Source organism: Rhizobacter sp., assembly GCF_032229685.1.
Lineage (GTDB): Bacteria > Pseudomonadota > Gammaproteobacteria > Burkholderiales > Burkholderiaceae_C > LMDS01.
On record NZ_JAVTWP010000003.1, the window covers coordinates 280656 to 338326 of the forward strand.

General features: G+C 66.8%; 52 protein-coding genes and 2 tRNA genes (2 of these 54 cut by a window edge). 44 read left to right on the top strand and 10 right to left on the bottom strand.

All coding sequences use genetic code 11. The features are described from left to right. From AC30PD_RS02280 to AC30PD_RS02315, 8 genes are all read right to left on the bottom strand, one after another. Positions 1-2692, bottom strand: partial view of a bifunctional diguanylate cyclase/phosphodiesterase gene (locus tag AC30PD_RS02280; protein ID WP_489534009.1) — the 5' portion only. The gene continues 329 nt to the left of window position 1, outside the view; the window shows 2692 of its 3021 coding nt (coding positions 1-2692); its start codon is at positions 2690-2692; its stop codon lies off the left edge, out of view. A gap of 143 nt (positions 2693-2835) precedes the next feature. Continuing rightward, positions 2836-3141: an H-NS histone family protein gene (locus AC30PD_RS02285; RefSeq protein ID WP_489534010.1), complete on the bottom strand. Its 306-nt coding sequence runs from the start codon at positions 3139-3141 to the stop codon at positions 2836-2838. A gap of 108 nt (positions 3142-3249) precedes the next feature. Continuing rightward, the gene (locus tag AC30PD_RS02290) at positions 3250-3522 is read right to left on the bottom strand and encodes an oxidative damage protection protein (RefSeq protein WP_489534011.1); all 273 of its coding nucleotides are present in this window, start codon (positions 3520-3522) and stop codon (positions 3250-3252) included. A 54-nt stretch (positions 3523-3576) separates the two neighbouring features. Next, entirely contained in the window at positions 3577-4917 is a 1341-nt protein-coding gene (gene argA / locus AC30PD_RS02295) for an amino-acid N-acetyltransferase (protein WP_489534012.1), read from the bottom strand. Positions 4918-4997: 80 nt separating this feature from the next. Continuing rightward, positions 4998-6383, bottom strand: a complete 1386-nt coding sequence (locus AC30PD_RS02300; RefSeq protein WP_489534013.1) for a CoA transferase — start codon at positions 6381-6383, stop codon at positions 4998-5000. A 56-nt stretch (positions 6384-6439) separates the two neighbouring features. Then, positions 6440-8410: a TRAP transporter large permease gene (locus AC30PD_RS02305; protein WP_489534014.1), complete on the bottom strand. Its 1971-nt coding sequence runs from the start codon at positions 8408-8410 to the stop codon at positions 6440-6442. Next, on the bottom strand, positions 8410-9036 hold the full coding sequence (locus AC30PD_RS02310; RefSeq protein ID WP_489534015.1) for a TRAP transporter small permease subunit: 627 nt from the start codon (positions 9034-9036) through the stop codon (positions 8410-8412). The genes AC30PD_RS02305 and AC30PD_RS02310 overlap by 1 nt, the downstream gene beginning before the upstream one ends. Before the next feature lie 90 nt (positions 9037-9126). Further along, positions 9127-10257 (bottom strand): TRAP transporter substrate-binding protein, encoded by a 1131-nt coding sequence (locus AC30PD_RS02315; RefSeq protein ID WP_489534016.1) that lies wholly within the window; start codon positions 10255-10257, stop codon positions 9127-9129. A 182-nt stretch (positions 10258-10439) separates the two neighbouring features. Between AC30PD_RS02315 and hrpA the strand changes: the two genes are divergently transcribed. The 43 genes from hrpA to nthB all read left to right on the top strand — a co-directional run bounded on the left by hrpA (position 10440) and on the right by nthB (position 56145). Continuing rightward, a complete protein-coding gene (gene hrpA / locus AC30PD_RS02320; RefSeq protein ID WP_489534017.1) occupies positions 10440-14330 on the top strand; it encodes an ATP-dependent RNA helicase HrpA in 3891 nt (1296 codons plus the stop codon). Between the two features lie 101 nt (positions 14331-14431). Beyond that, entirely contained in the window at positions 14432-14689 is a 258-nt protein-coding gene (locus tag AC30PD_RS02325) for a GlsB/YeaQ/YmgE family stress response membrane protein (protein WP_489534018.1), read from the top strand. Between the two features lie 16 nt (positions 14690-14705). Further along, positions 14706-15221 (top strand): hypothetical protein, encoded by a 516-nt coding sequence (locus AC30PD_RS02330; RefSeq protein ID WP_489534019.1) that lies wholly within the window; start codon positions 14706-14708, stop codon positions 15219-15221. An 18-nt stretch (positions 15222-15239) separates the two neighbouring features. Continuing rightward, positions 15240-15316: transfer RNA gene (locus tag AC30PD_RS02335), tRNA-Pro, on the top strand. A gap of 28 nt (positions 15317-15344) precedes the next feature. Next, positions 15345-15421, top strand: a tRNA-Arg gene (locus AC30PD_RS02340). A gap of 184 nt (positions 15422-15605) precedes the next feature. Beyond that, positions 15606-17024, top strand: coding sequence for a tyrosine-type recombinase/integrase (locus AC30PD_RS02345; protein WP_489534020.1), 1419 nt, complete (start codon positions 15606-15608; stop codon positions 17022-17024). Positions 17025-17475: 451 nt separating this feature from the next. Beyond that, a complete protein-coding gene (locus tag AC30PD_RS02350) occupies positions 17476-17766 on the top strand; it encodes a helix-turn-helix transcriptional regulator (protein ID WP_489534021.1) in 291 nt (96 codons plus the stop codon). 271 nt (positions 17767-18037) lie between these two features. Further along, entirely contained in the window at positions 18038-19015 is a 978-nt protein-coding gene (locus AC30PD_RS02355) for an AAA family ATPase (protein WP_489534022.1), read from the top strand. Positions 19016-19157: 142 nt separating this feature from the next. Further along, the gene (locus AC30PD_RS02360) at positions 19158-19442 is read left to right on the top strand and encodes a hypothetical protein (RefSeq protein WP_489534023.1); all 285 of its coding nucleotides are present in this window, start codon (positions 19158-19160) and stop codon (positions 19440-19442) included. Positions 19443-19558: 116 nt separating this feature from the next. Next, positions 19559-20341 (top strand): hypothetical protein, encoded by a 783-nt coding sequence (locus AC30PD_RS02365; RefSeq protein ID WP_489534024.1) that lies wholly within the window; start codon positions 19559-19561, stop codon positions 20339-20341. Positions 20342-20371: 30 nt separating this feature from the next. After that, complete coding sequence (locus AC30PD_RS02370; RefSeq protein ID WP_489534025.1) at positions 20372-20806, top strand: DUF5681 domain-containing protein; 435 nt, start codon at positions 20372-20374, stop codon at positions 20804-20806. A gap of 399 nt (positions 20807-21205) precedes the next feature. After that, positions 21206-22189 (top strand): hypothetical protein, encoded by a 984-nt coding sequence (locus AC30PD_RS02375; protein ID WP_489534026.1) that lies wholly within the window; start codon positions 21206-21208, stop codon positions 22187-22189. Between the two features lie 229 nt (positions 22190-22418). After that, complete coding sequence (locus tag AC30PD_RS02380; protein WP_489534027.1) at positions 22419-23303, top strand: helix-turn-helix transcriptional regulator; 885 nt, start codon at positions 22419-22421, stop codon at positions 23301-23303. Between the two features lie 147 nt (positions 23304-23450). Beyond that, entirely contained in the window at positions 23451-26474 is a 3024-nt protein-coding gene (locus AC30PD_RS02385; RefSeq protein ID WP_489534028.1) for a xanthine dehydrogenase family protein molybdopterin-binding subunit, read from the top strand. Continuing rightward, complete coding sequence (locus tag AC30PD_RS02390; RefSeq protein WP_489534029.1) at positions 26471-27304, top strand: FAD binding domain-containing protein; 834 nt, start codon at positions 26471-26473, stop codon at positions 27302-27304. Before AC30PD_RS02385 ends, AC30PD_RS02390 begins: the two co-directional genes overlap by 4 nt. Next, a complete protein-coding gene (locus AC30PD_RS02395) occupies positions 27304-27807 on the top strand; it encodes a (2Fe-2S)-binding protein (RefSeq protein ID WP_489534030.1) in 504 nt (167 codons plus the stop codon). Before AC30PD_RS02390 ends, AC30PD_RS02395 begins: the two co-directional genes overlap by 1 nt. Next, complete coding sequence (locus AC30PD_RS02400; protein WP_489534031.1) at positions 27800-29356, top strand: AMP-binding protein; 1557 nt, start codon at positions 27800-27802, stop codon at positions 29354-29356. The genes AC30PD_RS02395 and AC30PD_RS02400 overlap by 8 nt, the downstream gene beginning before the upstream one ends. Beyond that, entirely contained in the window at positions 29353-30330 is a 978-nt protein-coding gene (locus tag AC30PD_RS02405; RefSeq protein ID WP_489534032.1) for a tripartite tricarboxylate transporter substrate binding protein, read from the top strand. Before AC30PD_RS02400 ends, AC30PD_RS02405 begins: the two co-directional genes overlap by 4 nt. 10 nt (positions 30331-30340) lie before the next feature. Further along, a complete protein-coding gene (locus AC30PD_RS02410; protein ID WP_489534033.1) occupies positions 30341-31792 on the top strand; it encodes a UbiD family decarboxylase in 1452 nt (483 codons plus the stop codon). Further along, complete coding sequence (locus AC30PD_RS02415) at positions 31789-32373, top strand: UbiX family flavin prenyltransferase (RefSeq protein ID WP_489534034.1); 585 nt, start codon at positions 31789-31791, stop codon at positions 32371-32373. The genes AC30PD_RS02410 and AC30PD_RS02415 overlap by 4 nt, the downstream gene beginning before the upstream one ends. 25 nt (positions 32374-32398) lie before the next feature. Beyond that, positions 32399-33607, top strand: coding sequence for an amino acid ABC transporter substrate-binding protein (locus tag AC30PD_RS02420; protein ID WP_489534035.1), 1209 nt, complete (start codon positions 32399-32401; stop codon positions 33605-33607). Between the two features lie 24 nt (positions 33608-33631). After that, positions 33632-34498, top strand: coding sequence for a branched-chain amino acid ABC transporter permease (locus tag AC30PD_RS02425; protein ID WP_489534036.1), 867 nt, complete (start codon positions 33632-33634; stop codon positions 34496-34498). Beyond that, a complete protein-coding gene (locus AC30PD_RS02430; protein WP_489534037.1) occupies positions 34495-36303 on the top strand; it encodes a branched-chain amino acid ABC transporter ATP-binding protein/permease in 1809 nt (602 codons plus the stop codon). The genes AC30PD_RS02425 and AC30PD_RS02430 overlap by 4 nt, the downstream gene beginning before the upstream one ends. Continuing rightward, positions 36303-37010 (top strand): ABC transporter ATP-binding protein, encoded by a 708-nt coding sequence (locus AC30PD_RS02435; protein WP_489534038.1) that lies wholly within the window; start codon positions 36303-36305, stop codon positions 37008-37010. The genes AC30PD_RS02430 and AC30PD_RS02435 overlap by 1 nt, the downstream gene beginning before the upstream one ends. Positions 37011-37029: 19 nt before the next feature. Then, positions 37030-37806: a sterol desaturase family protein gene (locus AC30PD_RS02440; protein WP_489534039.1), complete on the top strand. Its 777-nt coding sequence runs from the start codon at positions 37030-37032 to the stop codon at positions 37804-37806. Beyond that, the gene (locus AC30PD_RS02445) at positions 37806-38579 is read left to right on the top strand and encodes an SDR family NAD(P)-dependent oxidoreductase (protein WP_489534040.1); all 774 of its coding nucleotides are present in this window, start codon (positions 37806-37808) and stop codon (positions 38577-38579) included. The genes AC30PD_RS02440 and AC30PD_RS02445 overlap by 1 nt, the downstream gene beginning before the upstream one ends. 10 nt (positions 38580-38589) lie before the next feature. Beyond that, positions 38590-40047 carry an aldehyde dehydrogenase family protein gene (locus AC30PD_RS02450; protein ID WP_489534041.1) on the top strand — a complete coding sequence of 486 codons (1458 nt, stop codon included), beginning with the start codon at positions 38590-38592 and terminating at the stop codon, positions 40045-40047. A gap of 40 nt (positions 40048-40087) precedes the next feature. Next, a complete protein-coding gene (locus AC30PD_RS02455) occupies positions 40088-40900 on the top strand; it encodes an enoyl-CoA hydratase/isomerase family protein (protein ID WP_489534042.1) in 813 nt (270 codons plus the stop codon). A 25-nt stretch (positions 40901-40925) separates the two neighbouring features. Beyond that, positions 40926-42095 carry an ABC transporter substrate-binding protein gene (locus tag AC30PD_RS02460; protein ID WP_489534043.1) on the top strand — a complete coding sequence of 390 codons (1170 nt, stop codon included), beginning with the start codon at positions 40926-40928 and terminating at the stop codon, positions 42093-42095. A gap of 30 nt (positions 42096-42125) precedes the next feature. After that, entirely contained in the window at positions 42126-43019 is an 894-nt protein-coding gene (locus AC30PD_RS02465) for a branched-chain amino acid ABC transporter permease (RefSeq protein ID WP_489534044.1), read from the top strand. A 121-nt stretch (positions 43020-43140) separates the two neighbouring features. Next, complete coding sequence (locus tag AC30PD_RS02470) at positions 43141-44091, top strand: branched-chain amino acid ABC transporter permease (protein ID WP_489534045.1); 951 nt, start codon at positions 43141-43143, stop codon at positions 44089-44091. Then, the gene (locus AC30PD_RS02475) at positions 44088-44870 is read left to right on the top strand and encodes an ABC transporter ATP-binding protein (RefSeq protein ID WP_489534046.1); all 783 of its coding nucleotides are present in this window, start codon (positions 44088-44090) and stop codon (positions 44868-44870) included. Before AC30PD_RS02470 ends, AC30PD_RS02475 begins: the two co-directional genes overlap by 4 nt. Further along, positions 44863-45570: an ABC transporter ATP-binding protein gene (locus AC30PD_RS02480; RefSeq protein ID WP_489534047.1), complete on the top strand. Its 708-nt coding sequence runs from the start codon at positions 44863-44865 to the stop codon at positions 45568-45570. Before AC30PD_RS02475 ends, AC30PD_RS02480 begins: the two co-directional genes overlap by 8 nt. Before the next feature lie 101 nt (positions 45571-45671). Then, positions 45672-46391 (top strand): hypothetical protein, encoded by a 720-nt coding sequence (locus tag AC30PD_RS02485; RefSeq protein ID WP_489534048.1) that lies wholly within the window; start codon positions 45672-45674, stop codon positions 46389-46391. A 57-nt stretch (positions 46392-46448) separates the two neighbouring features. Beyond that, positions 46449-47918, top strand: coding sequence for an aminotransferase-like domain-containing protein (locus AC30PD_RS02490; protein WP_489534049.1), 1470 nt, complete (start codon positions 46449-46451; stop codon positions 47916-47918). A gap of 89 nt (positions 47919-48007) precedes the next feature. After that, positions 48008-50908 (top strand): EAL domain-containing protein, encoded by a 2901-nt coding sequence (locus AC30PD_RS02495; protein ID WP_489534050.1) that lies wholly within the window; start codon positions 48008-48010, stop codon positions 50906-50908. Further along, entirely contained in the window at positions 50905-51054 is a 150-nt protein-coding gene (locus tag AC30PD_RS02500; protein WP_489534051.1) for a hypothetical protein, read from the top strand. Before AC30PD_RS02495 ends, AC30PD_RS02500 begins: the two co-directional genes overlap by 4 nt. Then, positions 51051-51935 (top strand): HDOD domain-containing protein, encoded by an 885-nt coding sequence (locus tag AC30PD_RS02505; RefSeq protein ID WP_489534052.1) that lies wholly within the window; start codon positions 51051-51053, stop codon positions 51933-51935. Before AC30PD_RS02500 ends, AC30PD_RS02505 begins: the two co-directional genes overlap by 4 nt. Positions 51936-51948: 13 nt before the next feature. Beyond that, a complete protein-coding gene (locus tag AC30PD_RS02510; RefSeq protein WP_489534053.1) occupies positions 51949-52854 on the top strand; it encodes an ATP-binding protein in 906 nt (301 codons plus the stop codon). Then, a complete protein-coding gene (nosR, locus tag AC30PD_RS02515; RefSeq protein WP_489534054.1) occupies positions 52851-54155 on the top strand; it encodes a response regulator c-di-GMP phosphodiesterase, NosR family in 1305 nt (434 codons plus the stop codon). The genes AC30PD_RS02510 and nosR overlap by 4 nt, the downstream gene beginning before the upstream one ends. Further along, positions 54152-54667 (top strand): response regulator, encoded by a 516-nt coding sequence (locus AC30PD_RS02520; protein ID WP_489534055.1) that lies wholly within the window; start codon positions 54152-54154, stop codon positions 54665-54667. The genes nosR and AC30PD_RS02520 overlap by 4 nt, the downstream gene beginning before the upstream one ends. A 251-nt stretch (positions 54668-54918) precedes the next feature. After that, positions 54919-55515: a nitrile hydratase subunit alpha gene (locus AC30PD_RS02525; RefSeq protein ID WP_489534056.1), complete on the top strand. Its 597-nt coding sequence runs from the start codon at positions 54919-54921 to the stop codon at positions 55513-55515. 9 nt (positions 55516-55524) lie between these two features. Continuing rightward, complete coding sequence (gene nthB / locus AC30PD_RS02530; RefSeq protein ID WP_489534057.1) at positions 55525-56145, top strand: nitrile hydratase subunit beta; 621 nt, start codon at positions 55525-55527, stop codon at positions 56143-56145. 22 nt (positions 56146-56167) lie between these two features. On the opposite strand, the gene AC30PD_RS02535 is transcribed toward nthB, so the two are convergent. Continuing rightward, complete coding sequence (locus tag AC30PD_RS02535; RefSeq protein WP_489534058.1) at positions 56168-56638, bottom strand: CreA family protein; 471 nt, start codon at positions 56636-56638, stop codon at positions 56168-56170. Positions 56639-56678: 40 nt separating this feature from the next. Further along, the gene (locus AC30PD_RS02540) at positions 56679-57371 is read right to left on the bottom strand and encodes a glutathione binding-like protein (protein WP_489534119.1); all 693 of its coding nucleotides are present in this window, start codon (positions 57369-57371) and stop codon (positions 56679-56681) included. A gap of 77 nt (positions 57372-57448) precedes the next feature. Here AC30PD_RS02540 and AC30PD_RS02545 point away from each other — a divergent pair, with 77 nt between their 5' ends. Further along, positions 57449-57671, top strand: partial view of a hypothetical protein gene (locus tag AC30PD_RS02545; protein WP_489534059.1) — the beginning only. Its footprint extends 527 nt past the window's final position; 223 of the gene's 750 nt are visible here — the first part of the coding sequence; it begins with the start codon at positions 57449-57451; the stop codon falls past the right edge of the window.

Sequence of the window (57671 nt, forward strand, 5' to 3'; positions counted from 1 at the left end):
CGTCGAGCGCGACGCGCACGCCCAGCGCGCGGCACTCTTCCATCAGGTCACAGGTGTAGTCCACATCGGCGAGCGCAGCGGTTTCGAGCACTTCGATGATGAGGTTCTGCGCCACCGGCGTCTGGTACTTCGACAGCAGCCCCGCCAGGTGCTGCGCGAACAGCGGCTCCTGCAGGTGGCGGGCCGAGATGTTGATGCTGAGCGTGATGTCCAGGCCCAGGCGCATCCAGTGGGCGAGCTGTTCGATGCCGTGTTGCAGCACCCAGTTGCCCACGCTGACGCTCAGGCCGGTGTTCTCGATCAGCGGCAGGAACTGCGCCGGCGGGATCACGCCCTGTTCGGGGTGTTTCCAGCGCAGCAGCGCTTCGACCCCCAGCACGCTGCCAGAACGCATGTCGACCTTGGGCTGGAAGTGCAGCCTGAACTCGTTCGCGTCGAGCGCTTCCTGCACGCGCCCGAGTGCTACGAATCGTGCTTCGGCACGCCGGTCGTGTTCGGCGTCGAAGAACAGGTAGCCGTTGCGGCCGGCCTGCTTGGCACCGTACATGGCGTGGTCGGCGTGGCGCAGCAGCGTTTCGGCGTCGGCGTCGTCGAGCGGGTAGACGGTGGCACCGATGCTCGCCGTCACGGTGACCGGCGCAGTGCCCATGCCCAGCGTGTAGGGCTGGCAGACCTGGTGCAAGACACGCTCGACCGCGTGGCGGCTTTCTTCGAGCGTGGTGGTTCGCAGCAGCAGCACGAACTCGTCGCCGCCGATGCGCGCGACCACGTCGTCGCCACCGGCCCACGAGCGCAGCGAACGGCGCATGCGGTTGGCCAGCTCGAGCAGCAGGCGGTCGCCCGAGTCGTGACCGAAACGGTCGTTGACGGGCTTGAAGTGATCGAGGTCGAGGTAACACACCGTCAGCAGCGAGCCTTCGCGCTGGCTCGTGTGCAACGCAGCCTGCAGCATCTGTGCGAGCCGCACGCGGTTGGGCAGGCGCGTCAGCTCGTCGAAGTGGGCCTGGCGCTGCAGTTGTTCGAGCTGGCGCCGCGCGCGTGTCACGTCGGCGATCGCCAGCACGTGGTTGCGCACCGAACCGTTGGCGTTGCGCACCACCGACACCGTGACCTGCAGCAGGCAGGGGTCGCCGTTGCGGCGCTGGTCGAGCATCTCGCCACGCCACATGCCGCCGGCTGCGAGGCTCAGGCGCATCGCCTCGAGTTGCACGCCGGCGTCGGACGTGGGCTCGGCGGGGCGCATCAGGCTCGGCACGGTACCGAGCAGTTCTTCGCGTGTGTGGCCGGTGATCTCGGTGAAGGTCGGGTTGACTTCGAGCACGCGGTGCTCCGAGTCGGTGATCAACAGGCCTTCGTGCAGGTGCTGGAACAGGCTTTCAGAGAGCTGCTGGCGTTCGTTGGCGACCCGCATGTCGCTGATGTCGCGCGCGGTGCTGATGAGCCGGATCGGTTTGCCGTCGACCGCGCGTTCAGCCACCAGCGCGTGCAACTCGAACCAGCGCCAGCTGCCGTCACGACACTCGATGCGGCATTCGGCGGCCGCATCGGCGGCGCCGGCCGAGCGCAGCGGCTCGAACGCCTGTTGCACGGCGATCACATCATCGGGGTGCAATAAGTCCCAGAACGATTGCACATCGGTGCCGAACGCCTGCGTGTCGTGGCCGAGCAGGGCGAGCCAGCGCTTGGAGAGCACGAGCCTGCCGCGCCGCAAGTCCCATTCGCCGACGCCGATGCCCGAGGTGTCGAGCGCCAGTTGCCAGCGCCTTTCGTTGGCCGCCAGTTCGCCCGCCAGTGCGGTCGTCAGCAAGGGCGCCGCCATCAGGCTGCACACGTAGCCGACGAGAAAGATCACGCCGTCGTCGGAATCGAGCCGGGGAAACGGGCTCACGCCGTGCGCGCTGGCGAGCACGGCGCCACCGATCAACAGCATCGCGCTGGCGGATGCCGTGAACAAGCCGCTGCGAACCGCCAGCCAGCACAACAACAGGTGCGGCACGAACACCATCAGCGAGGGCACGGCGTGGGTGCTGTCGGCGTGCGCGAAAGCGAGCGCGCCGCTGCCGACGACGCCGACGGCCAAGAGGGTTGTGACGGCCCAGCGCCAGCTGCCGAAACCCCGACGCAACGCTGCCCTCGAGTAGGTCAGCAGCGGGATGCCGACCACCAGGGCGCCCATCGCGTCGCCCAACCACCAGTAGGCCCAGACCCGCGGCGCATCGGCCCAGCGGATCGTGCCGCTGGCGGCGAGCCAGAAACTGCCGTTGCTGGCGGTGAACAGTGTGGCGGCGGCGGCGCCGATGGCCCCGAACAACCACAGGTCGCGGCGCCGGTCGAGCGCCACATGCAAGCCGTCGCGCTGCAACGCGGCCGCAGCCAAGGCCGGCCCGAGCGTGTTGCCGGCAGCGATCAGGACCGCGAGCCAGAACGGCCTGCCGGTCGACAGCGCGACCAGCAAACCCCCGGCAAACACGCCCGGCCAGACGCCCACGCCGAAGCGCAACAACGCGGCCAGCGCCACCCCCATCGGCGGCCAGATCAACGCGACACCGCCGTCGACCTGCGGGGCGGCGAGCCCGACCACGCCGCCGATGCCGATCGCAAGAATAACGAGCGACACCCGCACCGCCCACTGCGGCGCACTGAAACGGCCGAGCAGGGTGGCGGGGAAGCTGAGAATGCGGAGTGAAGTCACGTCAGCGGCGGCGCAGGTTGTTCGCAAATGTAGGGGCTCTCGCGGCCCCTCGTTGTTTCAATCGGTCGAGCGGGAAAACCACCGAAAAAAAGCCACCGCGAGGGTGGCGTCGATCGGGAATGCTGTGGCGCGGTGCAGCGAGCTCAGACTGCGAAGTCTTCGATCTTGCGGCCGGCCGCGAGCGCCGCTTTCAGCCACTTGGGTTGCAGACCGCGGCCGCTCCAGGAATCTCCGGTGGCCTTGTTCCGGTATTTGGCGGCGACCTTGCTGCCTGTTTTCGGGCCGGCCTTCGAGCTGCTCTTGGCCGACAGGTCGGAGACCGACAAACCATACTCGCTCATCAGCGACCGGACTTTCGCGATCGCCGCGTCGCGGTCCTGCTTTTTCGTGAGTTCGATCTGCCGCTCGAGCGCTTCTTTCTGTGCGATCAATTCCTGCAGTGACGCCATTTTCATTCCTCCGCTGAATCCAGAATACCCAAAGGTCGGTTCAGCTGATTCTATTCAGATACCGAGAAATCCTGCAAGACGGCCAGGAAAGATAACCGGTTGCCGATTTCAAGGTGCCGGCGGAACATACCCTGCAGGCTGTTCGGCGCCTGCACCGAAGAAGAAGTTCTCCATCTGGCGCGCCAGATACTGCCGCGCGCGCTGGTCGGCCAGATTGAGCCTGTTTTCGTTCACCAGCATGGTCTGGTGTTTCATCCACAGCGCCCAGGCTTCCTTGCTGACCGAGTTGTAGATTTTCTTGCCCAGTTCGCCTGGATAGGGCGCGTAATCCATGCCCTCGGCTTCTTTTTTCAGGTGAATGCATTGAACGAGACGCGCCATATTGGCCTCCTGGATAACGGTTCGGGTTTGCCGGCAACGCCGCCGGCACAAGGGTTACGAGAGTTTCTTGACCAGCACCTGCGAGCGCCGGTCCCAGTTGTATTTGCGTTTGCGCGCTTCGGGTAACCAGTCGGGATCGACCTGCGCGAAACCCCGTTTGATGAACCAGTGCATCGTGCGTGTCGTCAGCACGAAGATGCTTTCGAGCCCCATCGCCTTGGCACGTTGTTCAACGCGCTTCAGGATGCGTTCGCCGTCGCCCTGGCTCTGCACCTGCGGAGACACGGTGAGTGCTGCCATCTCGGCGGTCCGCGCTTCCGGGTAAGGGTAGAGCGCCGCGCAACCGAAGATCACGCCGTCGTGTTCGATCACGGTGTAGTGGCCGATGTCGCGTTCGATCTCGGTGCGGTCTCGCTTCACGAGCGTGCCGTCGCGCTCGAAAGGCTCGATCAACTGCAGCACGCCGCCGATGTCGTCGGACGTCGCTTCGCGCAGGCTTTCGAGCTTTTCGTCGACCACCATCGTGCCGATGCCGTCGTGCGTGAAGACCTCCATCAGTACCGCGCCGTCCATCGCGAAGGGCAGGATGTGCGAACGCTCCACGCCGCCGCGGCAGGCACGCACGCAGTACTGCAGATAGAAGGCCGGGTCGGTTGGCTTCTCGGGTCGCGGCAACTGCGCCAGCAGGCGTTCGGCGTCGGCCAGTGCGAGTTCGGTGTCGATCGGGCTGTCGGGGTCGGCCAGGTCTTCGTGGATGCCGGGAATCTCGGTGATGAAGAGCAGCTTGTCGGCCTGCAGCGCGATCGCGGTGCTGGTGGCCACGTCTTCCATCGTCAGGTTGAAAGCCTCGCCCGTCGGCGAAAAACCGAAGGGCGAGAGCAACACCATCGCGCCGATGTCGATCGCGCTGCGGATCGCCGCCGCGTCGACCTTGCGCACCACGCCGCTGTGGATGAAATCCACGCCGTCGACGATGCCGACCGGGCGCGCGGTGAGGAAGTTGCCCGACACCACGCGCACGATCGCGTTGGCCATCGGCGTGTTCGGCAGGCCTTGCGAAAACGCCGCTTCGATCTCGAAGCGCAGCTGGCCGGCGGCTTCCTGTGCCGAGTCGAGTGCCACCGCGTCGGTGATGCGCATGCCGTGGCTGTAGCGCGCTTCGTGGCCCTTGGAGCGCAATTGTTCGTTCACCTGCGGGCGAAAGCCGTGCACGAGCACGAGCTTGATGCCCATCGCCTGCAGGATCGCGAGGTCTTGCGCAAAGGCCTGCAGCTTGCCCGCAGCGATCAACTCACCGGCGATGGCCACCACGAAGGTCTTGCCGTGGTAGGCATGGATGTGCGGCGCCACGGTGCGGAACCAGGGCACGAAGGTGTGGGGGAAGACAAGGCTCACGGGGCGCGTCACTCGATCTGAAAGATTGGCCACGAGCGTGGCGACCGGGATTCTTGCACGTGCGGTCGGCGCCGCGCCGATCAAGGCGCGGGCCAGGCCAGCGGGTGGCTGCCCGGTGGCATCGACGGGCGCGACCAGCGGGCGGGCGTGACCGAAAACTCGGCAGCGTGAGGGAACGCGCTCAGATCGCCAAAGCCGCTCGGCGTTGTTTCGAGCAGGCCGGAGAAGTCGGGCGCGGGTGCATCGAATCCGTTCGCCACCCGGCCCAACTCGTGCAGCCACTGGGCCGTGCGCGCCAGCGACACACGCACCAGCCAACTCCCCCCTTCGGTCTGCTGGCGCCACAGCGCGGCCTGGGCGCCGAAGGCGATCAGGAAGCCGCTCGCCATGTCGAGAACCTGCACCGGCAAGGCTTTGGGTTGGGCTGCGCCCGCCGCCAGCGATTCTGCGTGGTTGAACCCGGTGGCGGCTTGCACCAGCGAGTCGAAGCCGCGGCGCCCGGCCCACGGGCCGGCTTCGCCATAGGCCGAGAGCGAAACCATCACGATGCCCGGCCGCACGGCCGCCACATCGGACGGTGCGAAACCGAGTTGCGCCAAAGCGCCTGGCCGATAGCCCTGCACGAACACATGTGCTTCTCGCAGCATGGCGCGCAGCCCCGCGCGGCCGGCCGGCTCGCGCAAGTCGGCCAGGGCCGAGAGTTTTCCGCGGCTGGTGTCGGCGATGGCTTCGATGTTCGGCAGATGAGGTGCATTCACGAGCATGACCTCGGCGCCATAGGCCGCGAGCGTTCGGCCGCCGACCGGGCCAGCGAGGATGCGGGTCAGGTCGAGCACGCGCAGCCCGTGCAACGGGCTGGCATCGCGCCTCAGCGCAGGCCATTCCAGCGGCGGCGCTTCGCCGATCTTCTCGATCGCGACCAGCGGCAACGAAGCGACGGCAGAACGCTGCGGATGCTGTTCCCATTCGGCGAAGCTGCGAACCGCTGCAACGACAAGGCCGGCCCGCGCAGCAGCGGTTTCGAACTCGAAGGCATCCAGGCCGAGCAAGGCGGCGGCCAAGGTTTCGCGCGGCGTCTGCGGCCCGGTCGGCAAGCCGAGGAGGCGCAGCAGGCCGTCGCGGTGGTGCTCAAAATTGGTGTGCACGCGCAGCCAGCGCCCCTCTGCGCAAGGGTAGAGCCCGGCGAGTTTGTCCCAGAGCTCCGGTGAGCGGCCGTCGATGCGGAAATGGCATGCACATTCGAGCGCGGCGCGGCGCATGTCGACACGCACCCGCTGGCGCGGCCCGTTGCGGCGCTCGCCGAGTTGCGCGGCCGCCAGCGCGGCGGCTGCCAGGCTGGACTGCGCGGCCGAGCCGACCGCGAACGAGGAGGGGAGCACCGGGTCGTGGCCGGTGAGCACGACCCGGGTCAAGGCATCCGTCGGCAGGCCGGCCGCACGCCAGATTGTTTCGAGCACCTGGGGCATGCAGCCGGCCTCAGCCCGCCAGCCGACTCAGAAGCTCTCGGTGCGCCGGCGCCGCATCACTTGTAGAGAACTTGTGGCAGCCACAGCCCGATCGCCGGGAACTGGTACAGCAGCACGATCGCGAGCACCTGGATGCCCATGAACGGCATCATGCCGGCAAAGATCTGGTTCAGGCTCACATGCTTCGGTGCCACGCCCTTGAGGTAGAAGGCCGACATCGCCACCGGCGGGCTCAGGAATGCCGTCTGCAGATTCAGCGCCACCAGCAGGCCGAAGAACAACGGGTCGACGCCGAAGTTGTCGAGCAAGGGGATGAAGATCGGCATGAAGATGACGATGATCTCGGTCCACTCGAGCGGCCAGCCGAGCACGAAGATGATGATCTGGCTCAGCACTAGGAACTGGGTCTTCGTCAGGTCCATGCCGAGCACCCACTGCTCGACCAGTGCCTGACCGCCGAGCAGCGCGAACGCTGCCGAGAAGATCGCCGAACCGACGAATAACCAGCACACCATCGCCGAAGTCTTGGCAGTCAGGAAGACCGACTCCTGAACCATCGTCAGGTTCAGCTGGCGGTAGGCGGCCGCCAGAATGAAACCGCCCAGCGCGCCGACCGCGGCCGCCTCGGTCGGGGTGGCCAGACCGAAGACGATCGATCCGAGCACCGCGATGATCATCACGAGCAGCGGGAAGAACGAGGCCAGCAGCATCTTGAAGATTTCGAGCCGCGTGAAGCTGAGCAGGCCGTAGTAGACGAGCAAGGCCACAGCGGCGGCGGCAAGACCGATCCAGTAGCTCGTGGGCGCCGCGGTGGAAGTGGCAGGCGCATCGGTGCCGGCGGCAGACGCCATGGCGGCGCTGCCGGGCGCAGCGGGTTGTGCGGCCGGCGGTTCGGCCAGCGCACCGGCTGGCGGCGCTTCAGACGGCGGTTCCGCCAGGCCGCCCTCGCGCGGCGGTTCCGCCAGGCCGCCTTCGGCCGGTGGCTCCTGCACCCCACCGTAGCTGGAGTCAGACGGGGTCTCGGTGCCGATCTGCTGCATGCCCGAGCTCTCGGGGCCGGCTGCAACCGAGGTTGCGGCCTGGTAGCTCAACAACGCCACCACCAGGAAGAGCAGTGCCGGCAGCAAGGCGATGAACAACTGGCGCAGCAGGTAACCCGTGGTCACGTTCTGGTTGCGACGGCCTTTCAGCGCTGCCAGCAGCCAAGGCACGGCGCGGCGCTCGCCCGTGGCGCCAGCGTCGAGCAGCAGCGGCGGCAGCGGCACATGGCGTTGCTCGGCCGTCAGCGGTGGCGCGAGGTGCGGCTTGAGCTTGGCCAGAATGATGACGTAGCCGATGTACAGCCCGGCCAGCATCAGCCCGGGAAAGAACGCGCCGGCATACAGCTGAACCACTGAAACGCCCGCAGTCGCGCCGTAGACGATCAACAGCACCGAGGGTGGGATCAGGATGCCCAGACAGCCGCCGGCAGTGATGGTGCCGGAAGAGACGCGCACGTCGTAGCCGGCCCGCAGCATCTGCGGCAGGGCCAGCAGGCCCATCAGCGTGACGACCGCACCGACGATGCCGGTGGCGGTGGCGAACAGTGCGCAAGTCACCAGCGTGGCCACCGCGAGCGCACCCGGCATGCGCGCCAGCGCGAGGTGCAGGCTCGAGAACAGCTTTTCGATCAGGTTCGCGCGTTCGACCAGATAACCCATGAAGACGAACAGCGGGATCGCGATCAACACGTCACTGCTCATCACCGAAAACGCACGTTGCACCATCAGGTCGAGGGTCTGGCGTGTCGCTCCGCCGACGCTCTGCCCCCCCGAGTGGTAGGCGAAGAAGGCGAACATCATGCCCATGCCCATCAGCGTGAAGGCGGTCGGGAAGCCGAGCATGATCGCCACCACCACGAGCGAGAGCATCAGCAACCCGATGTGCCCGTTGGTGATGACCGGCACGCTCAGCATCATGTAGAGCGCGCCGGCGATGATCACCGCCATCAGGCCGAAGCCGAACCAGAGTTCCTTGCGCAGCACCATCACACCGCCCCCTTCGATTGTGCGGGGGCAACGTACCGGTCGAGTGCTTCGATGTCGGCGTCTTTCACGTGGACCATTTCCTTGAGCTTGTCGACGTCGACTTCTTCGACGTCTTCTTCACGAGTCGGCCACGCGCCGTTGCGCAGGCACAGCACGCAACGCACGATCTCGACCAGCCCCTGCAGCATCAGCGCGGCGCCGGCGAACGGGATCACGAACTTGAACGGGTAGACCGGCAACGGGTCGGCGTTGAACGTCTGCTCCCGAATCCCCAACGACTCGTTGGCGTAGTTCCAGCCTGCCCATGTGAGGGCCACGATGCCGGGCAGAAAGAATGCGATGTAGAGAACGAGGTCGATCGTGGCCTGGGTGCGTGGCCTGAAGAAGCCGTACAGCACGTCGCCGCGCACATGGCCGGCCTTGCTCAGCGTGTAGGCGCCGGCGAACATGAAGAGGGTGCCGTACAGCATGATCTGCGCGTCGAGCACCCAGGCGTGCGGCTTGTTCAGCGCATAGCGCGAGAACACTTCCCACGAGATCAGCAGGGTCAGGGCCAGAACCGCCCAGGCAAACAGCTTGCCGATCCAGGTGGAAAGACGGTCGACGGTCAGCAGCAATTTCTGCATCGGGCTTCCTAGGGTGAAAACGGTTCGAACAATGAAGCGGGGGCGCCTGCTGGTGGCGCCCCCGAGATCGTCAACGCAAGAAAGGACCGACTAGGCCTTCTTCGCGCTGCGCCCGAAGTAGTGGTTGTAGGCCATCTTGAAGTCGACCAGGTAGTCGTTCTGCCAAGCACCGGCGCGCTCGGCAAAGGCCTTCTGCGAGTCGAGCACCTTCTTGAAGGCGGCGTTCTCGGCGCCCTTCTTGGCAACGATCTTGTCCCAGGCCACGAGCTGACCCTTCAACACGGCATCGGGGGTCTTGTAGAACTTCACACCTTGTTTCTTCAGCTCGATGTAGTCCTGCGAATTGCGCTGCACGGCTTTCCAGCTCATGTCTGCGCTCGAGGCCTGCACGGCATAGTCGATGATCGACTTCAGCTCTTGTGGCAGCGCGTCGTACTTGCCCTTGTTGAAGAGGATCTCGAACTGCTCGGTGCTCTGGTGAAAGCTCTGCAGCATGCAGTTCTTGACGACATCGGGGAAGCCCAGCAAACGGTCGCTCGACGCGTTGTTGAACTCAGCGCCGTCGATCAGGCCCCGGTCGAGGGCCGGCACGATTTCGCCACCCGGCAGCGGGTTCACGGCGGCACCCATCTCGGTGTACATGTCGACCGCGAGACCGACGGTGCGGAACTTCACACCCTTCAGGTCGTCTGCCTTGGCGATCGGTTTCTTGAACCAGCCGAAGGGCTGGGTCGGCATCGGGCCGTACAGGTACGAGACCACGTCGAGGTTGAGGCTTTTGTAGATCTCGGCGAGCAGTTCCTTGCCGCCACCGTAGTTGTGCCACGAGAGAAGCATGTTCGGGTCCATGCCGTAGCCGGGGCCGGAACCCCACAGCGCCAGCGCCGAGTTCTTGCCGTAGTGGTAAGCCACTACGCCGTGGCCGCCGTCGAGCGTGCCCTTGGCCACTGCTTCGAGCAACTGGAAAGCAGGCACCACGGCGCCGGAAGGCAGCACCTCGATCTTGAGGCGGCCGCCGGCCATGTCGTTGACCTTCTTGGCGAAGTCGTTCGCGTACTCGTGGAAGATGTCTTTCGCGGGCCAGGTGCTCTGGAAGCGCAGGCTCGTGGTCTGTGCACGCGACACCATCGGCGCGGCGAGCGCACCCGTGGTGCCGGCAGCGACGGCGGCGTTGCGAAGAAAGCGGCGGCGCGGGGCGGGGGTGACGGGTTTCTGGGGCATGGCAACTCCTGGTGGGTTGGGTCTGTCGAGGCGCCGCTGCGCCCCGTAGCCGCCCGTGGCCGGGGGCACCGATACTGTGTTGCAGCGACCTTGGTGCAACAAGTAGGGGAAGCCCGGCGCGATCCTTACGCCGAACTTGCAAAGCGGCGCGGGTCTTCGCGGCCCGGGATAATCGCGGGCTGATGTCGAACGCTCCCCTTTCCGGCCCCGCCCCGGCGCGCACGCCGCGGCCCGCGGGCAACCCGCTTCCGCCGATCACGTACCCAGAGTCCTTGCCCGTCTCGGCGCGGCGCGAAGAGATCGCGCAGGCGATCGCGCAGCACCAGGTCGTGATCGTCTGCGGCGAAACCGGTTCGGGCAAGACCACGCAGTTGCCGAAGATCGTGCTGCAGCTCGGGCGTGGCAAGGCCCACACCGGCAAGCTGATCGGCCACACGCAGCCGCGCCGCATCGCCGCTTCGAGCGTGGCCAAGCGCATTGCCGAAGAACTGAAAACGCCGCTCGGCGAGATCGTCGGGTTCAAGGTGCGCTTTCAGGACCGGCTGCAGGCTGGCGCGAGCGTCAAGCTGATGACCGATGGCATTCTGCTGGCCGAAACCCAGACCGACCCTTTGCTGCGCGCCTACGACACGATCATCATCGACGAGGCCCACGAGCGCAGCCTGAACATCGACTTTCTGCTCGGCCACTTGCGGCAGATCCTGCCGAAGCGGCCCGACCTGAAGGTGGTCGTGACCTCGGCCACGATCGACGCCGACCGCTTTGCGCGGCACTTCGCATCATCGGCGGGACCGGCCCCGGTCATCATGGTGTCGGGCCGGCTGTTCCCGGTCGAACAACGCTGGCGGCCCTTCGAAGAGAGCCGCGAATACGACCTGAACGACGCGATCTCCGACGCGGTCAACGAACTCTGGCGTGAAGGCCCCGGCGACGTGCTGGTCTTCCTGCCGGGCGAACGCGAGATCCGCGAAGCCGCCGACCACCTGCGCAAACACCACCCGCCCGGTGTGGAAGTGGTGCCGCTGTTCGCGCGCCTGAGCCAGCAGGAACAAGACCGTGTGTTCGAGCCGCACGCGGCACGCCGCATCGTTCTGGCGACCAACGTGGCCGAGACTTCGCTCACGGTGCCCGGCATCCAGTTCGTGGTCGACGCCGGCACCGCGCGCGTCAAGCGCTACAGCTACCGCAACAAGGTCGAGCAGTTGCTCGTCGAGCCGGTGAGCCAGGCCGCGGCGAACCAGCGCGCCGGGCGCTGCGGGCGCGTGAGCGACGGCATCTGCATCCGCCTGTACGACGAGAAGGATTTCAACGAGCGGCCCAAGTTCAGCGACCCGGAAATCATGCGGTCGTCGCTGGCCGGCGTGATCTTGAGGATGAAGTCGCTGCACCTCGGCACGGTCGAGGACTTTCCGTTCCTCGAGCCCCCACCGAAGCGCGCCATCGCCGACGGCTACCAGTTGCTCGCCGAACTCGGCGCGGTCGACGACTTCAACGAGCTCACGCCGATCGGCCGCGAGCTTTCGCGCCTGCCGCTCGACCCGCGCGTGGGCCGCATGATTCTGGAGGCGCGCGACCGCCAGGCGTTGACTGAAGTGCTGATCATCGCCAGTGCCTTCAGCGTGCAGAACGTGCGCGACCGGCCCATCGAAAACGCCCAGGCCGCCGACGCCGCGCACAAGAAGTTCGATGACGAACGCTCCGAGTTCCTCGGCGACCTGAAGTTGTGGAAGTGGTTGGAAGACAGCAAGGGCGGGCAGGGGGAGCACAAGGTCTCGCAGCGCAAACAGGAACAACTGCTGCGCGACAACTTCATCTCGCCACGCCGCGTGCGCGAGTGGCGCGACATCCATTCGCAGCTGCACACCGTGGTGGCAGAACACCAATGGCGCTTGAACGGCGCGCCGGCCACCTACGAACAACTCCACCTGTCGATGCTGGCCGGCCTGCTCGGTAACATCGGCCTGAAGAGCGACGACGAAGACTGGTACCTGGGCGCGCGTGGCATCCGCTTCTACAAACACCCGGGTGCGAACCTGTCGAAGAAGCCGGGCCGCTGGATCGTGGCGGCCGAGCTGGTCGAGACCACGCGCCTGTTCGGGCGTGGCATTGCCGGCATCGAGCCGCAGTGGTTGCCGCAGATCGCCAGCCACATCATCAAGACGCAGTTGCTCGAGCCGCACTGGGAGAAGAAGGCCGCCGAGGTGATCGCGCTCGAGCGGGCCACGCTCTACGGCATCGTGATCTACAGCAACCGGCGCGTGAACTTCGGCAAGATCGACGCGGCGGCAGCGCGCGAGATCTTCATCCGCGAAGCGCTGGTCGCGGGCGAGTGGGATACGAAGCTGCCGTTCGTCGCGGCCAACGAGAAGCTGATCCGGCAGGTCGAAGAGCTGGAGCACAAGTCGCGCCGGCAAGACGTGCTGGTCGACGACGAGCTGATCCACGCGTTCTATGACCAGCAGCTGCCCGCCGACGTGTGCAGCGGCCACAGCCTGGAGCGCTGGTACCGCGACGAAGTGAAGCGCCAGCCGAACCTGCTGCTGCTCACACGCGAAGAGCTGATGCGCCACGAAGCGGCAGGCATCACGACGGCCGCGTTCCCGAAAACGCTGCGGCTCGGTGGCGTGGACTGCGCGGCCACCTACCTGCACGAACCGGGCGACCCGAAAGACGGCGTGACGGTGAGCGTGCCGATCTATTCGCTGAACCAGGTGAACGAAGAACGCTGCGAGTGGCTCGTGCCCGGCATGCTGAAAGACAAGGTGCTCGCGCTCGTGAAGAGCCTGCACCAGCGGCCGCGTTCGCGGCTCGTGCCCTTGCCGGAGTACGTGGACTCGTTCGTGGCAACCGTGCCCTTCGCACAAGGCGGCCTGATCGACGCCTTGCTCAAGCATGTGCGCGACAAGACCCAGCTCGACATCAAGCGTGCCGACTTCAAGCAGGAGCAACTGCAGCCGCACCTGATGATGAACTTCCGCATCAACGACGAACACGGCCGGCAGCTCGGCATGGGGCGCAACCTCGCGGCGCTGAAGGCCGAGCTGGGCACGCAGGCGCGCTCGGCCTTTCAGGCACTGGCCTCGCTGAAGCTCGACACGTCGCCGGCCCGGCCGGTGGCTGAAGCGGCGGGCAAGCCGTCGCCGCAAAAGTCGCTGGCGTCGGGTGCCATGCCTGCGCGCCAGAGCGACAGTGCACCGGCCGAGAAGCACACTGCCTGGACCTTCGGCGAGCTGCCCGAGCTGATGGAGATCCGCAAGGGCGGGCAGTCGCTGATCGGCTTTCCGGCGCTGATCGACAAGGCCACGCATGTCGAGATCGAAGTCTTCGACGAGCCCGAGGTCGCACGCCGCCAGCACCGCGCCGGTTTGCGACGGCTGGTCGCCCTGCAACTGCGCGAAGCGCTCAAGTACATGGAGAAGAACATCCCCGACCTGCGCACCATGGCGGTGGCCTACATGCAGGTCGGCCGCACGCCCGATGGCGCCGGCGGCGGCAGCGCCGACGAACTGCGCGACCAGATCATCGACGTGGCGCTCGACCGCGCCTTCCTGCTCGACCCGCTGCCCACCGACGCTGCGTCGTTCGCACGCCGCGTCGAAGAAGGCCGGGGGCGCCTGACGCTGATCGCCAGCGAGATCGCGCGCCTGGCCGCCGTGGTGCTGATCGAACACAACGCGGCCCTGCGCAAGCTGAAAGACGCCCGCGCATCGAAAGAGGTGAACGACGATCTGAATGCGCAACTCGCGCGGCTGATGCCCAAGCGCTTCATCAGTGCCACGCCCTGGGCGCAACTGGCGCACCTGCCGCGCTACCTGAAAGCGGTGGTGATGCGGCTCGACAAACTGCGCGCCGACCCGGCCCGCGATGCCCAGCGACTGGCCGAGTTGCGCCCGATCGAGCAGCGCTACTGGCGCCACCTGGCCGAGCGCAAGGGCGTGCAGGACACGCGCCTCGAAGAATTCCGCTGGTTGCTCGAAGAGTTGCGCGTGAGTCTGTTCGCGCAGGAGCTGCGAACGCCCCAGCCGGTGAGCGCCAAACGGCTGGAAAAGGTCTGGGCGCAGATGCTCGGTTGAGGGCAAAGCCCTGGCTGCACCGATGCGATACAGTGGCCGCGCTGGCCGAGGTGCAGCGCGCATGGTGCGCGCCCCCTCGGCGTCACAACGGGGGAACAAGCATGGGATACGTCTGGATGGCCGTCATCGGCTTCGTCGTCGGTTTGATCGCACGCGCAATCCTGCCGGGAACACAGAGCCTGGGGATCATCCTCACGGCCTTGCTCGGCATTGCCGGCTCGTTCCTCGCGGGCTTCGCCGGCCAGGCGATGGGCTGGTACGCGCAAGGTCAGGCGGCGGGCTGGATCGCATCGGTCATCGGCGCGATCGTGCTGCTGTTCATTGTCGGCAAGCTCAAGGGCCCGGGCTCGTCGAGCTGACGCCAGCGAGCCGATCGTGAGCCAAGCCGGCGAGTGGGTCGTGGTGCCCGACACGCCCAAAGAGATCGAGGCCGTGGTGCGCCAGTGCCGCCGCCTCGTGAACAAGCGTGCGCTGGTTGCGGCCGGCGTGGCCGTGGTGCCGATCCCCGGGGTCGACTGGGTCACCGACGTGGCGGTGCTGCTGCAGCTCATCCCCGAGATCAACCGCGCGTTCGGGCTCACGCCAGAGCAGGTCGAGCGGCTCGCGCCCGACCGGCGGCTGGCGGTCTACAAAGCCGTGTCGGCCGGCGGCGGGCTGCTGGTGGGCAAGCTTGTCACCCGAGAACTGGTGATGAAGCTGCTCAAGCTCGTCGGCGTGCGCCTCACCACGCAGCAGGCGGCGAAGTACGTGCCGATCGCCGGCTCGGCCGTCTCGGCCGTGCTCACGTTCTCTTCGCTGAAGTTCGTCTGCGAGCAGCACATCCAGCAATGTGTTTCGGTGTCGAGACAGCTGATGCTGCCCGCGCCGAGCCCGAGCGTCGCGGCTGCCTGAGTACAATTGTGGCTTCGTCGGGGCGTAGCGCAGCCTGGTAGCGCAACTGGTTTGGGACCAGTAGGTCGCGAGTTCGAATCCCGCCGCCCCGACCACCTTCTTCGGCCCACGCGCCACCCCATTCAGCCCGTAGCTCAACTGGATAGAGCACCGACCTTCTAAGTCGGATGTCGGGGGTTCGAGTCCCTCCGGGCTGGCCAAGTTACTGTTCTTGTTTGTCTTGATTGTCCATAATAGTTAGAAAAATCAAGTACTTAGGACTGACTTTCGGTCAAAGCCGGTCAGCCCTGAACAACACAGAACAGCCCCGGTTACTCCATTTGCTACAGTGACCCCCTACAGCAACTCACTTTCGAGCGGCTGGCACACCGGGGAGTTACTGCGATGGATTCACTCATCAAGGACGAGAAGAGTCTTCACCGGAGCATCACAGCGGCCGAGAAGGCGGGGCTGACTCGCGTGAGCGATGGCGGCGGGCTCTACCTGTTGCTCAAGGTCAAGGGCGGCGGCAGAGCGTGGCGCTTCGACTATGCCTTCGAGGGCAAGCGCAAGACGCTCAGCTTGGGTGTGTACCCTGATGTCGGCCTCGCTAATGCCCGCCAGCGGCGCAACGACGCACGCGCTCTGCTTGCACGGAACCTCGATCCCTCGGCCGAACGCAAGGTGGCCCGAAAGGTTGTGCAGAAAGCGGCCGTGGCCGAGCAACGAGTCGCCAAGGGACTGTCGGTGCCGGGAACCTTCCGCGACGTGTTCGAGCAGTGGCTCAGCACCAAGAGCCCCGGGCTGAGCGAATCCTACGTCACGAAGATCAAGGCCAGGTTCAACAACGACGTGTTGCCGTGGCTTGGTGACAAACAGATCGGCGACATCGACGAGAAGATGTTGCTCGAATGTCTGCGACGTGTGCAAGCTCGCGGTGCCATCGAGTCGGCGCACAGTAGCCTGCAGAACTGCGGGCAGGTGTTTCGCTTCGGCATTGCATCTGGGCTAGCAAGTCGCAATCCGGCTCAGGGAATGGCCGAAGCCTTGCAACCCGTGATCGTCACACACCAAGCGGCGATAACTGACCCTGCCCGCTTTGCTGAACTGTTGAAGGCGATCAACACATACCGGGGCAGCATATTGACCCGTATCGCGCTGCTCGTCACGGCTGCAACCTTCCAGCGCGTAGCGAACATTCGAGGCATGCGGTGGGCAGACCTTGACCTAGATGGTGACGCGCCGTTGTGGTCGATCCCTTCCGAGGATATGAAGCGCACCAAGCAACAAAAGGCCAGCGGCCGGCCCCACCTCGTGCCACTGGCAGCGCCAGTCGTGGCGTGGCTGAAGGAGATTCAGCCGCTTACTGGTTCGTCAGAGCTGGTGTTCACTGCTTCGACCTCAAATGTCCGCGTCATGAGTGAGAACACGCTCAACCAAGCCCTGAAGCGGCTGGACTTCGGCGGCGAGATTGTTTCCCACGGGTTCCGCAGCAGTGCTCGCACTTTGCTGGTGGAACGACTCGGAGCTGACCCAGAGATTGTTGAGGCCCAACTCGCACACGTTAAGTCGGGCGCGCTGGGCAGCGCGTATGACCGGGCGGAGTACATGAAGCAGCGGGTTCAGATGATGACCATGTGGGGCCGAGTCGTAGCGGACTGCGCTGCGGGCAAGGCTTTCCCACCTTCAGCACCAGTGGCACCTGTTGTTCCATTAGAAGACAAGGCCGACCCCGGGCTGTTGGCCTCGATCATTCAGAACCTGACCGGTAAGCGGGTAACTGCGGCGATGGTGAAGCGGCAATTGTCGAAGCTGGGTAGCTGAGCAGGCCCCGGTGCTGGGAAGCACCCGGCCACTCGACCTCGACCTCGACCTCGACCTCGACGGCAGGGGCGGCAACAGCCGGCAGGCGGCCTAGGCTGCCCCTAGGGCACCCGGCAGACCTTCCCGGGGCTGTGGCGGGCCTTCCCGGGCCGGCGGCGGCACGGACGGACACAGGAACTACTCCGGCAGCACCCCGGGACACCCCGGGGCACCCCGGGGTACTGGCAAACGAAACAGTCTGTTACGGACCGGTTTCCATGTGATCCCGGTGACTTGAGGCAGTAACTTCCTGTTTTAGATTCTCGGGACCATAGCCGGATGCGGCCTGCCAGTAAGAACCCATACGAAAAGGTATCAATATAGTTCCGTTCAATGGAGTCTGGATGATCCATGTTGACCGGCTATCAGATGAGGATTAGAAGCGAGCACTTCTTGAACAAAGGTGCTCGACATGAACGAAGTTGACCCCGATAGGGCAACCCTGCGCAGGCCAACCCGCTGGCTTAGGGTGAGCGACCTCGTGACGAACAAGAACTCGAAGACCCCGGGGCGCTTTCCGATTTCGAGAAGTTCGTTCTACGGCTTGAAAAACTTCCCGAAGCCCGTCTACCTGTCTCCGGGCACTCCCGTCTGGGACTCGGAAGAAGTCGATGCTTGGGAAGCTGCGCTGCGGGAGCAGCCGGTGGTGCCGAGCCGGGGCGGTGATCGCCGCAAGCGTGCGGCTGACGAGGCGTCGAAATGAGCCCCGAAAAAGATGAAGGGCGAGTGTCGAATTCACTCGCCCCTCTGTGCCGCTCAACTGTGGACTCCAGTGTATGCCGTAACCATGAAAAGCGGTGGTCAACCGTGCAGGCGCGGTTGTACTTGGCAGGCTTCACGGCGATCCGGATTGACGGTGACGACGGGGCGCCCGTGTATGTAGTCTCCAAGTACGCATTGACCCGCAACCTCCATTCGATCGACGCCGTCGAGGACTTCGCAAGACGCGCCGGGGTGGGGCAGTGACGGCGGCCGTGGCGCAGATCGACGCGCCGAGAGCGCCATTCGAGCTTCTCGCCGCCGCTGATCTGGCGCGGCGTCCACCGATGCGGTGGTGCGTAAAGGGATTGCTCCCAGACGAGGGCATCGCAGCCGTGTATGGCCCCTCCACGAGCGGCAAGAGCTTTCTCGCCCTCGACCTGGCCTGCGCCATCGCGGAGGGCCGCACTTGGTTCGGACGGAGGGTGACGCCGCACGATGTTGTGTATGCGGTGCTTGAGGGTGACGCCGGGTTCAGCGCCCGATTGGCCGCATGGGAGCAACACAACAGGCGGGCGCTGCCTAAGCGCCTGAAGTTCATCGTAGAGCCGATGAGTCTGCTCGATGATGTGATGAAGCTGACCGTCAGCTTGTATGGCATCGACCGCCCGGTCGTGTTCATTGATACCCTGAACGCTTCGATCCCCGGCGCCGACGAGAACTCGTCACGCGACATGGGGATGGCCATCGAGGCCGCGAAGAACATTGCGCGGTTCACCATCGGCGGGCTTTTGGTCTTGGTGGCCCACACCGGGAAGGACGAGTCACGGGGCCTACGTGGACATTCCTCGCTGTTCGCCGCACTCGATGCAGCGATCCAGACGACCCGTGACGGCGACACGCGCTCGTGGTGCGCCGCTAAGGCCAAAGACGGCCTCGATGGTGACACCTGTGGTTTCCGGTTGCGGCAAGTTTTCCTCGGCGTGGACAGCGATGGCGACACGATCACCTCCTGTGTCGTAGAGCAAGTCGATGCGCCAGACCGGCCTGTGCGCCGGCTCGGCGAAGTTGAGGGGGCGGTCCTCGAATTCCTCATCGCCCGACGCGTGGGCGTGAAGAAGACCGAGATTGCACAGCACTTCGACGGCAGATACCGGCGCACCTCGGTCTATCGGGCGCTCAAGGCACTGGTCAAGGCCGGCGCAGCACACGAATCTGTCGGCATGGTTGCAGCCGCTGCGGTGGCGAAATGAGCTTGTCTCTTTGTCTCGTCTCTGTCTCTCGGTTGTCTCTGAGACAAGCCCCGACTCTGTCTCTTTTGTCTCTTCTCCCTTTAGGGGAGAGACAAGAGAGACAAGGGGAAAGCGGGAGACGTGAAAACAAGAGGGGAGCGGCATGAGCGACACCCGAGGCCACGAGCGAGCCTTCAGAGTGGGTGAGTTCACCTGCACCTTGACGCTGACAACGCCCGCTGCCGGCGAGCCGCTGACGCTGGTGTGCGAATGGATGCCTCACATACCAACCTCGCTCACTCGCGGCGAGCGCAGGCAGTACGAGCGAGGCAGGGATGCGGCCATCGAGAAGCTCAGCAACGAGCTTCTGGCCGTGGCCCACGAGCGGCACTTGACATTGGCCCCTGATCCACTCGAAGACCGGCCGGAAGGTGTCACTTTGCAATAAGTGTGTGGGCTCTGATTGGCAGGCCTGATCCACCTATGAGCAATATATCAACAGGAATACAGTTACTGCATCAGGTCACTGAAAGTGCCCTTGATTCACCCACTTTTGAGCAAGACATGAACACCAACACCATCGACACAAACAACGCGGTCTTCATCCGCTCCGCACGAGTAGGCGGCGCCCGGCTCTTCTGTGGCCTCCCCGTCGGCCCGGCCAGCTCGCCAGCGAACACGATCACCGCATCCCTTGTGGCCGCGACCGAGGCCTACGCGCTGCGCGCCATCGACTTGCACGAAGCCACCGGGCTCGGGCCTGTCGAGCGCGGCGAGAAACTGCGGCAACTCAGCGGCCCACTACTCGCCGAACTGCAACGCGCTGGCGTGGCACTCGCCGCCGCGAGAGCGAGCCTTGAGATGCGGGTGAAGTCTGCCTCTGCTTTCGAGCAATGGGGGCCGAGCACTGCGTTCTTCACGGTGCAGATCGGGCTGAAGCTGGTGGACAAGTTCAACGCACTGCGTCCCATCGAGCAATCAGCACGGGTCGCGATGTCGATCACCGACCCGAGGTCGCACCCAGTCATGACGGCCGCACTGTTGGCCGTCCCCGGCGAGCTGACGAGCTTGACCGAAGTGCAGCGGGACTCGATGCGTGTAGCTGCGCTGCGGGCGTTCAAGCCTGCCGAATTCGCGACGCTCGATGTCGAACTCGACATGCTCACCTTGGCCGAAACCACTCTGGTGCAGGCCTGCCGCAGTGTGGCCGAAGGCTCGGGCACTTACCTCGACCTCGACGAACGTGCGCCGGCTGCCGCCGCCATCCGCTCGATCAAGCCGCTCGTGTGGGTGCCCGGTGCTGACGTGGACGATGGCCTCGGCGTGTCGATGCCGAAGGCGGCGTGACGTGATCTGTGCCTACAGGAAGACGGTGCCGTGACTGTCGAGCGAGACGACGCCGGTCGGTGGCTTCCCGGCTCAACGCCGAACCCCAGCGGGCGCAGGCCGGGTTCAGGAAAGATCGCGGAGCTGAGGGACAAGCTCGTCAACGGTGCGCTTGAGGGCGTCCTGGCGGTCGTGCATGAGGCCGCCATGAAGGGCGACATGGCCGCGGCCCGGCTGTTGATCGAGAGGTGTATTCCAACGGTGCGTGCGACGGGGCTGGCGACGCCTATCGCGCTGACGGGCAACACCTTGGGCGAGCAAGGCCGGTCAGTCTTGCAACAGGTCGCCGACGGCGCCATTGCGCCCGCTGAAGCTGGCGAGTTGCTGGCCGCGCTTGGTCATCTGTCAAGCATCACTGTGAACGATGAAATGGAAGCGCGTCTTGCTGGCATCGAGGCTCGAATCAAAGCAGACCGAGATCAATGAGTTCATCGACACGCCTCACTCGCTTGGCGAGACTCGAAGCATTGGAAAAGGTCGTGAACACCGACACCGGCGTGATCGTATTTGCGACGCTCTGCCAGCTCGGAAGTCTGAGTGATCGGGTTGTTCCAGTTGTCGCCTGCGAGGTTGGTCCGCAGCACAACAGAGTCCGATTTGATCGCTTGCCCGAAGAGACGCTGGAGCAACTGCATCAGCGGGCAAACCCGAGGCGTAGCTGGCGCGCTTGTCCGAGACCCATTTTTGGGCCGTGTGACGGCACCGCGTAAGTGCGACTTTTTGAGAGCGAAAGTTCGCAGCTCTCGTTGATCTCGTCGCAGCCCTTGTTCAGCTAGCCAAGGCGCCGATGTATCGTTGCTCAACGTCGAACATAGGGAGAACGCCTTGGGCATCAAGCAAAACTGGATCGTGACCTTTGGCCACGCTGAAGTCGACGGTGGCGCAATTACGCATGTGGTGAATCGTCTGTCACCTGCCCCCGAGCCAACCGACGAGTTAACGGAAGACGGCAGCAAGAGGGTCTTTGCTCCCCACACAATTCTTCGCTCAAACGTCGAATTTGAGCAGGGGACGATATCTTGGGAAGCGTATCTCACTGACAGCAAAAGCACGTGCGAACTTTTGCTACCTGCCGAACCGGGTGTGCCACAGGGTGGGGGTAGTGCGACTGACTCAGGGGTGGCAACAGACTTTCAGCTTGCGTTCGGTTTGAATAGCTTGGGCGCTCCGTATGGGTTTGCCGGGCTTCGGAACTTCCGTTGGGAAGCGGTGGAGGGTACCGGCCAAGGATCTGTTGTTCCTGTGCGCCGTTGGATCAGTGTGGCCGCGCATGTTGCTGGCTCCAAGGTCGACTTGTATGTGGACGGTGTGAAGGTTCTGTCGACAACGCGAACCCTGAGGCGAGGTCAAGTTGGCCTTTTCATGCAAGGCACCGCCCCAATCAAGTTTCGCAATCTGGTCGTAGAAGCACAACAGCCGATGTGCTTCATAGTCATGCAGTTTTCCGAGGACTTCAACGTTCTCTACACCGACGTCATAAAGCCGATGTGCGAGCAGTACGGGTACAAGGTAATCCGTGGTGATGACTTTCACACCTCAGGTCTGATCTTGGAAGACATCACGCAATCCATTCGTTCGGCCGCTTTGGTCATCGCGGACGTAACGCCCGACAACGCGAATGTGTTCTACGAACTTGGCTACGCGCACGGCATTGGCAAACCCACCATTCTCCTAAGCGACCGTCGGCGCGAGAAGCTTCCCTTCGACATATCCGGTTTTCGCACGCTGTTCTACGACAACTCAATCGGCGGAAAGGCTGTTGTCGAACAAAGACTCAAACAGCATCTCGAAGCGCTGCGCCGCAGATAGGTCACCTTCGGCATACAGTAACCTTATGCAGTAGCTAGGCTCTGAGTGCTTTCAAGTCACAGGTAGTTCGAGTCCCTCCGGGCTGGCCAATTCGACGCCCCAGGCCGCGCCACACGCCGCCGCCGCAAGCCCCGCGGAAGGTCAGGCGCAGATGGACCCGATTGGCCTGAGTCCGCCGGGGCGGTATGCTGCAAGACAACATTCACTTCGAGCCTGCCGCTCCGTCGCCTTGTCTTCCGCCGTCAAGATTTTCCAGGGACGCTTCGGCCGAGTGGCCTTGCTCGACATGGACGCGCCTCTGGTCGGCCATGCGCACCACCACTGCCACATTCTCATCAAGGCGGGTGGTGCTGACGGCGCGTTCAGCGTGCGTGGAGAGCGCGCGCCGTTGACCGACGACACGGCCGTGCTCGTCAACGCCTGGGAACACCATGCCTACGAGCACCCTGCCGCGCCGGGCCAGCGCACGCTGATCCTGGCGCTCTACATCGAGCCGGCCTGGCTCGCCGATCTGCAACGTTCGCTGGCGCTCTCGGGGCACCCGCGTTTCTTTCCGCAATCCTGCGTCCGCATCTCGGCAGCCACCCGCAAGATCACCGAGGAGTTCGTGCTCGAGCTGTGGTGGGCCGACGAGGTTTCTCCGGCGCGGCTGGAAGACCTGCTGTTCAACCTGATCGTCGCGGTGATCGAGAGCTATTCGGGGTGGCGTGACTTGGTCAGCCTGTTGCGCAGCAAGCCGCCGGTGGCGATGGACCCGCGCATTCGTCAGGCCATCGCACTGATGAAACAAGACACCGCGCACGAGCTCGACGTGGACGCACTCGCGGCCCGGGCCGGTGTCTCGCGCGCTCACTTCTTCACGCTGTTCCAGCGCGACACGCAGGTCACGCCGCTCGTTTACGCGAACGTGTTGCGCTTCGAGGCGGCGGTCGAGCGGCTCACGCACGGCAACGCGTCGCTCGGCGAACTGGCGCACGACCTGGGCTTCTCGGCTCCGGGTCACTTCTCGCGTTTCTTCCGCCAACACCTGGGCATCACGCCGAGCGACTACCGGCGCGTCGTCAACCTGTTCGAGCCGCCCGCGGGTGGCGTGTCGGTGCCACCGGTCATCTGAAGCTTTGCTGCGCCGCAGCACGCATGTGACCAGACGATTGGGTCATTGACCCGACGATCTGGATCACCACCAGACGTTTGCGTTAACGGCCTTCGATCTTCGCTGTCGACACTGTGCTCCCCGCACAACGACAGCCAGGAGACAAGGTTGCACAGCGATCCCGGCCTCGCCGCCGCCCAAGTTCAGGCCCACCTCGGCCGCCCGCTCGAGCGCATCGAGGACGATGCCTTGCTGAGCGGCCGCGGCCGATTCGGCGACGACCTCGGCGTCACCCCCGGCACCCTGCACGCGGCGGTGCTGCGCTCGCCGCACGCCCATGCCGAACTTGTGTCGGTGGACGCGAGCGCGGCGCTCGCCTTGCCGGGAGTGCGCGCGGTGCTCACGGGGCAGGACGTTCAACGCTGGTCGGCGCCCTTCGTCGTCGGCGTGAAGCAGCCGATGCAGCACTGGGCTCTGGCCGTCGACCGTGTGCGTTATGCCGGTGAGCCGGTCGCGGTCGTGGTCGCCGAAAGCCGCTACCTGGCCGAAGACGCGCTCGATGCGGTCCGCGTCGAGTACCGCGCGCTGCCCGCAGTGGTCGAGATCGAGCATGCCTTCGGCGCCGATGCGCCGGTGTTGCACGACCTGGTGGGCAGCAACGTCGTCTCGGAGCGCAACTTTTGTTATGGCGACCCGCAGAGTGCGTTCGCACAGGCCGCGCACACCGTGGCGCTCACGGTGCACTACCCGCGCAACAGCTGCACGCCGATCGAATGCGGCGTGGTCGTCGCCGAACACCTGAGTGGTGACGAAGGCTACGACGTGCTGTCCAACTTCATGGGGCCGTTCTCGCTGCATGCGGTGATGGCGCTGGCCCTGCAGGTGCCGGGCAACAAGCTGCGGCACCGCGTACCGCGCGATTCCGGCGGCAGCTTCGGCGTCAAGCAGGCGGTATTCCCCTATGTCGTGCTGATGTGTCTGGCCTCGCGCAAGGCCGGCGCGCCGGTCAAGTGGGTCGAAGACCGGCTCGAGCACCTGGGCGCTGCCACGTCGGCAACCGCACGCCTGACCCACATCGATGCCGCGGTCGACGCGAACGGCCGCGTCCAAGCCCTGCGCTACGACCAGTGCGACGAGGTCGGCGCCTACCTGCGTGCGCCCGAGCCTGCCACCTTCTACCGCATGCACGGCGCGCTGACCGGTGCCTACGACATCACCCACCTGGCCGTGCGCAACCGCGTCGTCGTGACCAACAAGACGCCGACCGGGCTGGTGCGCGGTTTCGGCGGGCCGCAGGTCTACTTCGCGCTCGAGCGCCTGATGGACCGCATCGGCGTCGAGCTCGGGCTCGACGCGTTCGAGGTGCGGCGCCGCAACTTCGTGCGCGCCGGGCAGTTCCCGTATCACGCGGCGGCTGGTGCGGTGCTCGATTCCGGCGACTACCACCGCACGTTGGAACTGGCCGTCGAGGCGGCCGACCTGCCTGCGCTGACCGCACGGCGTGACGCCGCGCGCGCGGCCGGCAAGCTCTACGGCATCGGTATCGCCGCGATCGTCGAGCCGTCGGTGTCGAACATGGGCTACATCAGCACCGTGCTGACGCCGGCGCAGCGCGCCAAGGCCGGGCCGAAGAACGGTGCGATCGCCAGCGCCACGGTGGGCATCGACCTGCTCGGCGGGGTCAACGTCAACATCGCGTCGGCGCCGGCCGGCCAGGGCCACATGACGGTGTGCGCGCAGGTCGTGGCCGACGTGTTCGGTCTGGAGCCGTCGCAGATCAGCGTCAACGTCGAGTTCGACACGGCCAAGGACGCCTGGTCCGTGGCCGCCGGCAACTACAGCAGCCGCTTCGCCGGTGCGGTGGCCGGCACGGTGCACCTGGCCGCCTGCCAGCTGCGCGACAAGCTCGCGCTGATCGCCGCGTCGAACCTGTCCTGCCCGGCAGAACGAATTCGTTTCGAAGGCGGCCAGGTGTTCGATGCCGAACAACGCGAGCGCGCGACGCCATTCACGCGCATCGCCGCGAGCCCGCACTGGGCGCCGGCGCTGCTGCCCGAAGGCATGGCGCCGGGCCTGCGCGAGACCGCGTTCTGGACACCGCCCACTCTGGCCGCACCCGATGCGCAGGACCGTGTCAACACGTCGGCGGCCTACGGTTTCGTGTTCGACATCTGCGGACTCGAGGTCGACCCGGCCACCGGCCGCGCGCGGGTTGATCGCTACATCACCGCGCACGACGCCGGCCGCCTGCTGAACCCGGCGCTGGCCGACGGGCAGATCCGCGGCGCATTCGCGCAGGGCTTGGGTGCCGCACTGTTCGAAGAATTCCGCTACGCCGCCGATGGCGGTTTTCAGTCGGGCACGTTCGCCGACTACCTGGTGCCGACCGCCTGCGAAGTGCCCGACCCGGTGATCGTGCACCTGGAGACGCCGAGCCCCTTCACGCCGCTGGGCGCCAAGGGCCTGGGCGAGGGCAACAACATGAGCACGCCGGTGTGCATCGCGAACGCGATGGCCGATGCCCTGCGACCACTGCGGCCGCTGCGGGGTCGGGTCGATGTGCGGCTGCCGCTGACACCGTCGCGTGTGCTCGACCTGATCGGCGCGCACGAGCCGCCACCTCCGGCATCGGTCGCGCGCTCGGTGCATCCGGTCGTGCCGCGGGCGTCTGCGGCAGAGGGTGCGGCACAGGGCCTCGCGCTGCGGGCGAGCGGCAGCATCGAGATCGCCGCAGCGCCAGAACAAGTGTTCGCGGTCCTGCTCGACCCCGTTGCGCTCGCCAAGGTCATCCCCGGCTGCCACGCGCTCGACGCCATCGGCCCGAACCGCTATCGCGCCGACGTGACAGTCGGTGTCGGACTGGTCAAGGCCCGCTACGAAGCGCAGATCACGCTGAGCGAGATCGATGCACCGCGCAGCCTGCGCCTGGCCGGGCAGGGCACCTCATCGCTCGGCACAGGTGCCGGCAGCGGCACGGTGCGGCTCGAAGCCACGCCCACCGGCACCCGCTTGCACTACGACTACGCGGCCCAGGTCGGCGGCAAGGTCGCGGCAGTCGGCAGCCGCATGCTGGAAGGTGCGGCGCGTTTGGTGCTGGCGCAGCTGTTTGAGTCGCTCGGACGCCAGGCCACCGGAGCTGCCGCGCTGACATGGTGGCAGCGAGTCTTGCGCGTCATCGGGGTGAAGCCATGAAGCCCGCCGCGTTCGACTACCAGCGCGCCGACAGTGCCGAGCACGCGGTGGCCGCGCTCGCCGAACTGGGCGGCGACGCGCGCATCCTCGCTGGCGGCCAGTCGCTCATGGCGGTGCTGAACATGCGCCTGGCGCAACCGCAGCGGCTGGTCGACATCTCGCGCTCGACCGCACTGGCCGAGGTGCGCATCGACGCCGGCTGGCTGCACATCGGCGCCGCCGCCACGCAGGCCAGCGTCGAATGGCGGCCGCGCCTGGCGCAGGAACTGCCGCTGCTGGCGCTGGCGTTCCCGCACATCTCGCACTTCCAGATCCGCAACCGCGGCACCGTCGCCGGTTCGATCGCCCATGCCGACCCGTCGGCCGAACTGCCGCTGTGCGTGCTCGCGCTCGAAGGCGAGGTGTTGCTGCGCTCCTCAAAACGGCGCCGCACGCTCAAGGCCGCCGACTTCTTCACCGGCATGCTGACGACGGCCCGCAGCGACGACGAGATGATCGAAGCCGTGCGCTTCCCGCTCGCCAAGGCGGGCACCGGCCACGGCTTCGAGGAGTTCTCGATGCGCCATGGCGACTTCGCCGTATGCGCCGTGGCGGCGGTGGCCGATGCGAAGCGCCTGCGCATCGCGGTCGGTGGCGTGGCCGACCAGGCCGTGGCGCGCGACTTCCCCGTTCTCGGCGGCAGCGCGCTCGGCGACGCACTGAACGAATTCGCCTGGTCGCTCGACGCCCGCGACGAACCGCAGGCCAGCGCGGCCTTGCGGCGCCGGCTCGTGCGCGAGCTCGGTCGCCGCGCTGCCGAGCAAGCCCTTGCCACACGGAGCAACCCCTGATGAGCGTCCTGTCCCGCGACACCTTGCACGAGGTCAAGCTGCAACTGAACGGCAAGCCACGCAGCGGCCACGCCCACCCGCGCCTGCTGTTGAGCGACTTCCTGCGCCACGAGCTCGGCGCCACCGGCACCCACGTCGGCTGCGAGCACGGTGTGTGTGGTGCCTGCACGGTGCGCGTCGACGGCGTGGCGCAGCGCGCCTGCATGATGCTGGCGGTGCAGGCCGACGGCCGCGAATTGCAAACAGTCGAAGGCTTGGCCGACGACGGTGTGCTCGGTGATCTGCAGGCCGCGTTCAAGCGTCACCACGCTTTGCAGTGCGGCTTCTGCACCGCCGGCATTTTGATGTCGTGCGCCGACTGGCTGGGCCGCGTGAACGACCCGAGCGAGGCGCAGGTGCGCGAGATGCTCTCGGGCCACCTGTGCCGCTGCACCGGCTACACGCCCATCGTCGCTGCGGTGCTCGACGTGGCGCGCCTGCGCAGGGAGGCGGCTCATGCTTGACCTCGGCCGCACACTGCTGCAAAGCATCGAGCGCAGCCCCGACCGCCTTGCGCTGGTCGATGGTGCAACGCGCCTGAGTTATGCCGACTGGGCCGCGCGCGTCGGCGCCGCGCAGCGCGGCCTTTTTGAGGCCGGTCTGCAGCGTGGCGACCACCTGCTCGTCGTGCTGCAGAACCGCTGGGAGATGGCCACGCTGCACTGGGCCTGCCAGTTCGCCGGCATCGTGATGACGCCGCTGAACTGGCGCGCCAAGGGCGACGAGATCGACTACTGCCTGGCCGACTCCGGCGCACGCGCGCTCGTCAGCGAGCCTGTCATCGAAGCGGCGCTGGCCGAGTCGCAGCTTGCCCGTGGTGTCACCCGAATCGGTATCGGCGCGGCAGGCAGTGAAACAGGCGGCGCGTCAATTCGATTCGAAGACTGGCTGACCGCGCCCCGTGAGCCGGTGCCACAGGCGCAGGCCGACGACCTGTCGCTGATGCTCTACACCTCGGGCACCACGGGCAAGCCGAAGGGTGTGCCGCGCCGCCACCATGCCGAGCGCATCGCCGCGCTCGCGCATGTGGCACAGAACCGCTACGCGAACGGCGAATGCACGCTCGGCGTCATGCCGCTGTACCACACGATGGGTGTGCGCTCGCTGCTGTCGCTGGCGCTGATCGACGGCCGCTTCGTCTGCATCCCGCGCTTCGATGCGAAGAGCGCACTGGCCGCAATCGAGGCCGAGCACGTCACGCACCTGTACCTGGTGCCGACGCTCTACCACGACCTGCTCGAACACCCCGACTTCCAGCACACCGACATCACCAGTGTGCGCAAGCTCGGCTTCGCCGGTGCGCCGATGCACGACGCGCTGCTGCAGCGCCTCGACAAGGCTTTCCGCCCCGAGCTGTTCGTCAACCACTACGGCAGCTCGGAGATCTACACCTTTGCGATCAACCAGGACGCGGTCGGCAAACCCGGCTCGGCCGGCCGCGCCGGCATCAACACGCGCTTGCGCGTGGTCAAGCTCGACCAGCACGACCCGGCGCTGCGTGCCGCGCCGCTCGAAGAAGGCCAGATCATTGCCGAGCTGCGCAGTGACGAAGCCTTCGAGGGTTACCACAAGCGACCGGACGCGAACGCCAAGAGCCTGCATGCCGGCTGGTACTTCACCGGCGACACCGGGTACGTCGATGCCGACGGTGACCTGTTCGTCAGCGGCCGGGTCGACGACATGATCATCAGCGGCGGCGAGAACATCTCGCCGGTCGACATCGAGTCGGTGTTGTCGCTGCACCCGGACGTTGCCGAAGTCGCGGTCGCCGGCTTGTTCGACGCGCGCTGGGGCCAGAGGGTCGTGGCCTTCGTCAAGGCCCGTGCGCCGGTGGCGGCCGAAGCGCTCGATGCGCACTGCCGCATCTCCGACCTCGTGAACTTCAAGCGCCCGCGTGAATACGTGTTCGTGCGCGAGATCCCCAAGTCACCGGTCGGCAAGGTGTTGCGCCGCAAGCTGGTGGCGGGCGAGTACGAAGCCGACGGCGAGACCTCTTCGGAGACACCCACATGAAAACGCGGCTCGCTGGCGTGCTCGCAACTTTGCTCGCGTTCGGGCCGAGCCCGGACCTGCGCGCGCAAGACACCTACCCGAACAAGATCATCCGGCTGGTCGTGCCCTACAGCGCGGGCGGCACGGGCGACCAGATCGGCCGGCTGGTCGGTGACAAGCTCGGCGAGCTGCTGGGCCAGCGGGTGCTGATCGACAACAAGGGCGGTGCCGGCGGAAACATCGGCGCCGAAGCAACCGTGCGTTCGCCGGCCGACGGCTACACGCTGGTGATGGCCGCCACGAGCCTGGCGAGCAACCCGGCCCTGCTGAAGAAAATGAGCTTCGATCCGGTCAAGGATCTGGTGCCGGTCAGTCAGTGCTGCGGCGTGCCGATGGTGGTGGTCGTGAACCCGGTGTTGCCGATCAGGAGCATCAGCGAGCTGGTGGCCTACGCGAAGGCGAAGCCGGGCCGGCTGACCTTCGCTTCGTCGGGCATCGGCACCGGCAGCCACCTGGCCGCCGAGCTTTTCAAGCTGCTGGCAGGCGCCGACATGACCCACGTGCCCTACAAGGCCGACTCGCAGGCGCTGCCCGACCTGCTGTCGGGCAATGTCGACCTGATGTTCATGTTCCAAACCTCGGCCTTGCCGCAGGTCAAGGCCGGCAAGCTGCGCGCGCTCGCGGTCAGCACCGCGAAGCGCTCGCCCGCCGCGCCCGAGCTGCCCACTGTCGCCGAGGCGGGCGTGGCGGGTTACGACTTCAACGGCTGGTTCGGACTGTTCGCGCCGGCCGGCACGCCCAAGGCCGTGATCGACGTGCTCGCCGCTGCATCGGTGAAAGCAGTGCATTCCCCCGACCTCCAACGCAAGCTGATCGACCAGGGGTTCGTGCCGGTTGCCCCCGACACGCCAGCGCAGTTCGCGCTGTTCTTCCAGAACGAAGTGGCGAAGTGGGTGCGCGTGGCGCGTGATGCGAAGTTGCAGGCAATCGACTGAGGACCCTTCGATGAATACCCCCCAAGCCTTCACGAGTCTGCGCGGCTGGCTGCGCCACCTTGCTGCCACCGACCGGCTGGCGCAGATCCGGCCCGGCGTGGCGCTCACCCATGAACTCGCCGCCATCGCCAAGCGGCTCGACGGCACGCAGGCAGCGCTGTTCCCGCAGCCGGGCGGGCACCCGATGCCGGTGGTGTCGGGCTTCATGTCCCGGCGTGCCTGGATCGCCGAGGCCATGGGCGTGCCCGATGCACAACTGCTGCAACGTTTCCGTGCTGCGGCCGAACGGCCGCTGCCGTGGCGCGAAGTCGCGTGCGACGCTGCACCGGCACAGCAGGTCGTGCACCGCTTCGGCGGGGGCGAAGGCGACATCCGCACGCTGCTGCCGATCCCGACGCACAGCGAACACGACGACGGCCCCTACATCACGGCCGGCCTGGTGATCGCACGCAACCCGAAGACGGGGGTGCAGAACGTCTCGATCAACCGCATCCAGATCCACGGCCGCGACCGGCTCGGCGTGTTGATCCTGCCGCGCCACCTGCATGCCTTCTTTTCCGCCGCCGAAGCGCAGGGCCAGGCGCTCGACGTCGCCATCGTGATCGGTGTCGACCCGCTGACCGCGCTGGCCTCGCAGGCGATCGCAGCGCTCGACTGTGACGAACTCGAGATCGCCGGCGCCCTGCACGGGGCACCGTTGCCGGTCGTGAAGTGCACCACCAACGATGTGCGCGTGCCGGCCGAAGCCGAGATCGTGATCGAAGGCCGCATCCTGCCGAACGTGCGCGAGCCCGAAGGCCCGTTCGGCGAATTCCCCAAGTACTACAGCGCCCGCGAAGAACGCGAAGTGATCGTGATCGACGCCGTGACACACCGGCGCGACCCGCTGTTCCACACCATCGTGCCGGCCGAGATGGAACACCTGCTGCTCGGCGCGATCCCGCGCGAAGCGACGCTGCTGGCCCACCTGCAGCGCAGCTTCCCGAACGTCAGCGACGTGCACCTGTCGGTTGGCGGAGTGGCGCGGTACCACCTGCACGTGCAGATGAAGAAGACACGCGAAGGTCAGGCGAAGAACGTGATCCTCGGCGCCTTCGGCGGCCACTATGACCTGAAGCAGGTGATCGTGGTCGATGAAGACGTGAACGTGCATGACCCCGCCGAAGTCGAGTGGGCCGTCGCCACCCGCTTCCAGGCCGACCGCGACCTGGTCGTGATTGCCGGCGCGCAAGGCTCGGCACTCGACCCTTCGACCAGCGTCGCGTTCGCCGGCAACAAACCGCCGCTCGAATGGCAGGGCTTCGGCGCCAAGATGGGGCTCGACGCCACCAAGCCGATCCGTTCGAGTGAGCACGTGTTCACGCGCGTCCGCATCCCGGGCGAAAGCGCAGTCGACCTGGCCTGCGCGATCACCGCCACCGGCACGGCCGCGCTCGCCGGCACATCGCTGGAGCACGCGTGAAGCGCCTGATCGTCGCCATCACTGGCGCGAGCGGTGCGATCTATGGTGTGCGCTTGCTGCAGATGCTGCGAGCGCTGCCGGCGGTCGAGACGCACCTGGTGCTGTCGCAGGCCGGCGGGCTGACGGCGATGCAGGAGCTCGACATGTCGCGCAGCGATGTCGAGGGCCTGGCCGACGTGGTGCACAACCCGCGCGACATCGGCGCCAGCGTCGCCAGCGGCTCGTTTGTCACCGCCGGCATGGTGGTCGCGCCGTGTTCGATGAAGACGCTGGCGAGCATCGCGCTCGGCTTCGCCGACAACCTCGTCAGCCGCGCCGCCGACGTGGCGCTGAAGGAGCGACGCCGCCTCGTGCTGATGGCCCGCGAAACGCCGCTGAACCTGGCCCACCTTCGCAACATGACGGCGGTGACGGAAATGGGCGGCGTGATCTGCCCACCCGTACCGGCGTTTTACCAGCGGCCCGAAAGCCTGTCCGATGTCGTCGACCACAGCGTCGTGCGTGTGCTCGATCTGTTCGGCATGACAACCACTACCGCGCTGCGCCGCTGGCAAGGCTTGCGCGTCGCTGACCCCACCTGAACCCACACCCATGACCGGAGACAACATGAAAACAAACCTGCTTCAGAAACTTGCTGGTGCCGCGCTGGCCGTCGTCGCCGCGGCACCGGTGGCCGCGAAGCTCAACTCTTGCGATGGCCCGATCGTGTTCGGCACCACGGTCTCCGAGACCGGCCCCTTCTCGACGCTCGCCGACCGCTGGCGCAAGATGACCGAGGTCTTTGCCGAAGAAGTCAACAAGGCCGGCGGCGTGGCGGTGAAGTCGTGCAACAAGAAGCTGCCGATCCAGTTCGTCATCTATGACGACCAGAGCGTGCCGGCCACCGCCTTGCAGTTGTACGAGAAGATGGCGACCGTCGACAAGGTCGACTTCTTCGTCGGTCCCGATTGGTCGTCGATCGGCGGGCCCGTGCCGCCGATCACCGACCGCTACCAGATCCCGATGGTGATGGCCAACGTGGCCACGCCGGCGCTCTACGACCGCGGCCTCAAGTACATCTGGGGCACGCCGTTCCCGGTGGTGCCGAACTGGTCGACGCGGTACTTCGACATGATCTCCAAGGTCAGCCCGAAGCCGCAGAGCATCTACTTCGTGACCCACGACAACCCGGTGATGAAAGGCATCACCGCGACCTGGAGCAAGAAGGCCGAGGAGCAGGGCCTGAAGGTGCTGGGCAACGAGACCTTCTCGCCCGAGTTGAAGGACTTCACCGCGCTGATCGCCAAGGTTCGCGCCGCCAAGGCCGACATCGTCTACGTCAGCTCCTACGACAACGCCTCGGTGCCGCTGGTGCAGCAGATGCGGCAGCTGAAGGTGCGCGCAATGGACGTGCACCACACCATGTTGACCGGTGCGTTGCACCGTCAGGTCGGCAAGGACATCGAAGGCATGACCGGCGAGCTGAGCTGGTACCCCGGCATCAAAGGCGCGTACAGCGAGTTGGTCGAGACCGTGATGAAACGCTCCGACGTGACGATGTTCGACTACATCTGGACGCTCGGTCGCCTGACCGCGTACCTGACGATGATCCAGGGCATCGAGAAGGCCGGCGTGGTTGACCGCGAGAAGGTCCGGGAAGCGCTCTTCAAGTCCACCGTCAAGAGCCCGGCCGGTGATGTGAGCTTCGATGAGCGCGGCTTCCCGAATACCGGTGCGTTCACGGTGCAGATGCAAGGAGGCAAGGTCCAGGTCGTTTGGCCACCCGAGGTCGCTACCGGCAAGCTGATCTGGCCGTCGCCATCGTGGCAGCAGTGACGCGCCCACGCTGAGGCAAGAATCATGGACGTCCTGTTGCAAGTGCTGATCGGCGGCGTGTTGCTCGGCGGTTTGTACGCGCTGGTCGCGTTCGGGCTGTCGCTGATCTATGGCGTGGTGCGCATCGTCAACTTCGCGCACGGCACGCTGCTCGCGGTCAGCGGGGTGTTGGCGAGCCTCGCTTTCGCCTCGTGGGGGCTGCACCCGCTGCTGATCGTGGCGTTGCTCGCGCCGCTGATGTTCGGCTTCGCCTACGGCTACTACCACCTGCTGCTCAAGCCGCTCGCCACCCGCAACCACTTCGAAGCGACGGTGGGCACGGTGCTGGTGACGGTGGGCACGCTGATGATGCTTTCTGACATCACCGCCAAGCTGGCCGGTGCCACGCAGCGCAACATCCCGCTGCGTCTGGAGGCGCTGGAGTTCGGCGAGATCGTGGTCTCGACGACGCAGTTGTTGATCCTGGCCGGCATCGTGGCACTGACGATCGTGATGCATCTGATGCTCAAGCACACCTGGTTCGGCCGGGCGATCCGTGCCGTGACACAGGACGCGACCGCCGCACAGATCTGCGGCGTGCAGAGCATCCGCATGAAGGCACTGACCTTCGCATTCGGCTCGGCCACCGTCGCGGTAGCGGCGGTGCTGTACGTGCTCTCGTTCCCGGTCGACCCGACGATGGGCTTCGGCCTCACGGTGAAGGCGTTCACCATCATCGTCGTCGGTGGTGTGGGCAACCTGCCCGGCGCGCTGCTCGCTGGCGTGTTTCTCGGTGTCGCCGAAGGCCTGACCGGCTTGTACTGGAAGCCCGAATGGGCGCCGGCGCTGAGCGTGATCGTGATGCTGGTGATCCTCGTGGTCTGGCCCAAGGGCGTGGGGGTGAAAGCATGAGCGCTCTCATCGCCAAGCCTGCCGGCGGGCCGGGCTGGGTGATCGGTGCTGCCGCCGTGCTCGCGCTCGGGGTGCTGCCCTTCGTCGCCAACCCGTACCTGATCACGTTCGCGTTCACGGTGCTGGTGGCCTACATCCTCGGTCAGAGTTGGGACTGGGTGGCCGGCGAGATGGGCTACGTGAACCTTGGCCACTACTGCTTCTACGGGATCGGCGCGTACGCCTTTGCGATCGCGCTGGTCGCCGACTGGCCGCTGGTGTTGTCGCTCGGCTTTGCGCTGGTGATCACTGCGCTCGTGGCACTGGTGCTGTCGGTGCCGCTGTTCCGGCTGCATGGCGACTACTTCGCGTTCGCCACGCTGGCCTTGTTGCCGCTGATGGAGGTGCTGGCCTACAACCTGACGCCGATCACGCGTGGCGCCGATGGCATCGTGCTGCCGGTCAAGCAGGTGCTGCAGCCGGCCTACCTGCTGGCGCTGGGCACCTGCGTGATCACTTTTGTCGTCACCTTGCGCATCAACCACGCCCGTTTCGGCTATGCGTTGAAGAGCATCCGCAACGACGAGCAGGTGGCCGAAACGGTGGGCGTGAAGATTGCGCCGGTGAAGCGCCGCGTGCTGGTGCTCAGCGCCGTGTTCGGTGCCGCGGCCGGCGCCTTGCAGGCCTGGCAGATGAGCTACATCGACCCGGCCACGGTGTTCGGCCTGAACGTGGCGCTGGTTCCGATCGCGATGGTGCTGTTCGCCGGCTCGGGCCTGCGTTTCGGCCCCCTGGTCGGCGTGCTCGTACTGGCCTCGATGCAGCAGTGGTTGCTGGTCAGCGTGAAGGGCTACCAGGCCACGCTCTACGGCCTGACGATCCTGCTGATCGGGCGCTTCATGCCGGGTGGATTTCTGCGCGCGCGCTGGGTCCGGCGCGTGCCCGGCCTGGCAGCGCTGAGCCGCGAACACCATGAGTACGTCGGCGAATCGGCGGCCGGGGCGCAGGCGCACAAGGTCGAGTTGCCGCTGCCGAAGCTGAAGGTCGACGCCGCCAGACCGTTGATCGAATTGCAAGGCGTGCGCATGCAGTTCGGCGGCAACGTGGCCGTCAACGATGTGAGCCTGACGATCCACCAGGGCGAGATCGTCGGTCTGATCGGGCCCAACGGTTCGGGCAAGACGACGCTGTTCAACTGCATCTCGCGCGTGTTCCCGCCGACCGCCGGCAAGGTGTTGTTCGCCGGGCAGGATCTGGCCCACTTGGGCCGCGACGGCATCGCCCGCCTCGGCGTGGGCCGCACGTACCAGATCCCGAGGCCGTTCTCGGACCTCACGGTGCAGGAGAACATCGCGATCCCGCTGATGTTCGCCGAACAGCCGCTCTCGCCGCGCGATGCGATGCGCGAAGCGCGTGCCTTCGTCGACTACGCGGAGCTCTCGCACCGCCTGTACGAGCGCGCCGATGCACTCTCGGTGCAGGAAAAGAAGGCGCTCGAGTTTGCCCGCGCGCTCGCCTGCCGGCCACGCTTGCTGTTGATCGACGAGGTGGCTTCGGGCCTGACGCCGGCCGAGGTGAATCGCTTCGTCGCGCACATCCGGCATGTGCGTGATCGCTACGGCATCACCGTCATCTGGGTCGAGCACATCTTCTCGGCGCTGGAGCAGGTGGTCGATCGCGTGATCGCACTCGAACAGGGCTCGCTGATCGCTGACGGACCTCTGGCCGCCGTCGTGAAGGACGAACGTGTGCTGCGCACCTACCTCGGCTCGGCCGCGCCGTCGCCCGCGCCGACGATGCCGGTACTCGTGCAAGGAGCGACCTGATGCTGAACCTCAACCACCTCGCCGTCGACCACGGCAAGCTGCGTGCATTGTGGGACGTGAGCCTGCGCGTGAAGCCCGGTGAACGGGTCGGCCTGCTCGGCGCCAACGGCGCCGGCAAGTCGACCGCGATGGGTGCGATCGTCGGGCTCTACCCGGCGGCCGAGGGCCGGATCGAATTCGACGGTGAACTGCTGCAGCGGCCGAGCACGGCCCAGACCGTGGCCGGCGGCATCGCGCTCGTGCCCGAGGGCCGGCGTCTGTTCACCGGCATGAGCGTGCTCGAGAACCTGATGATGGGCGCCTTCGCAGCCGCTTCGCGGCGGGCACTGGACGAGCCGCTGGAGCAGGTGCTGGCGCTGTTCCCGATCCTGCGCCAGAAAGCGAAGCAGCCTGCCGGCGAACTGAGCGGTGGCCAGCAGCAGATGGTGGCGATCGGCCGCGCATTGATGTCGCGCCCGCGTCTGCTGCTGCTCGACGAGCCCTTCATCGGCGTGGCGCCGAAGCTGGTCAACGAGATCCTCGCGGCGCTGCGGCAGATCGCCGCCGGCGGCGTGACCATGCTGCTCGTCGAGCAGAACACCCACCGTGCACTCGACTTCGTCGAGCGTGCCTACGTGCTCGAGAACGGCCGCACCGTGCTGGAGGGCAGCCGCGATGCGTTGCTCGGCGACAGCGCGTTCGCCGCCAAGTTTCTCGGCCTTGCCTGACATTGAACCGGAGAAGACCATGAACCGAGAACAAGAGATCGTTGCCCGCTCGAACGCGTTCCGCGACGAATACCGAAAGAACACACCGGGCTGGTACCGCGGCGAAATGCATCTGGCCTTCACGCTGCTGTTCACCGGAGGTGTGATCTGGTACTGCGCTGCGCACATCAGCGCCGCCACCTGGGTCGAATGGGTCGCCGTGGTGCTGCCGATGTTCCTGTTCGGCAACTGGGCCGAGTGGGCCGGCCACCGCTGGCTTCTGCACAGCCCGAAGAGCTGGATCAAGCCGGCGTACAAGCGCCACGTCGCCACCCACCACCAGTTCTTCTCGCACAAGACACTCGACTACGACGGCCAGCGCGACTGGCGTGCCTTGCTGTTCCCGCCGTTCGCGCCGGTGCTGTTCGTGGTGGCCGCGCTGCCGGCAGCGTTGCTGCTGGGCACCCTGTGGAGCGCCAACGCCGGCTACATCGCGATGCTGACTATGGCCGCGTACTTCCTGCTGTACGAAGGCCTGCACACGCTGTCGCACCTGGGGCACCCGCTGCTTGACGCCATGCCGCTCGTGAACACCGTGCGCCGCATGCACGTGCTGCACCACAACCCGGACTTCATGCACACGCGCAACTTCAACCTGACTTTCCCGATCTGCGACGCGCTGTTCGGCACCAGCGACCTCGACCGGGGCCTGTTCGGCACGCTGTTCAACGGCATGTCCGACGCCGCGCGCAAGCCCGACGACCGGGCCCGGGTCGAAGCCCAGCAAGTCGAACGAACCCCTTCCAGGAGCCAATGATGCGGAACCCTTCTCCCCTGCGCCTGCAAGGCCGCGTGGCCATCGTGACCGGTGCGGCCCAGGGCATCGGTGCGCGTTATGCGGCCGCGCTGGCCGCCGAGGGTGCCGCCCTGGTCTGCGCTGACGTGATCGACGCCGAACCGGTGGCGGTACAGATCCGCGCCGCCGGTGGCCGTGCGCTCGCGCTGCACGCCGACGTGAGTTCGGCCGAGTCGGTGCGCCATATGGCGGCTGCGAGCGTCGAAGCCTTCGGGCGCATCGACGTGCTCGTCAACAACGCGGGCTTGTTCGCCAACCTGGCGATGAAGCCCTTCGAGCAGATCGAAGCGGCCGAGTGGGACCGCGTGATGGCTGTGAACGTGCGTGGCCCTTTCGAGTGCGCCAAGGCGGTGCTGCCGCAGATGCGCGCGCAAGGCTACGGCAAGATCGTCAACATCGCTTCGGCCACGGTCTTCAAGGGCTCGCCGATGCTGCTGCACTACGTCACCTCGAAGGGCGCGGTGGTGGCCATGACACGCAGCCTGGCGCGTGAACTCGGCGACGCCGGCATCCGCGTCAACACCCTTGCCCCGGGGCTGACCGCGAGCGAGAACACGCTCGCCAATCCGGCCTGGCAGGGCGCGGTGGGCGCCAGCAACATCGCCAGCCGCGCCATCAAGCGCGAGGTCACGCCCGAAGACCTGTGCGGCACGCTCGTTTACCTGGCGAGTGCCGAGAGCGACTTTGTCACCGGCCAGGTGATCGTCGTCGATGGCGGCTCGGTGATGCACTGAGGCGACCGCGATGACACTCGAAGCCAAACAACTCATCGCCGGTGCCTGGCGCGATGCCGAAGGCGGCACCCGCGGCAGCAGCATCAACCCGGCCGACGCCAGCCCGATCGGCCAGTACGCGGCCGGTGGCCGTGCCGACGCACAGGCTGCGATCGCTGCAGCGCGCCGGGCTTTCGACCGCCCCGACTGGGCCCAGGCGCCACGCCTGCGCCAGCAGGTCATGCTGCAGTGGGCCGACGCCCTGGAGCGCAAGGCCGATGAACTCGCCCGTTTGCTGACGCTGGAAAACGGCAAGGTGCTGGCGCAGTCGCATGGCGAGATCGGCGGCGCCATCTCCGAAATCCGCTACTACGCGGGCCTCGCGCGGTTCATCCCCGGGCATGTGTTCGAAGTCGAACCCGGCGTGTTCTCCACGCTGCTGAAGGAGCCGGCGGGTGTGGCCGGCCTGATCATTCCGTGGAACGCGCCGGTCGTGCTGCTGATCCGCGCGCTCACGCCCGCGCTCGCGGCCGGTTGCACCGTGGTCATCAAGCCAGCGCCGCAAGCGGCACTGATCACCGCCGCGGTGGTGGCCGAGCTGCACGCGGTGGCAGCGCTGCCGTCGGGCGTGGTCAACCTCGTCAGCGAAGCCGGCCACGAGATCGCGCAGGAGTTGGTGAGCTCGGCCGATGTCGACGTGATCAGCTTTACCGGCTCCAACGCCACCGGCGCCCGGATCATGGCCGCCGCCGCACCGACGATGAAGAAGCTCTCGCTCGAACTCGGTGGCAAGTCGGCCTGCCTCGTGTTCGAGGACGTCGATGTCGAGCGCATCGCGCCGCAGCTCGCTGCCGCCGCGACCATCATTTCGGGCCAGCAGTGCACCGCGGCGCGACGGGTGCTGGTGCATGCCTCGCGTTACGAGGCGATGAAGACGGCGCTGGCAAACGCGCTGAGCGCGCTGATCGTGGCACGCGGGGACGCGCCGGGTGCGCAGATCGGGCCGCTGATCGACCTGGCCTCGCGGGACCGTGTCGACGCGCAGATCGAACGGGCAATGGCCGAGGCCGACGAAGTCGTGCTGCGCGGCCGGCGCCCGAACGGCACCCTGACCAAAGGCAGCTTCCTCACGCCGACGCTGCTGGCGCACCGCGACACCGGAGCCTTCTTCGTGCAGGAGGAGATCTTTGGCCCGCTCGTCGTGATCGAGAAGTTCGAAGACGAACGTGACGCCGTGGCACGCGCCAACCACAGCGACTACGGCCTGTCGGCCAGCGTGTGGACCCACGACGGCGCGCGCGCCCTGCGCGTGGCGCGTGCGCTGCGCAACGGAACGGTCTGGATCAACGATCACAACAAGCTGTTCGCCGAGGCCGAGACCGGCGGTTACCGGCGCAGCGGCCTCGGCCGCCTGCATGGCTTCGACGCGCTGATCGACTTCACCGAGATCAAGCACATCTACCAGAACGCCGGCGTCGTGCCGGTCTGAACGACCCAGAACGCACACCGCGTTTCCCGAAAGGACTGCCATGAATCTCAAGGAACTGAACCACCCCGCCGTGACGCTGCCGACCGAACTCGACGGCTTCCGGGTCGAGATCGACGCGGCACGCGAACGTGCCGATATCGTGCTCGACCGACCGCCATTCAACGTGGTCAGCATGCGCGCCCGCGACCAGTTGCGCATCGTGTTCGAGGCGCTCGACGCCGACACACGGGTGCGGGTGATTGTCGTGCGCGGGCAGGGCGAGCATTTCTCCAGTGGCGGCGACATCAAGGGCTTTCTCGAAGCCTCGCCCGAGACCGTGTCGCAGCTCGCGTGGAACGTGGCGGCGCCGGCGCGATGCAGCAAGCCGGTGATCGCGGCCGGGCGGGGCTACTGCTTCGGCGTGGGCTTCGAGCTGTCGCTGGCTTGCGACTTCCGCATCGCCACCGACACCTCGCTTTATGCCCTGCCCGAGCAGAAGCTCGGCCAGATCCCGGGTTCCGGCGGCTCGGCGCGGCTGCAGAAAATGGTGGGCATCACGCGCACCAAAGACATCGTGATGCGCTCGCGCCGCATCCCCGGTGCCCAGGCCTTCGCGTGGGGCGCAGTGACCGACTGCGTGCCCGACGCCGAGCTCGAGCAGGCCACCGACGCGCTCGTCGACGAACTTCGCAGCTTCTCGCCACTGGCGCAACGCACCGCGAAGAAGCTGCTCAACGACACCGAGGACTCGCCACTCGCGATCGCGATCGAGCTCGAAGGCCACTGCTATTCGCGGCTGCGCAGCTCGGAAGACTTCCGGGAAGGCGTGGAGGCTTTTCACGCCAAGCGCAAGCCGAAGTTCGTGGGCCGCTGATTTCACTTCAACACAGGAGACAAAAATGAAGACCTTCGCACGCACCGTTCTCGCCGCCGCCATCGCGGCACCGCTGTTCGCCCTGGCACAGACCGGCCCGATCCGCATCGGCGTTGTCACGCCGCTGTCGGGCACCTATGCCGGCATCGGCCAGCAGGTGAAGTGGGGGCTTGACCTCGCCGCCGCGCAGATCAACGCTGCCGGCGGCGTCATGGGCCGCAAGCTCGAGCTGATGTACGAAGACGAAGAGGCGAACCCGGCCGTCGCCACGCAGAAGGCCGAGAAGCTGTTCCAGGTGAGCAAGGTCGACTTTCTGACCGGCACGGTGAACTCCGGCTCCACGCTCGCGGTCGGCCAGGTGGCTGAACGCAACAACAAGCTGATCGCCACCACGGTGTCGTTTGCAGATTCGATCACCGCCGACAAGTGCTCGCCGAACGTGTTTCGCGTCAACGCGCGTGCCGGCATGCAATCGGCCGCGCTGGCCGACTGGATGGCCAAGGAAAAGCCGAACGCCAACGTGTTCTACCTTGGCCCCGACTACGAAATGGGCCGCAGCACCGTGGCCGCCTTCAAGGCTGCGGCCGAGGGCAAGGGCGCCAAGACCGTCGGCGAGGTCTTCGCGCCACTCGACAACAAGGACTACTCCCCGTTCTTCGGCCAGGTGCGTTCGTCGAAGCCGGCGGTCATCTACACCTCGGTGGCCGGCAACGACACGGTGCGGCTGTTCACGCAGATGGCCGAGTTTGGCGTGAACCGCAACGTGCAGGTGGTCGGCGCATCGGGCACCGTGACTTCGCAGAACCTGGCGGCAATCGGCAAGGCGGCCGATGGTTTCGTCACCGGCGTCGGCTACTCGCCGAACATCGACTCGGTCGAGAACAAGAAATTCGTCGCCGAGTTCGAAGCCACGGCCAAGACCAAGCCCGACCTGTACGGCGCCGATTCGTATGGGGTGCTTTATTTCTACAAGGCCGCTGTCGAAAAGGCGAAGAGCGTCGAGACCGACAAGCTGCGTGAGGCCATGCGTGGCCTGCAGTGGGGCACCCCGCAAGGCACGAAGACACTGCGCGCCGGTGACCACCAGGCGATGCAGGACATGTACGCGGTGCGTGTGAACAACGGCCAATTCGAGATCGTGGGCAAGGTGGCGGCCGCCGCAGCGATCGGGCCCGACACCTGCACCCGGTTCTGAGCCCGCCCTTCGAGTGACAAGGAGCAGGTCATGACCGATGTTCTCGAATGGCTGCAGTTCGTGCTGGCGCCGCAGGTCATCAACGGCGCGTCGATTGGCGTGGCCGTGGTGCTGATGGCGCTCGGCCTGACGATCATCTTCGGCCTGCTCGACGTGATCAACATGGCGCACGGTGAGTTCTATGCGATCGGCGCGTATGCGGCGGTGGCCTTGCTCGCCGCGGGCGTGCCGTTCTGGTGGGCTCTGGCGATCACGCCGCTGCTGATGGGGGTGATCGGCTATGCCACCGAGCGGGCGCTGATCCAGCGAGTCTTCCACTCGAAAGACCGCCACACGCTGACTTTGCTGCTGACCTTCGGCCTGGCGATCATTGCCGAAGACGCACTGAAGATCGTGTTCGGCGCGAACCCGCTGCGGCTGGACGCGCCGATCAGCGGGGCCACCGAGATGTTCGGGCTGTTCTTTCCGAACTACCGGCTGTTCCTGATGGCGGTGGGCACGCTCGTGATCGGTGCGGTGTGGGTCGTCGTGTTCCGCACCCGTCTGGGGGCGATGGTGCGCGCCGCCGCTTTCGACCGGCACATGGCCGCGTCGCTCGGTGTGCCGGTGGGTGTGGTGTATGCCGGCACCTTCGCGTTCGGAGTGGCATTGGCCGGCCTCGCGGGGGTGCTGCTGGCGCCGGTCTATTCGGTGTTTCCGACGATGGGGCGGGACTTCGTACTGATCGCGTTTTCGGTCGTGATCATCGGCGGCATGGGCTCGATCAAGGGCGCGGTGATCGCCGGCCTGGTGCTGACGCAAGTGCAGGCGATTTCGAGCCTGGTCATCTCACCGGTGTGGAGCGATCCGCTGCTGTTCGGGATCATGGTGCTGACGCTGATGTGGCGCCCGCAGGGTTTGTTCGGGAGGCTCGGCCATGGTTGATGTTGTCCCCCCCCGAAGCGCCTTCGGCGCTGCCCCCCAGGGGGGGGCCGCTGGCGGCCCGGCGGAGCCGGTTCCGCGGCGGCCGCTTGGTGTTCGTGCTCCGCGCAGCGCCACGCGCTGCTTGGCATATCTGTTTTTCGGTGCAGCGCTGGTTTTTGCGGGCGTCGCCGCGCTGCTGGGCGACGTGTTCTTCTTCCGGCTCGCGACCGAAGCGCTGATCTTCGGTGGGCTGGCGCTGTCGGTCGACATCCTGCTCGGCCGCACCGGCCTGCTGCCGTTGGGCCAGGCGCTCTTCTTCGGCTTCGGCGCCTACGTGTCGGCGCTGGTGCTCAAGCAGATCGCGCCATCGTTCTGGCTCGCGCTCGCGGTGGTGTTCGTGAGCGCCACCTTGGTCGGGCTGGCTGCCGGCATGATCGCCATCCGCGCCAAAGGGGTGTATTTCGCGCTGATCAGCTTCGGGCTGGCGCAGGTGGTCTCGAAGGTCGTGTTCAACACCCGCGAGCTGGGCGCGTCCGACGGCATCATCGGCGTTCCGGTGCCGCAGATTTCACTCGGGCTCGTCAGCGTGGACGCCGCGCACGCGCCGAGCTTCTTCCTGCTGGTGCTGTGCGCGATGGCGGCTCTGTACGCCGGTCTCGCTTGGCTGATGGACACGCCGTTCGGGCGCCAGTTGGCGGCGGTGAAGGCCAACGAGAGCCGCGTGCCTTTTCTCGGCTTCGATCCCTGGCGCTACAAGCTCGCGGCCTTCGTGCTGGCGGCCAATGTGGCGGCGCTGTCGGGCGCGTTCTACCCGATGCTGCGGGGCTTCGTGTCGCCCGAGCTGATGTTCTTCCAGGTCTCAGGCAACGCGATCATCAACGTGATCGTCGGCGGCACCGGCACGCTCGTCGGCCCGCTGTATGGCGCGGCGATCCTGACACTGCTGCGCTCGGTGGTCGGCTCGTTCACCGCGCACCATCAGATCGTGATCGGCGTGCTCTTCGTGGTGTCGGTGATCTTCTTTCCCAAGGGTCTGGTGGGCTACCTCGCACCGGCACTCGAGCGGCGCTGGAAGCGCAAGGAGACCCCATGAGCGCGATCCTCGAAGTGCGGGGCCTGACCGTGCGTTTCGGTTCGCTGGTCGCCGTCAACGCCGTGAGCTTCGATGCACAACGCGGCAGCATCACGGCCGTGATCGGGCCGAACGGCGCGGGCAAGAGCAGCTTGTTCAACCTGATCAGCGGCGCCGTCCGGCCGAGCGCCGGCAGCGTGCGTTTCGACGGCGCCGACCTGACCGGCGCACGCCCCGACCACATGCTGGCAGCCGGGCTGGCGCGCTCGTTCCAGATCACCAACCTGTTCTTCGAATTGCCGGTGCGCGAGAACCTGCGGCTCGCCGCGCAGTTCGTCGAAGGCGGGCGCGGGCTGTTGCGCGGCGTGGCGCACAGCCGCGCGGCGCTGGCGCGTGTCGACGAACTGATCGAACGTTTTGCGTTGCAGGACAAAGTGGGTGAGCTGGCCGGCTTCCTGTCGCACGGCGAGCAGCGCCGCCTGGAGATCGCGGTGGCGCTGGCCGCGCGCCCACGCATGCTGCTGCTCGACGAGCCGACCCAGGGCATGAGCCACGCCGATACCCACGACACCGAGGCACTGATCCGCGGCTTGGCGGCCGAGGGCCTGAGCATCCTGTTGGTCGAACACGATGTCGAGCTGGTGATGAACCTGTCTGACCACGTGGTCGTGATGCACCAGGGCGAGAAGCTGGCCGAAGGCCCGCCGCAGCAGGTGCGAAACGATCCGCTGGTGCAGTCGGCCTACTTCGGTGAGGCCGGACGGTCAGGTACACAGCTAGGAGAAGCGGCCCATGCTTGAACTCGTCAACGTGCACACGCACTACGGCCTGAGCCACGTGCTGCAGGGTGTCTCGATCAGTGTCGGTGCCGGTGAGGTGGTCGGCCTGTTCGGCCGGAACGGGGTTGGCAAGACGACGGTGATGAAGACCATCGCAGGCTGGGTGGCACCGAGCGCCGGGCACGTCAGCTTCGGCGGCGCACCCATCGGTGGTGTGGCGTCGGAGGCCATCTGCCGCCGCGGCATCGGCTTCGTGCCGGAAGACCGGCGCATCTTTCCCGGCCTGAGCGTCGAAGAGAACCTGGTGCTCGGCTTCATGCAGAACCCGGGGCGCGCGCGCGCCGAATCGCGGCGCAAGCTCGACGAGATCTACACCCGCTTCGCGCGCCTGGGCGAGCGCCGCCACCAACTCGGCACCACGCTTTCGGGCGGCGAGCAGCAGATGCTGGCGATGGCGCGCGTGCTGGTCGGTGCGCCGAAGCTGCTGCTGATCGACGAACCCACCGAAGGCCTGGCGCCGAAGATCGTCGACGAGATCTTCGTGCTGATGGAAGGGCTGCGCCGCGATGGCATTCCGATCCTGCTGGTCGAGCAGAACATGCAGCGTGCGGTCGGCCTGACGCAGCGCTTCTACGTGCTCGAACGCGGCGCCGTGGTGCTGGAAGGGCGTGGAGATCATGAGGCCGACCGCATCGCGCTGAGAAGCCAGCTGGCGGTTTAGCCGTGCACACGTCCACGGCAGGTTCGTCCCCGATCGGCTGGGCGATGGCACCGGCGGCCCTGCGGTCCCCGCCCGCCGACTGGAAGCGAATGCTCGCAGAGATGGCGGCGGCCGGCATCGACGTCGTGGAAGTCCCGATCGACGCCGTGCCGACGCTTCCGGTTTCTGCGCTGCGCGAGGCGGCCGAAGGCCTTGGCCTGACCCTCAGCGCAAGGACGTCGGCGAACCGCGCCGGGTTGCCTGCCAGCCACGCCTTCGGCCTCGCACGCGACCTGGGCTGCCAGTGGCTGGTGGTCGATTCCATCGATGCCCGCGAACACCGACGGTGGCATGACGCTGCGCAAGAAGCAGGGGTGACCCTCGTGCTCGACGCCGCGAGCCTCGACGCTTTCATCACGAACCGCGGAGTGCAGGCCAAGCTTTTCGTCGAACTGGGCGCCACGAACGCTCCGGCGCGTTCGGGCAGTGCGCTGCTGCGCGCTGCGGGTGAGCGCCTGGGCTGTGTCCGTCTCGTGCTTCCGGCGGCTGACGCAGGCAGTGCGTCGCCGTCGCTCGAGCGCGAGTGGGCTGCCGCGCTGGCGGCCTGCGCGTATGCCGGGCCGATCATCTGCAGCAGCGACGCCGCACTCCAGGCCTCGCGAGGCGGCCTGACCGCTGCGCGCAGGCTCATTCGCCGGGCGGAAAAGATCGAGTGGGAGCTCAGCTTCGGGGTGCAGACCGAGCTCGTGGCGACGCCCAGGCCGCCGGAGCAAGACAGCGCGCAAGCTGACAGCGCCGGCTGGCGCAGCCCCGGTGCTTGCATCGCACCGCGCAAGCCCTAGACTGCGACAACGCCACCCCACCCAGCCGGCAGTCGACCGAGGCGCGGTGTCGACACCATGCGTGATCGCCCGACCGCCGCCGCCACCAGGTTCGAACTGCTCGCTCGGGAACTCGAGCAGCAGATCGCTGCTGGCGTGCTGCGCGCGGGGGACCGCCTGCCCTCGGTGCGCCAGGCCTGTGCCAGCCGGGGCGTGAGCCCGAGCACGGTGTTCCAGGCCTACTACCTGCTCGAGTCCCGTGGCCTCGTTCGCGCCGTGCCACGGTCGGGCTATTTCGTCTCTGCGCGTGCTGGCGGCTTGCTGCTCGCCGAGCCGAAAAGCTCGGAGCCGCAGCCCGGATCGCGGGCTGTCGAGGTCAACGACCTGATCTACGAGTGCCTCGGTCTGGCACGCGCTCGCGACATCGTGCCTCTCGGTTCCGCGTTCCCGAGCCCGAGCCTGTTCCCCCTCGATCGGCTGCGCCGTGCGCTCATCTCCAGCACCCGTCGGCTCGAACCCTGGAGCATGGTCGATGACCTGCCAGCGGGCAACCTGCGGCTCAAGCGCGAGATTGCCAAGCGCTATCTTCGTCACGGGCTGACGGTCTCCACCGACGAGATCGTGCTGACCCACGGTGCGATGGAGGCGCTGAACCTGTGCCTCAGCGCGGTGGCGCGGCCGGGGGACGCGGTGGTGGTCGAGTCCCCGACCTTCTACGTGGCGTTGCAGGCGCTGCAACGCCTGGGCCTGCATGCGATCGAAGTGCCGACCCATGTGCGCGAGGGCATCGACCTCGGCCGCCTGGCGCAGGTGATCGAGCTCTACCGCCCAAAGGCCTGCTGGCTGATGACCAACTTCCAGAACCCGCTGGGAAGCCTGATGCCCGAGGCGAAGAAGCGTGACCTCGTCGAGCTGTTGGCCCGCCATGACCTGCCGTTGATCGAAGACGACGTCTACGCCGAGCTCTACGAGGGCAAGGTGGCGCCGCTGCCTGCCAAGGCCTACGACCGCCGTGGTCTGGTGCTGCACTGCTCGTCGTTTTCGAAGTGCCTGGCGCCGGGGTATCGCGTCGGCTGGGCCGCGCCTGGCCGGCTGGTGCGGGAGGTCGAGCGCCTGAAGCTGATGACCAGCCTGTCGGGCTCGATCCCGGTGCAGGCGGCGCTGGCCGAGTACCTGCAGGAAGGGGGCTACGACCACCACCTGCGCAGCCTGCGCGTTTCGCTGCAGGCGCAGCGCAACCACCTTTTTGATGCCGTCACCAGGCTCTTCCCGAGCGGAACGCGGGCGGCGCGGCCGGCCGGCGGTTATTTCGTGTGGGTCGAGTTGCCCGCCGGGGTCGACGCGTTGGCGCTGCACCGCGCTGCGCTGGCACGGCGCATCAGCCTGGCCCCGGGGCCGATGTTCTCGGCGCGCGCCGAGTTCCAGCACCACATTCGCCTGACCTGCGGCCAGCCCTGGGACGAGGCGCTCGAACGCGCGATGCGCACGCTGGCACGGTTGGTCGACGACGCACCGCGCACCGGGCTCGCCGCGCCAGCATCGATCTGATCCGGTCGTTGCGGCCCGCAACTGCTCACGCCACCGGCGCAGGCCGCCGGGCACAGTGAGGGCATGTTCGATCCCGACCTGACTCGCCCATGCCGCACCGCGACGCTGCGCTGACGCGGGTCGCGGCCAGCCGCGTGCCCCCCGGCCCCGACCGTGCGCTGCACGAAGTGCTGGACCGCCTCGGTCCGTCGGTCTTTGCGGGCCTGCTCGAAGCCGACGGCACGCTGCGCTACGCGAACCAGGCGGCGATGCGGGCGATCGGCTGCACGCCGGAGCAGGTTCTTGGCCAGCGCTTCGAAGCCACACCCTGGTGGCAGGCTTGCCCGTTGTCGCAGCAGCGCTTACAGCATGCGCTGGCCAGCGCTGCCCGCGGCGAAGCCTCGCGCTTCGACGTGCGCATCGCCACCCGCAACGGTGACACGCTGGTCATGGACTTTTCGCTGCTGCCGCTCTTCGGTGACGATGGCCGCGTGGTCTGGCTGATTCCTTCCGCTCGCGACGTGAGCGAAAGAGATCGGGCGCAGCGCCAGTGGCTGCTGACCCGCCATGCCGTCGAACAGGCCAACGACCCCTTGTTTCAGGTCGGCCCCGACGGTGCCTTTCGCGATGCCAACGCAGCGGCCTGCCGGCTTCTGGGTCTGCCGCGCGAGCAGTTGCTGCGGCTGCGTGTGCCCGACATCGACACGCAGGTCGACGACACGCAGTGGCCGCTGCGCTGGCGCGAGCTTTGCGAACTCGGCTCCTTGCGTTTCGAGACCCGCGTCCGCCACCACGATGGCCATCAGATCCCGGTCGATGTCTCGGTCAGCCAGGTGACCAGCGGCGACGAGACCTTTGCGCACGTGTGCATCGACGACCTGCGAGAGCGCCACGCCGCCGAGCGGCGAATCCAGCAACTGCTGCAGTTCGACGAACTGACGGGGCTGCCCAACCGCCAGCAGCTCTTCGAGCGTTTGGGCGCGATGTTGCAGACTCACGCACAAACCGCGGTGTTGGTGCTGGGGCTCGACCGATTCAAACGCATCAACGATGGCCTTGGCCCGCAGGTCGGCGACGCGGTGCTGCGCGAGGTGGCGCAGCGTATCGTCGCCACGGTGCGCGGTGTCGATCTGGCGGCGCGCCGGGGTGGCGATGAGTTCGTGATTGTCATGCCCGAGCCTTCTGGGGCGGCCTCGAACACTGCGCAGGCGCTGCTCGACAGCATCGCTCGGCCGGTGGTGATCGAAGGGCAGCAGATCCATCTGACCTGCAGCCTCGGCATCGCCACGGCGCCCGCCGACGGCGACCGTGCCGAGACGCTGCTGCGCCGTGCCAACGCCGCGCTGCACCAGGCCAAGCTGCTGGGCCGCAACCAGGCGAGCGTGTATGCCGCCGCGCCGCACGACGACGACCCCGAACGGTTGGCGCTGGAGACTGCGCTGCGCCTGGCGCTGCGCAACGAGCAGCTCGACCTGCACTACCAGCCCCAGGTCGACCTGAGGCATGGCCGCATCGTCGGCGTCGAGGCCTTGCTGCGCTGGCAACACCCGACGCTGGGGCGGATCGCCCCGGACCGGTTCATACCGATCGCCGAAGAGACCGGCCTGATCCTGGCCATCGGCGACTGGGTGCTGCGCCGCGCGATCGAGCAGGCTGCAGCCTGGCAGCGTGCCGGGCTGCAGCCGCTGCGCATGGGGGTCAACCTGTCGGCGCGGCAGCTCACGCAGCCGGATCTGGCGCGGCGCATCGAGGGCCTGCTCGTGGCGACCGGTCTCGACCCGCGGCTGTTCGGCGTCGAGGTCACCGAAAGCATGCTGATCGCCAACTTCGACCAGGCGGTGCAGCACCTCCAGTCGCTGCGTGCGCTCGGCGTCGAGGTCTCGCTCGACGACTTCGGCACCGGTTACTCGAGCCTGAGCTACCTGCGTCGGCTGCCGGTGGACGTGGTCAAGATCGACCGCTCGCTGGTGCCCGACGTCACCGCGCCGGCAGAAGACGTGTCGATCACCCGCGCCATCATCACGATGGCGCACCGCCTTCAGATGAAGGTGCTCGCCGAAGGCGTCGAAAGCGAAGGGCAGTTGGCGCTGCTTGCCGCGAACCACTGCGACCAGATGCAGGGCTACTGGTTCAGCGCCGCGCTGCCGGCCGCCACGGTCGAGGTGATGCTGCGCGAGGGCCGGCAGATCGACCCGGCGCTGCTGGGCCGGCGTTCACGCCAGCGTTGCCTGCTGCTGGTCGACGACGAGGAGAACATCGTCGCTGCGTTGCGCCGGCTGCTGCGCGCCGAGGGCTGGCTGGTGCTCAGTGCCACCAGCGCCGAGCAGGCCTTGCGGCTGATGGCGCGGCACGAGGTCGACGTGATCCTGTCCGACCAGCGCATGCCCGGCATGACCGGTGTCGAACTGCTGCGCCGGGCCAAGGAGCTGTACCCGGAGACGATTCGGCTGGTGCTGTCGGGCTACACCGAGCTGCAGTCGATCACCGACGCGATCAACGAGGGCGCGATCTACAAGTTCCTCGCCAAGCCCTGGGACGATGAGCAGCTGCGGGCCCATCTGCGCGAGGCCTTCGCGCTGAAGGAGATGGCCGACCAGAACCGCCGCCTCGACCAGGAAGTGCAGACCGCCAACCGAGAACTGGCCGAACTCAACGGGCGGCTGCAGACCCTGCTCGACGCGCAGCGCGAGCAGAACCAGCGCGAGGTCGGCAGCCGCCAGACGGCGCAGGAACTGCTGGACGCCGTGCCGGTGCCGGTGTTCGGCATCGACGACGAAGGCCTGCTGGTGTTCGCCAACGCACCGGGCCAGGCGCTGTGCGGAGGGGACGGCGACCTGCTGGGCGGGCCGGCGACCGAGCGGCTGCCACAGGCCTTGCGGCGGGCGCTGGCCGGCGAGCCCATGATGGTCATGCTGGCCGGGCGCCGCTGGTGGGCGATGAGCCGCTTCTTGAGCGGCAACGCGCGCGGCCGCCTGTTGGTGCTGCTGCCGCAGGCCGGGGCGCGGAAATGACGGTCCCGGCCGCGCCCGACGCGCTGCTGACGGCGCCGCAGACGTCGATCGCGCTCGAGCACCTGTTCCGCCACAGCATGCGCGTCGGGCGGCTGCATCCGCTACTGCACGTTGTGCGGCGCTATCGCGAGGAGTCGCCACGATGAGCGCGCCGATGATCACTGCGACAAGACCGATCGGCCGCGACGAACTGCTTGCCGCGCTGCGCGACCTGCCACCACTGCCCTCGGTCGTGCTCGAACTGGTCGAGTCGCTCGGGCACGAGGAGCTCAGCGCCACGCAGTACGCGGCCAAGATCTCGCGCGACCAGGCGCTGGCCGCCAAGACCCTGCGTCTGGCGAACTCGTCGTTCTATGGGCGCGGCAGGCGGGTCAGCTCGGTCGCCGAAGCGATCGCCGTGCTCGGCCTGCGCACGGTGCGCGGTGTCGTCACGGCGGCGGGGCTGGCCGGCAGCTTCCGGCGCCACCCGGGCTTCGACCACGACGCCTTCTGGCGCCACTCGATCGCCAGTGCCCTGTGTGCGCAGGCGCTGGCCGGTGAACTGCGGCGCGACGACGGCGACCTGGCGTTCACGGTCGGCCTGCTGCACGACATCGGCCGGCTCGCCCTGGCGAGCGCGTTTGCGCCGGCGTACGCCGAGGTCGAGCAGTGGCGGCGCGACCAGGACTGCCCCGGTGACGAGGCCGAGCGCGCCGTGCTCGGCATCGATCACGCCGAAGTCGGCGTGCTGATCGCACGGCAGTGGAACTTCGCACCGGCCATCGCCGATGCCATCGGCCAGCACCACGCGCCGCCGACCGTGGGCGCCGCCACCACTGCGACCGCCGAACTCACGCTGACGGGCATCGCCCATGTGGCCGACGCCATCGCCCACGCCCTCGGTCTGGCCGGTGACGCCGACGAGGCTGTGCCGGCTATGGTGCTGCCGGTCTGGGCCGCCTGCCGTCTGGACGACGCGGCCTGCATGCGACTGTTTGCGCGCACCGAGGCGCAGTTCGAGTCCGTCTGCGAAGCGCTGCTGCACTGAAGACCAAGTGACCATGCCCCAATCCGAACTGATTGCCCTGCAGCGCGCGAACCATGAACTGCGCGCGCTGAACGACAGCCTGCGCAGCGCCCAGGACCAGCTGCTGCAGTCCGAACGGCTGGCGTCGATCGGGCAGCTCGCCGCCGGCGTGGCGCACGAGATCAACAACCCGATCGGCTATGTGTTCTCGAACTTCGGCACGCTGGAGGCCTACCTCCACCGCCTGTTCGAGATGCTCGAAGCCTACGAGCGGGCCGAGGCGGCGCTGGCTGGGTCCCCCGTGGCGATCGGGCTCGCGGCCTTGCGCGAGCGGGTCGAGCTCGACTACCTGAAGCAGGACATCCCGATGCTGATGTCCGAGTCCAAGGAAGGCCTGTCGCGGGTGCGCAAGATCGTCCAGGACCTGAAGGACTTCTCGCGTGTCGACACGCACCAGGAGTGGGTCTGGGCCTCGTTGCACCAGGGCATCGACTCGACGCTGAACATCGTCGCCAACGAGATCAAGTACCGCGCCGACGTGAAGCGCGAGTACGGCACGCTGCCCGACATCGAATGCCTGCCGTCGGAGCTGAACCAGGTGTTCCTGAACCTGCTCGTCAACGCGGCCCAGGCGATCGGCCCGGAGCGCGGGTTGATCGTCGTGCGCAGCGGGAAAGGTGTCATGGGCGGCGCTGAGGTCTGGGTCGAGGTCGACGACAACGGCTGCGGCATCGCGCCCGAACACCTGGCGCGCATCTTCGACCCCTTCTTCACCACCAAGCCGGTCGGCCGCGGCACGGGCCTGGGCCTGTCGCTGGCCTACGGCATCGTGCAGAAACACCATGGCCGCATCGAGGTGCGCAGCGAACCGGGCCGCGGTTCTTGTTTCCGCGTCACGCTCCCGGTGCGGCGGCCGGGCACCGAAGGGGTCGCTGCATGACGGCGGCCATGGTGCCTGCCCCGCCCTGGACGTTGCTCGCCGTCGACGACGAGCCGAACATCCTGGCCGCGCTGCGGCGGCTGTTCCGCACCACGGGCTGGCGCATCCTCACGGCCGGGCACGCCGAAGAGGCACTGGCACTGCTCGCCGCGGAACCCGTCGACGCGGTGCTGTCGGACATGCACATGCCGGGCATGGACGGCGTGCAGTTGCTTGAGCGGGTCAGCCAAGGCTGGCCGCGCACCGCGCGGCTGCTGCTCACGGGCCAGGCTGATCTGAACTCGACGATCGCCGCCATCAACCGCGGCCGGCTGCACCGCTACATCACCAAGCCCTGGAACGACGACGAGCTGCTGCTGACGCTGCGCCAGGTCGCGCAGACCCAGCAGCTCGAAGCCGACAAGCGGGCGCTGGAGCGGCTCACGCAACAGCAGAACGACGAGCTGAAGACGCTGAACGCCAGCCTGGAGGTCCGCGTCGCGTTGCGCACCGAAGAACTGGCGGCCGCCAACCACCGGTTGAAGCGCAACTACCTGACCTCGATCAAGGCCTTCACCACGCTGATTGAGCTGCGCGGCAGCACCCAGGTCGGGCACGCGCGCCAGGTCGCCGACCTGACGCGGCGCATCGCGCAGGCGATGGTGCTGGACGCCGACACCGCGCATGACCTGCCGATTGCCGCGCTGCTGCACGACATCGGCCACATCGGCCTCAGCGACGCGGTGCTGGCGCGGCCGGTGAACCGGCTCGACGGCGACGAACTGCGGCGCTATCGGCTGCACCCGGTTCTCGGCGAGCAGGCCTTGCTGGCGAGCGACGACATGCAGGGCGTGGCGCCGCTGATCCGCGCCCACCACGAGCGCTGGGACGGGCAGGGCTTCCCCGACGCCCTGCGTGGCACAGCGATCCCGCTCGGGGCCCGCATCCTGGCGGTGGCCGACACCTTCGAGGACTTGCGCAGCGGCCGCATCGACGGGCAGACCCTGAGCGCACTCGAGGCGCGCCGCACTGTACTTGCCGCGCGCGGCAGCCAGTTCGACCCGGCCGTGGTCGATGCCTTCGCGAGCCTGTTCTCGGCCGAGCCACCGAAGCCGGGCGCGGAGGCGCTGCGCCTGCGCAGCCCGGAACTGCTCGCCGGCCACACCCTGGCAGAGGATTTCGTGTCGCCCGAAGGCGTGTTGCTGCTGTCGGCGGGCCAGCGGCTGAACGACGACCTGATCGGCCGCATACGGGCCTTCGAACGCAAACATGGCCTCGCGCTGACGATGGCCGTGCAGGCGCCGCACGGGGCTGGCCGGTGAAGCACCTGCTGATCGTCGACGACGAACTGCCGGTCCTGCACGCCCTGCGCCGATTGCTGCACCGGCACTTCAAGCCGCAGCAGCTCGTCGTGGAGCTTTGCGCCGACCCGCTGCAGGCGCTGCGGCGCCTGCAGGAAGCGCGCTTCGACGTGCTGATCAGCGACTACCGCATGCCGCGGCTGGACGGCGTGACGCTGCTGGCCCGCGCCCGCGAGCTCGACCCGCGCACCGTGCGTTTGATGCTCAGCGCCGCGGCCGATTTCGGCACCGTGCTGGCGGCGGTGAACCGCGCCGAGGTCTTCCGATACATCCGCAAGCCCTGGAGCGACGGGCAACTGCTGGCCGATCTGCAGGCTGCACTGACCTTCGACGCGAGCGCCGCCCCGAGCGCAACCGAACTGGAGCGGCGCCGCCTCGAGGCGCTGGAGCCGGGCATCACGCAGGTCGAGTGGGGCCCGAACGGCGAGGTGCTGATGCCGGGCCACTTGCCGACCCGACCGAGCGAACTGTGAGGCGCCTCCGAGCGGCCGCCGACCCGCCAGGTCGAACGGGAGCGCGTGAATCGGGCACTCCCGGGTTCTGGACAGCTGACCGTGGGCGCGCGAAGACGGGGTGCGAACGCCGGCCCGGTACTGGCTTGCGGTGCCGACACGCTGCCGAAATCACAGCCAGGACGTGCGCACAGCGCTGGTCGTCGGTACGATCCGACAGGCGTGCCGCCGGGCCGACCGGCGCTTGAACCACCGCATCCGGAGTGAAACCCATGTCCGAGCAGAGGCCTTTGCAAGCCGCCACGGCACCCATCGAGCGGCGTGTGGCTGCGGTCGAGGCCGCGCTGCGCGAGCGTGGCATGAAACCCGGCGAGTTCATCGACGAGTTCGAACACCTTGCCGAAGAACAATGGGTTCCGCGCAACGGCGCGCGGGTGGTGGCCAAGGCCTGGGTCGATCCGGCTTACCGAGAGCGCCTGCTGGCGAATGGCCGTGCCGCGGTCATCGAGCTCGGCATCGACATGCCACGCCACCACCGACACCTCGTGGTGCTGGAGAACACCGCCACGATTCACAACGTCATCTGCTGCACCTTGTGTTCCTGCACCGCATTCACCGTGATCGGCCTGCCGCCGGGCTGGTACAAAGACCTCGAGTACCGTGCCCGCGTGGTCCGCGAATCGCGCACCGTGCTGCGCGAGCTGGGGCTCGACCTGCCGCCGGAGATGGAGGTGAGGGTCTGGGACACGACGGCTGACACCCGCTACATCGTGCTGCCGGTGCAGCCGCCGCACACCCTGGGCTGGCCGGAAGAGCAACTCGTTGACCTCGTCAGCAAGGAGTCGATGATCGGCGTCGCACGCCTCTAGGAGTTCGATATGGACGGCATACACGATCTGGGTGGCAAGCAGGGCTTCGGCCCGGTGTCGTTTTCTCCCGAAGCGCGAGAGGTCTTTCACGAGCCTTGGGAAAAGCGTGCCAACGCGCTCTATTCGCTCGCCGTGAAACTCGGTGTGTTCAACATGGACGAGTACCGCCACGCGATCGAGCGCATGGAGCCTCGCCACTACCTGAGTGCCGGCTACTACGAGCGTTCGCTGACGAGCACGGCAACGCTGTGCGTGGAAAAGGGAATCTTCACGCGTGAAGAACTGGAGCAGCTGGCGCAAGGCGCGTTTCCGCTGGCGCTGCCGAGCGCGCCGGGGCGCTCGAACGTGGCGCCACGGCAGCGCTTCGAGCTGGGCGACCGGGTGCGCGTGAGCCTCGATCAGGTGCCCGGGCATGTGCGCATGCCGGCCTACATTCGTGGCAAGTACGGTGTGGTCGTGGGAGAGTCACCGGCCTACCCGTTCCCCGACGCGCACGCGCACGGGCTTGCGGCCGCCGACGAGCCCACTTACGACGTACGCTTCGACACCACCGAGTTGTGGCCGAACTCGGCCGACCGGGCCTTCGTGCACGTGGGGGTGTTCCAGAGTTATCTGGAGCGGTCGGCATAGGGCGGAGCAAGCCCACGCGCTGTCACTTCACCGGGATCGGCGTCGCACGCTCCACCGGCACCGCGGTGATGCTGTTCTGCGGCGAACCTTCGATCACGCGGTCGGAGTAGGTCATGTAGATCAGAGTGTTGCGCTTGGCGTCGACCATGCGCACGACACGCAGCTTCTTGAACAGCAATGACAGGCTCACGTCGAAGATCTCTTCCTGCTTCGGCAGTGGCTTCGCGAACGAGATCGGGCCGGTCTGGCGGCACGCGATCGAGGCTTCGGCCTTGTCTTCGGCCAGCCCGACCGCACCCTTGATGCCGCCGGTCTTGGCGCGCGACACGAAGCAGGTGATGCCGGCCACCTTGGGGTCGTCGTAGGCGTCGACCACGATCTTGTGGTCGGGGCCGATGAACTTGAACACCGTGTCGACCTCGCCGACCCGTTCGGCCTGCGCCAGCGTGCTCAGCAACGTGGCCAGCAGCAGGGTGGCCCACTTCTTCTTCATGAAAACTCCTCGTCGAACGGTGTGAGCGCGGCGCGCCCGGTCAGTGTTTCTTGTATTGCGTGGCGCCGAACAGCGTTTCGCGCGCCTTGTCGTCGTGCAGCGGCTTGCGCAGCGCCGCCAGCACCTCCACACCACGCTTCACGGCAGGCCGCGCCGCGATCTCGTCGAACCAGCCCTTCAGGTGCGGGTGGTCGTTCCAGTCGATGCCCTGGTTCTTCCACGAACGCAGCCAAGGAAAGATCGCAATGTCGGCGATCGTGTAGTTCGGCCCGGCGATGTACTTGCTCTTCGCCAGGCGATTGTTCATGACGCCGTACAGGCGTTTGGCTTCGTTCGTGTAGCGGTTCACCGCGTACTCGATCTTCTCGGGCGCGTAGATGCGGAAGTGGTGCGCCTGGCCGAGCATCGGGCCCACGCCGCCCATCTGGAACATCAGCCATTCGAGCGTCTCGTACTTCCCGCGTGTGTCGTCCGGCATGAACCGGCCCGTCTTCCCGGCGAGGTAGAGCAGGATCGCACCCGACTCGAACAGCGAGATCGGCTTGCCGTCGGGCCCGTTCGGGTCGGTGATCGCCGGGATCTTGTTGTTCGGGCTGATCGCCAGGAACTCGGGCTTGAACTGGTCACCGGCGCCGATGTCGACCGCGTGCGCCCGGTAGGGCAGGCCGCACTCCTCCAGCATGATGTGAACCTTGTGCCCGTTGGGCGTGGCCCACGAATACACTTCGATCATGTCCTTGTCCATCTTGTCTTCCTTCCGGCCGCACGGCGTGTGCGTTCGGCAGCCACTCTAGTTGATCGGGCACGCGCATGCTCGAGTCCTTCAAGAAGCTGTTCAACAAGCCGGCGCCCGAGCGTGACCTGGCCGCGGTGCAGGAATGGGCGCGCGCCAGCGGCCACGGCTTCAAACGGGTGCGCGGCGAAGACGGCTTCGTGATCGATGGCGCGATCGAAGGCAGGCCCTGGCGGCTCGAGTGGGGCCCGCCGCAGCGCGACTACATCGGTGGCCATGAACTGCGGCTGCGCATGGAAC

What these genes read in the sequence shown, in the direction of transcription:
- AC30PD_RS02285 (WP_489534010.1), bottom strand. Translation starts at nt 3,141, where the DNA reads ATGGCGTCACTGCAGGAATTGATCGCACAGAAAGAAGCGCTCGAGCGG.
- AC30PD_RS02290 (WP_489534011.1), bottom strand. Translation starts at nt 3,522, where the DNA reads ATGGCGCGTCTCGTTCAATGCATTCACCTGAAAAAAGAAGCCGAGGGC.
- AC30PD_RS02300 (WP_489534013.1), bottom strand. Translation starts at nt 6,383, where the DNA reads ATGCCCCAGGTGCTCGAAACAATCTGGCGTGCGGCCGGCCTGCCGACG.
- AC30PD_RS02305 (WP_489534014.1), bottom strand. Translation starts at nt 8,410, where the DNA reads ATGGTGCTGCGCAAGGAACTCTGGTTCGGCTTCGGCCTGATGGCGGTG.
- AC30PD_RS02310 (WP_489534015.1), bottom strand. Translation starts at nt 9,036, where the DNA reads ATGCAGAAATTGCTGCTGACCGTCGACCGTCTTTCCACCTGGATCGGC.
- AC30PD_RS02315 (WP_489534016.1), bottom strand. Translation starts at nt 10,257, where the DNA reads ATGCCCCAGAAACCCGTCACCCCCGCCCCGCGCCGCCGCTTTCTTCGC.
- hrpA (WP_489534017.1), top strand. Translation starts at nt 10,440, where the DNA reads ATGTCGAACGCTCCCCTTTCCGGCCCCGCCCCGGCGCGCACGCCGCGG.
- AC30PD_RS02325 (WP_489534018.1), top strand. Translation starts at nt 14,432, where the DNA reads ATGGGATACGTCTGGATGGCCGTCATCGGCTTCGTCGTCGGTTTGATC.
- AC30PD_RS02345 (WP_489534020.1), top strand. Translation starts at nt 15,606, where the DNA reads ATGGATTCACTCATCAAGGACGAGAAGAGTCTTCACCGGAGCATCACA.
- AC30PD_RS02350 (WP_489534021.1), top strand. Translation starts at nt 17,476, where the DNA reads ATGAACGAAGTTGACCCCGATAGGGCAACCCTGCGCAGGCCAACCCGC.
- AC30PD_RS02360 (WP_489534023.1), top strand. Translation starts at nt 19,158, where the DNA reads ATGAGCGACACCCGAGGCCACGAGCGAGCCTTCAGAGTGGGTGAGTTC.
- AC30PD_RS02365 (WP_489534024.1), top strand. Translation starts at nt 19,559, where the DNA reads ATGAACACCAACACCATCGACACAAACAACGCGGTCTTCATCCGCTCC.
- AC30PD_RS02390 (WP_489534029.1), top strand. Translation starts at nt 26,471, where the DNA reads ATGAAGCCCGCCGCGTTCGACTACCAGCGCGCCGACAGTGCCGAGCAC.
- AC30PD_RS02395 (WP_489534030.1), top strand. Translation starts at nt 27,304, where the DNA reads ATGAGCGTCCTGTCCCGCGACACCTTGCACGAGGTCAAGCTGCAACTG.
- AC30PD_RS02400 (WP_489534031.1), top strand. Translation starts at nt 27,800, where the DNA reads ATGCTTGACCTCGGCCGCACACTGCTGCAAAGCATCGAGCGCAGCCCC.
- AC30PD_RS02405 (WP_489534032.1), top strand. Translation starts at nt 29,353, where the DNA reads ATGAAAACGCGGCTCGCTGGCGTGCTCGCAACTTTGCTCGCGTTCGGG.
- AC30PD_RS02410 (WP_489534033.1), top strand. Translation starts at nt 30,341, where the DNA reads ATGAATACCCCCCAAGCCTTCACGAGTCTGCGCGGCTGGCTGCGCCAC.
- AC30PD_RS02420 (WP_489534035.1), top strand. Translation starts at nt 32,399, where the DNA reads ATGAAAACAAACCTGCTTCAGAAACTTGCTGGTGCCGCGCTGGCCGTC.
- AC30PD_RS02425 (WP_489534036.1), top strand. Translation starts at nt 33,632, where the DNA reads ATGGACGTCCTGTTGCAAGTGCTGATCGGCGGCGTGTTGCTCGGCGGT.
- AC30PD_RS02430 (WP_489534037.1), top strand. Translation starts at nt 34,495, where the DNA reads ATGAGCGCTCTCATCGCCAAGCCTGCCGGCGGGCCGGGCTGGGTGATC.
- AC30PD_RS02435 (WP_489534038.1), top strand. Translation starts at nt 36,303, where the DNA reads ATGCTGAACCTCAACCACCTCGCCGTCGACCACGGCAAGCTGCGTGCA.
- AC30PD_RS02440 (WP_489534039.1), top strand. Translation starts at nt 37,030, where the DNA reads ATGAACCGAGAACAAGAGATCGTTGCCCGCTCGAACGCGTTCCGCGAC.
- AC30PD_RS02445 (WP_489534040.1), top strand. Translation starts at nt 37,806, where the DNA reads ATGCGGAACCCTTCTCCCCTGCGCCTGCAAGGCCGCGTGGCCATCGTG.
- AC30PD_RS02450 (WP_489534041.1), top strand. Translation starts at nt 38,590, where the DNA reads ATGACACTCGAAGCCAAACAACTCATCGCCGGTGCCTGGCGCGATGCC.
- AC30PD_RS02455 (WP_489534042.1), top strand. Translation starts at nt 40,088, where the DNA reads ATGAATCTCAAGGAACTGAACCACCCCGCCGTGACGCTGCCGACCGAA.
- AC30PD_RS02460 (WP_489534043.1), top strand. Translation starts at nt 40,926, where the DNA reads ATGAAGACCTTCGCACGCACCGTTCTCGCCGCCGCCATCGCGGCACCG.
- AC30PD_RS02465 (WP_489534044.1), top strand. Translation starts at nt 42,126, where the DNA reads ATGACCGATGTTCTCGAATGGCTGCAGTTCGTGCTGGCGCCGCAGGTC.
- AC30PD_RS02475 (WP_489534046.1), top strand. Translation starts at nt 44,088, where the DNA reads ATGAGCGCGATCCTCGAAGTGCGGGGCCTGACCGTGCGTTTCGGTTCG.
- AC30PD_RS02480 (WP_489534047.1), top strand. Translation starts at nt 44,863, where the DNA reads ATGCTTGAACTCGTCAACGTGCACACGCACTACGGCCTGAGCCACGTG.
- AC30PD_RS02485 (WP_489534048.1), top strand. Translation starts at nt 45,672, where the DNA reads ATGGCGGCGGCCGGCATCGACGTCGTGGAAGTCCCGATCGACGCCGTG.
- AC30PD_RS02490 (WP_489534049.1), top strand. Translation starts at nt 46,449, where the DNA reads ATGCGTGATCGCCCGACCGCCGCCGCCACCAGGTTCGAACTGCTCGCT.
- AC30PD_RS02495 (WP_489534050.1), top strand. Translation starts at nt 48,008, where the DNA reads ATGCCGCACCGCGACGCTGCGCTGACGCGGGTCGCGGCCAGCCGCGTG.
- AC30PD_RS02500 (WP_489534051.1), top strand. Translation starts at nt 50,905, where the DNA reads ATGACGGTCCCGGCCGCGCCCGACGCGCTGCTGACGGCGCCGCAGACG.
- AC30PD_RS02505 (WP_489534052.1), top strand. Translation starts at nt 51,051, where the DNA reads ATGAGCGCGCCGATGATCACTGCGACAAGACCGATCGGCCGCGACGAA.
- AC30PD_RS02510 (WP_489534053.1), top strand. Translation starts at nt 51,949, where the DNA reads ATGCCCCAATCCGAACTGATTGCCCTGCAGCGCGCGAACCATGAACTG.
- nosR (WP_489534054.1), top strand. Translation starts at nt 52,851, where the DNA reads ATGACGGCGGCCATGGTGCCTGCCCCGCCCTGGACGTTGCTCGCCGTC.
- AC30PD_RS02525 (WP_489534056.1), top strand. Translation starts at nt 54,919, where the DNA reads ATGTCCGAGCAGAGGCCTTTGCAAGCCGCCACGGCACCCATCGAGCGG.
- nthB (WP_489534057.1), top strand. Translation starts at nt 55,525, where the DNA reads ATGGACGGCATACACGATCTGGGTGGCAAGCAGGGCTTCGGCCCGGTG.
- AC30PD_RS02535 (WP_489534058.1), bottom strand. Translation starts at nt 56,638, where the DNA reads ATGAAGAAGAAGTGGGCCACCCTGCTGCTGGCCACGTTGCTGAGCACG.
- AC30PD_RS02540 (WP_489534119.1), bottom strand. Translation starts at nt 57,371, where the DNA reads ATGATCGAAGTGTATTCGTGGGCCACGCCCAACGGGCACAAGGTTCAC.